Here is a 57,671-nt window from a genome sequence, read left to right as displayed (position 1 = left end):
GGTGGCTCGCGCCACGTAGCCTGCAATCTCGTTGGGGGATCCAGGTCGATACTCCGGCCGAGCGTTGACGACGACGCGAAACGGCGGTGCATCAATCTCCCGGTGCAACAGCGACGACATGATAGCTCTCCTGCGCTCAACTAGATAATTTCAGGTTTTCCTTCGGCTTGTCCAGTTATATCCGGGTGCACATTGGCGGGAGTTACCCGTAAATCGGCAACAGCAGGAACAGTTTGATGACGATTGCGTTTGCGATATCGATGAAAAATGCGCCTACCATCGGCACGACCAGAAAGGCCAGATGGGATGGACCAAACCGCTCCGTGATGGCCTGCATGTTCGCGATCGCCGTCGGCGTGGCCCCAGGGCCGAAACCGCAATGACTAGCGGCCGGGAAAGTGTCACAGGTACTTCGCGAACGGTATGCCTGTCACTGTGGGGCACGGTGATGTCGAGGTACGATGATCGCTGGAAGACGGTCACGACAGGCAGGTGGTGGCAGCGTCAACGCCGGAGAAAGCTGTGCGTCACCGATACTGAGCTTGCTGACGAAGCAGGCGGATCAGTTGAGGCGATCGGCGCAGGGGCGTTGCCTATGTGCCGGCAGTTTAAGCGAGCGAACAGCGGTGATATGCCGTCACCTTTTGCTTCTCGAGATCTGGAGCCAGGCGATCCACAGGTTCAGTTCGTTTGAAGAAGGAGTGAACCCGAACTCCGGGCATCTGCCTCACGTTACGATCCGCGACCGGTAAAGTGACGTTCGGAGGTACAGGCAGACTCACACAACTGGCTCAACGGCCGTGCCCGGACGGGGTGAGCAGAACGACGTGCGCGATGCCATTGACCTGCGCGAAGCCCACGATCTGCCCACTGTCGCTGATCGCTCCTGCTTTCGCCAATATCAGTCCGGAACCGGCGCCTGCAAGCGTAATCAGATCGTGCATGCTGCCGTTTTCATACAAAAAGGCGCGGTAGGTCCCGTCAGCCATGATGCAGTCGCCTACCACGTCGCCGTGGACATTGATGCTCCATGCCTCGCTCTCGGAACTGCCTGGCAGTGCGCCCAGATCGGTCATATGGCCGCCTTCCGGGTACAGGAATGCATGGGTCTTGCCGCCCGTTGTGCGGCTGTAGCCGATCACGTCGCCGCGAGCGTTGATCCCCGTCGCGCGGCTGGCAGAACCGCCTGGCAACGTTCACAGATCGGTCATGTCACGGGAGGCAAAGCTGTCGCCCACAATGTCGCCGCGTTCGTTGATGCCGGTTGCAGCACCATCCGTGAGTGCACCAAGATCGGTAACGCTGTAGGCAACTGTTTCGGCCGCTGCGACATGTACGAAACAGCCCAGCGCGATGCAGCCGGCGATATACCGTATCGAGACAGGTCGGCGCATGATCGGTCTTCCGCTGAATGATCGTTGGCGGGAAGCGGTCCATTGAGTGTACTGCGTACCATTGCTGTCGCATCGGTTTTTTCGCAGGATAGCCAACGGTTCCGTCCATCGTGAATGCCGCTTGATGGATCTAAGCAAGGCCGAGCTCGCTTTTGGCCCTCGACGTCGCGCAGGCTCTGGCCGAACCGAAATACCAGCGAACCGCGCAGCTGATGACGACAGCAGGGAAACGCTGGCCGTGATAGAGCGATTTCGTCTTCTTTATCGCCTGATGCTACCGCCGCCTTTCCATCAACCTGACAGCGCCGGCGAACACTATGCGGCTGCGCAGATGGCGCATCTCGACACCGAAAAGGGCGGCGCGCATTGATGCGTTGAACGTCGACGAGGCCGGGCGCGATCGTCGACGCTATCGCTGCAAAGCCGATGCGGTAGCATCGAACGCAATCGCGACTCTACATTCCGCCCATGACCACTTATGTTGCGTTGTTGCGCGCCGTCAATGTCGGCGGCACCGGCAAGCTTCCGATGACCGAGCTTCGCAAGATGTGCGAGGCAGCGGGCTTCACCAACGTGCGCACGTACATCGCGAGCGGCAACGTCGTGTTCGACAGCACGCTGGCGAAACGCGCGGTGCAGCAGGCGCTTGAACGCAGCCTCGAGGCGTATGCGGGCAAGCCGGTCGGCGTGCTGATTCGCACCGGCAAGGAGATGGCTGCCGTGCTGGACGCGAATCCGTTTCGCGACGAAGCGCCGAATCGCACGGTCGCGATCTTCCTCGACGCAGCGCCACCCGCCGACACGCTCGAACACATCGCCGGACAGCAGAACGAACAGGTCGCGCTCGGCAAGCACGAGATTTACGTGCACTACGGCGACGGCATGGCAAAGACGAAGCTGAGAATTCCAGCCGCGAAGACAGGCACCGCGCGCAACATCAACACGATTGCCAAACTGGCGGAGTGGGCCGCGCAATCATGACGAAGAGCGCTGCGCAGAACGGGGCTTGTTGCTACACTGCGCGTTGCCCAGTATTCCGTTGCAGCACTTCTCATCCTTCGCTTGCGTCGAGTCATGAAACCTTCCCTGCTCATCCTGATTCCACTTGGCGACGACAGTCGCGCGCGCATTTCAGCATCCTTCGATATTCATTACGCCCCCACACATGAAGCACGCGTTCAATCCATCGCGAAAGAAGGCGCGGCGATTCGCGCCGTATTGACCAACGGCACGACCGGTCTCACGGCCGATGAAATGGACCAGATGCCTGCGCTCGAATTCGTCAGTGCGCTTGGCGCGGGCTATGAAAACATCGCGACTACGCATGCAAAAGCACGCGGCATCGGGCTCGCGAACGGCGCAGGCACGAACGACGATTGCGTCGCCGATCACGCATTGGCCTTGCTGCTAGCCGTCGTGCGCGACGTGCCGCAACGCGACCGCGCGACCCGCGAAGGCATCTGGCGCGACGCATTGCCGATGCGGCCGTCCGTGTCGGGCAAGCGGCTTGGCATCGTGGGCCTCGGCAATATCGGGCTGAAGGTTGCGCGGCGTGCGGCCGGCTTCGATATCGACGTTGCGTATCACAACCGCAAGCCGCGCGACGGCGCGGCATTGCGCTACATCGACAACCTGCACGAACTCGCGCGCTGGAGCGACTATCTCGTCGTTGCAACGCCGGGCGGTCCGGCTACCCAACATCTGATCGATCGCGCCGTGCTCGAAGCACTGGGGCCGAAGGGTTTTCTGGTGAACGTGTCGCGCGGCAGCGTCGTCGATACGGCCGCGCTTTCGCATGCGCTCGCGAACGGCGTGATAGCGGGCGCGGGCCTCGACGTGTACGAAGGTGAGCCGCAGCCACCGCAGGCGCTGGTGGATCTGACGAACGTCGTGCTCACCCCGCATGTGGCGGGCACGTCGCCGGAAGCGATCACGGCTTCCGTCGATAACTTCGTCACTAACGCGACGCGCCACTTCGCGGGCGAAGACGTGTTGACACCCATCTGATCGTTCACATCACGAGGATCTTTCGCGCATGGCAAAGCATACGGCACTCATCGAATGGAGCAGCAACGGCAGCAAGTTCACCGACAACCGTTATAGCCGCGCGCATCAATGGACGTTCGACGGCGGCGCAGTGGTGCCTGCATCGAGTTCGCCGCATGTCGTGCGCGTGCCGTTCTCCGATCCGGCGGGCGTCGATCCTGAAGAGGCGTATGTCGCGGCGCTGTCGAGTTGCCATATGCTGTGGTTTCTGTCGATTGCCGCGGAGCAAGGTTATGTCGTCACGTCGTATCGCGACGAAGCCGAGGGCACGATGGCGAAGAACGATGCGGGTAAGGAAGTGATCACGCGTGTCGTGCTGAAACCGGCCGTTGCGTTTGCGGGCGCGAAAGCACCGAGCGATGAAGCGCTCGCACATCTGCATTATCTCGCGCACGACGCGTGTTTTCTCGCCAATTCGGTGAAGACGGTGATCGATGTTGAAGGGAGTTGGAGCTTCGAACAGGTTTGATTTGCGTTCAAGCGCAATAGCTAAACACATATGTCTGTGTAGCAAGCTTGACTTGTTTCTTTCATATCGGCGAGGCCAGATGATTCGCATCAGCGCGCCTTAAGCATTGCGCTTTATGATGCACGGCCTCGTTTCGCGACACTGCCGGTAAGCATGTCGCTTTTCGCCAGGTGTAATTCACGATTACCGGTTCATTCGACTCGCGGATCGGCCGACACGGTATTTTTGTCGCTATTCAGAATGCTAATAAGGAACAAGTTCGGCATTCAAAACGAGACAAATTACCGGTGTGTTCAGATCGCCACAGTCACTCTCGATGAATGTAAAGGATCGTTACTCACGTAACGGGCGAAATGGCGCACGAGTACCGCGCCTTCCTTCTTCTCACGTCGTCTACAGCGCGCCTCGCGCCATGACTGCCGTCGTCACGCACACGCAATCGCCAACCTGCCGTTGCACATAGACGTTTTCAAACAGTAACAACCCGCGATATTGACGAGACCATGATTCCATTAACTTTTTGAGTAACCGATCGCGGCCGTTGTACGGGGGGCGTGAAGCAGTCGGTACTTGTTCGATCAATTCGAGGCGGGTCAACCGATCACATCATGAACCTGAATCTGAAAAGGCTCTATCACGTATGCAACCCTGAGCGTGCATGTCTCGACGGCAATCTTCCGTCGCTGCAATGGCGCATTCGTTGCATCGATATCCGTGAACGCCAGGGCGCCGCATTGCTCGCCAATGATCGCGCCGCGGGTCTGATCGAATTTCCGTCGTTGAGCATTCCCGCCGATCTGAATGAAGTCGACGAACTTACGCGAACCAGCGCGGCGATCAGCTGGGTGGCTGTCGTCACCAACGCGCATCTCAATGATCCGGAAATCGGACGGATCGTGCGCACGCGCTGCGTGAGTTATATCCGCTTGCCCGCGGCGGCAGAGATGGTTGCTCAGGAACTCGATCGTGCGTACGAGATGTCAGCGGGCGACGGGAGCGAACATACGAGCGCGAACGCGGGATCGGTCGCGCTGATCGGCGCATGCGCGGCGATGAGCGACGTGCGTGCGGCAATACGCAAAGCGTCGGAACATGAACGGCCTGTGACGTTCATCGGTGAATCGGGGAGTGGCAAGACGCTGGTGGCGTCGTCGATCCATCGGGGTTCGTCGCGCCGCCAAGGGCCGTTCGTGTCGATCGATTGTGCAGCCTTCGCGCCGGAACGCGTGGAAACGGAATTGTTCGGGGAATCGGGCGACGAGGAGATCAGAGTCGAAGAGGGCAATCAGCGTTCGCGCCTCAGCATGGCGGAGGGCGGCTCACTGTATATCGATGGTATCTGCGAACTGCCGCTGTCGGGACAGCAGCGTCTCGCGGACATGCTCGATACGGGGGCGCGCAATGTGCGCATCATCTGCTCGACACATATCGACTTGCAGCGCGCTGCAGACGAACATCGTCTGCACGCGCGTCTTTTCTCGCGGCTTTCACCCGACACGATCACGATTCCGCCGCTGCGCGAACGCGGCCCCGATATCCGCTTGCTCGCCACGCATCTGCTGAAGAGCTTTCGCTCCGATTCCCGCCATGGGGTGCAAGGTTTTTCCGTGTGCGCGTGGGAAGCCTTCGACGCGCACACCTGGCCCGGCAATCTGCAGGAAATGATCAATCGCATCCGCCATGCGATCGTTGCCAGCAATGGCACGCTGATCACAGCCGTCGATCTGGGTTTCGATCAGACCGCGAGCGTACCGATGATGAGCGCGTCCGACGATGACGACGACATTCCCGAGTGGGATGCCGTCGAACTGGCCATCGCGCGAAATCAGGGCCGGCTCGATGCCGCCGCGACGGAGCTGCACATTTCCAGGGTGTTGCTCGCGCGCATGCTGGCCTCGGACTCCCGGCGGTCGGTGGCGACCCCGGGCGAGTTGCGGATGGATTCCGCCTAAGCGCCGGAAAGGCGCTCGCCTGCAAACAGGCGATAACCGCAATGCGCTTCACGAACAGTTACACAAACCTTTTTTGTGTAGCACCTTGTCACATATCTGCGCGCTATGCTTGCCGTCAACGTCGCGGCGCACTTTTCAAGCGTACCTACCCTGATTATTTTCGCTTCGTTATTGGCTATTTTTTACGGATTTTTTTATTCCGTCCTATGTGGTATGTGGTATTTCCGGAACCTTCCCTGACCCATGAAAGAGCCCTATCGCGCCGTTCACCGCTATCCGCGTAACGACTCGGGACGTGACTTCGTCGTGGGCGATCTGCACGGCTGCTTCGCGCAGTTGCGCACGGAGCTGGAGGCACGCCACTTCGACCCGCAGCGCGACCGGCTGTTCGCCGTCGGCGATCTCGTCGATCGTGGGCCGCAATCGGATAGGGTGCTGGAGACCGTCGAGCAGTTCGGGATCAAATCGGTAAAGGGCAATCACGAAGACGTGATCGTGCGCTGGCATGCCGGCGAGGAGCAGGCGCTTTCGCTGCTGGGCAACGGCGCCGACTGGCTGCTCGACAGAGCCGATGACCGGGACTGGGTCAAGGCGATCGCCGCTTACATGGCGTCGCTGCCCTATCTGATCGAGATCGAAACCGAGCACGGGCTGGTCGGCATCGTGCATGCGGATTCCCCCGTTTCGGACTGGAACCGGCTGGTTGCCGATATCGAAAGAGAACGGGCGGACGGCAAGACGCGCCGCAAGGCAATCTGGTCGCGCACGCGCTGGAAGGCGCATCAGCCGCATCCTTCGCCGTCGCGCAACACGTTGCGCAGCCTGCTGGACAAGGCAAGGCACAGTGTGCGCGGAGAGGCGCATGTGGTAGGGCGGATCGAGAACGTGACGGCCGTGATCGTCGGCCATACGCCCGTAACGGCCGTCACCGCGAAGGACAACGTGATCAACATCGATACGGGCGCTGTCTATGGCGGCAAGCTCACGATCATGGATCTTGCCGACCTGCCGAAGTGGATCGACGTGTCGCCGCGTTCTTCTGTTGCCGCGGACGAGCCGGGTTGGCGCGAGCCGGTTATGGCGAACAGTGCCGTGAGCGCACAAGCGCCTGTGGTGAAAGTGGGGATTGCAAGCGCTGACGTGGCCGCAAGCGAGCATGACGTCGCGCTAGCGGAACATCCTGCACCGTCGGACATTCCCTCTGCAACGGCGGCGCGTCGTGACGACCTGCAAAACGAAGCGCCACGTCTCGCGCCCGAATCCAGACCCGCGCCTGAACCGTTGACGCCGTTCGTGTCGAACGGCATGCACATCACTGTACGCATGAGCATGCACAGCATGGTGAGCGAGTTGCAACAGGGCGCGAAAACCGTCGCCACGCGTCGGCGATAGCGGCATTCAATTCGGCAGCGCGTGACGCGCCGTATCCATTCCAAGCCGTCTGAGCAGATCGCGTCCACGCGCGCTGATCTGCAGTGCGGCACTGCCGCCGCGAAGCTCGTGCACTTCGACGAGTTCGTAGTGGCGTAATGCAAGTACATCCGGGTCGAGCGATTCGATACGGCGTTCATTGCCATTCAACAGCATGAGCGTCGCCAGTTCGTGAGGGCTCAACATCAGGACACCTCCGTGGACAAGTGAGCGAGCAGTCCGGACATGCTAGTCGGATGACACGACAGTTTGACTACGGGTGTGTTTCATCACGTTACGCGGTTACGTGTTTGACGGTGGCGAAAGGCAGCGGCTAGTCCCGCGCATGCGAGGCATGCGCGAATGGCGCGGCGATAAATCGACGATGAGCGTGTAACAGGCTTACGCACGGGTAAGCCCGTAACAGCATCTGGAAAGCACACGCGCTTGCTTGCGCGGCGCTAGCGAGCGTCGTCGGCTGCGACGCGCCAGGCAGGCGCTTCGTCATCGACATGCGACACCAGCGTTTCGAGCGACAGACCTTTCGTTTCAATACCCATCACCCACACGGCCAACGCCGCGACGCCGAACGACAGTGCGCCGAGCGTGAACACACCACCTTGTCCGAAGATGGGCAGCACCACGCCGACCGCATAGGGGCCGATCAGCGAGCCGACACGCCCTATCGCCGATGCAAAGCCGGACCCCGTTGCTCGTGCACCCGTGCCGTAGAGTTCGGGCGTGTACGTGTAGAGCACGGCCCACATGCCGAACAGGAAGAACTGCATCGCGAGGCCGGTGCAGATCAGCAGCGTCACGCTGTCCGCGTGCAATGCCGTCTGGCCGTATGCATAGGCCATCACGCCGCCGCCGACCAGCGACGCAATACACGTCGGCTTACGCCCCCATCGTTCGACGAGCCACGCGGCACACAGAAAGCCCGGCACGCCGCCAAGCGAAATGAGCACGGTGTAGAGCACCGACTTCGTGACGGCGAAGCCTGCCTGCTGCATCAATGCACCGAGCCACGACGTCAGGCCATAGAAGCCGAGCAGCGCGAAGAACCACAGCGTCCATACCATGATCGTGCGGTTGCGGTAGGCCGCGCTCCAGATCTCACGGAACGCGCCGTGCTTCGAAGGCGCGGCCTGATCGGCGAGCGTCGACGGTGCGGGCAGCGAACGCAGTCCTTTGGACTTCATTACCTTCGCTTCGATCTGGCCGAGCACGGTGTCGGCCTGGGCAAGACGTCCGCGATGTTCGAGCCAGCGCGGCGATTCGGGGACGATGCGCCGCACGATCAGGACGAACACGGCGGGAATCGCGAGCAATGCGAACACGGTGCGCCAGCCGAAATGCGGCAGCACGAAGAACGACACGCAGCCCGCCGTGATGAAGCCGAGCGGCCAGAAGCCGTCCATCAGCGCAACGAGCCGTCCGCGCGAAGCCGTCGGCACGAATTCGGACAGCAGCGTTTGCGCGATCGGAAACTCCATGCCCATGCCGATGCCGAGCAGCACGCGATAGACGATCAGCGCATCGACGCTTTGCGCCGTCGAACACAGATACGACGCGACGCCCCACAGCACCATGCTCCACTGAAAGACCGGGCGTCGTCCGAAGCGATCCGCGAACAGTCCCGCGACGGCCGCGCCGAGCACCATGCCGAAGAAGCTCGCGCTCGCGACGAGTCCCGCCATTGCGCTCGACAAACCGAACTCGGTCTTGATCGAGCCCAGCACGAAGGTCATCGTGCCGAGATCGACGGAATCGAAGAAGAACGCAATCGCGATGATGAGGAAGATAGTACGGTGATAGCCGGAAAACGGCAGGCGTTCGAGACGCGCGGCGGCGCTGGGTCGTGCGGTGGTCGGCATGTCATCCTCGGGTGGAGGTTGGAAGAGGCCGGTGGTCCAGCGAAGCAGCTTGCTTCGAGGGCCGGCTCGTTCCAGTAGATGCCGCCATTAATCCGTCATATAGAACAGATTCGGCATTGGAATGGAATGTGTGCGCCATTTGTAATGACACACACGTTCACTCATTGCGTATGCGCGGCCACGCTCCGTGCCGGTGCGCGCGCAACATTCTTTGCGCCGCGTGCCGGTGCGCCGTTCGCCACATAGTAGGGCGCGTTGGAGCGCGCGAGCGGATCTCGCCCGCGAATGCGGTCCGCGATTTTCTCCGCGAGCATGATGGTCGGCGCATTCAGGTTGCCCGTCGTGATGCGCGGCATGATCGAGGCGTCGACTACGCGCAGTCCTTCGAGACCATGCACGCGTCCTTCGCCATCGACGACGGCCATGTCGTCGTAACCCATCGCGCACGAGCACGACGGATGAAAGGCCGTCTCGGCACGCGCGCGCACGAACGCATCGATCTGCGCGTCCGTCTGCAATTCAGCGCCGGGACTCAGTTCGCGTCCACGGAAGCGGTCGAGCGCCGGCTGCGCAATGATCTCGCGGGTCACGCGGATCGCGTCGCGGAATTCGCGCCAGTCGAGCGCTTCGGACATGTAGTTGAAGAGAATCGACGGATGCGCGTGCGGATCGCGCGAACGCAGCTTGACGCGTCCACGGCTCGGCGAGCGCATCGAGCCGACGTGCGCCTGAAGGCCGTGCATCTTGATCGCATTGGTGCCGTTATAGTTGATCGCCACGGGCAGGAAGTGATACTGGATGTTCGGCCACGGGTCGTCGTCGCGGGTGCGGATGAAGCCGCCTGCTTCGAAATGATTGCTCGCGCCGATGCCCGTGCCTTTCAGCATCCATTCGATGCCGATGGCGGGCTGATTGCGCAGCAGCAGTGCAGGGTAGAGCGACACGGGTTCCTTGCACTCGTACTGCATGTACATCTCGAGATGATCCTGCAGGTTCTGGCCGACACCGGGCAGATCGAGCACGACGGGAATGTCGAACTCGCGCAGCCATGCGCCGGGCCCGACGCCCGAGCGTTGCAGGATTTGCGGCGATGCAATTGCGCCGCCGCACAGCAACACTTCTCGGCGCGCATGCACGGTAATGCGCGCGTCGCCGTCCAGATACACCACGCCTTGCGCGCGCTTGCCGCTAAAGAGAATGCGGTCGGTGGTCGCGTGCGTGACGATCGTGAGGTTGGGCCGTTGCTTTGCCTGATCCAGATAGCCACGCGCGGTGCTCGCGCGGCGGCCGTTCGCCGTCACCGTGCGGTCCATCGGACCGAAGCCTTCCTGCTGATAGCCGTTGAGGTCGTCGGTACGCGGATAGCCCGCCTGCACGCCCGCTTCGACCATCGCTTCGAAGAGGGGATTCACGCCCGGTTTGCTGGTCGTTACATGCACGGGGCCATCGCCGCCGTGATAATCGTTCGCGCCGATATCACGCGTCTCGGCCTTGCGGAAGTACGGCAGGCAATCCAGATAAGCCCAGTTTTCAAGGCCTTTTCGTACGGCCCAGCCGTCATAGTCGAGTGCGTTGCCGCGGATATAGCACATGCCGTTGATCAGCGACGAGCCGCCGAGTCCCTTGCCGCGCCCGCATTCCATGCGGCGATTGTTCATGAACGGCTCGGGGTCCGTTTCATAGGCCCAGTTGTAGCGGCGTCCCTGCAACGGATACGCAAGCGCGGCAGGCATCTGCGTGCGAAAGTCGAAGCGATAGTCGGGGCCGCCCGCTTCGAGCAGCAGCACGGTCACGTCGCGGTCTTCCGTCAGGCGCGTCGCGAGTACGTTGCCCGCCGAACCCGCGCCGATGATGATGTAGTCGTACTCTTTCGCTGCCATGCTGCGCTCCCTCAAAACACGGGCTGATATTTGCCCAGTTCGACCTGGATGGACTTGATGCGCGTGTAATGTTCGAGTGTCGTGATGCCGTTCTCGCGGCCCACGCCCGATTGCTTGTAGCCGCCCACAGGCATTTCGGCGGGCGACTCGCCCCATGTGTTGATCCAGCAGATGCCTGCTTCGAGCTGGTGAATCACGCGATGCGCGCGCGACAGGCTCTCTGTTACGACGCCTGCAGCGAGGCCGTAGATCGTGTCGTTCGCGCGCGCGACCGCGTCGTCTTCGTTCGCGAAGGCCAGGATGCTCATGACAGGGCCGAAGATTTCCTCGCGCACGATCTTCATGTCGTCGCGGCAATTGGAGAATACGGTCGGTTGCACGTACTGTCCGCGAGCGTAATCGCCGTCGGTGAGGCGTGCGCCGCCTGTTACGAGCCGCGCGCCTTCCTTCTTTCCGCTTTCGATGTAACCGAGCACCTTGTCCAGTTGCGCCGCGCTTGCGAGCGGTCCGAAATTGGTCGACGGGTCCGACGGCTTGCCAATGCGAATGCGCTTCACGCGCTCGATCACGCGTTCTTCGAAGGCCTGTTGCACCGATTGATGCACGAACACACGTGTGCCGTTCGTGCATACCTGGCCCGCGCTGAAGAAGTTGGCGGTGACGGCGATGTCGGCGGCGCGGTCGAGGTCCGCGTCGTCGAACACGATCAGCGGCGACTTGCCGCCGAGTTCCATCGTCACTTCCTTCAGCGACGAACCGCCCGCCATCGACATCACCTTCTTGCCCGTTTCGACGCCGCCCGTGAACGAAACCTTCGCGATGCCGGGATGGGCGCTCAGCATCGCGCCGACGCGGCCGTCGCCCTGAACGACGTTGAACACGCCGGGCGGCACGCCTGCTTCGAGGTAGATTTCCGCGAGCTTCGACGCGGACAGCGGCGTCACTTCGCTCGGCTTGAAGATCATCGCGTTGCCAGCAGCGAGCGCAGGCGCGGATTTCCAGCACGCGATCTGGATCGGATAGTTCCATGCGCCGATGCCCGCCGTCACGCCCAACGGCTCGCGCCGCGTATAGACGAACGACTCCGTGCGCAGCGGAATCTGCTGGCCTTCGATGGCTGTCGCGAGGCCCGCGTAGTACTCGATCACGTCGGCGCCCGTGACGATATCGACGGCGCGGGTTTCGGCAATCGGCTTGCCCGTGTCGCGCATTTCGAGTTCGGCGAGCACGTCGTTGCGCTCGCGCAGCAACTCGACGGCGCGGCGCAGGATACGCGAACGCTGCATGGCCGTCATCGCGCCCCATGCGCGCTGGCCTTCCCGCGCCGATTGCACGGCGCGGTCGATATCGGCTTCGCTGGCTTGCTGGACATGTGCGAGCAGTTCGCCCGTGGCTGGATCGAAGCTGTCGAAAGTGACGCCGCTCGTGGCGTCGACATATTCGCCGCCGATGTAGAGACGTTGCAGGCCGTAGGCGGGCATCTGTTTTCTCCTTGAAATGCGGGTGTTCGTGGTGCAGCGCGTTATGAGCCGCTTTGCGCGAGCAGCAGATCGATGTAGTCGTTCGCGAGGCGCAGCGCCGCTTTGGTATCGAATGGATCGCCTGACAGCGCGCCGCGCAGCCACAAGCCGTCGATCATCGCGGCAAGACCGCTGGCGGCGCGCCGTGCCGACGCGCGCGGCAGTTCCTTCGCAAACTCCGCGCAGAGGTTCGAATAGAGACGCCGTGTGTTCACGCGTTGCAGACGGCGCAGGGACGGCTCGTGCATGCTTTCGGACCAGAACGCGAGCCACGTCTTCATTACCGGGCCGCTGACCTGCGAGACGTCGAAATTCGCTGCGACGACGGCGCGCAAACGCGCGCGCGGCTGAGGCTTCGCAGCGATGCGGCGGCGCGTCGTGGCCGCCCACAGGTCGCGCAGGATATGGCGCATGGTCGCTTCGAGCAGGCCGTCCTTGTCGCCGAAATAGTGGCTGACGATGCCCGTAGAGATGTTCGCGCGCTGCGCAACGGACGCGAGCGTCGTGCCCGACAGACCGGACTGGTCGATCGTGAGCAGCGTGGCGTCGATCAGTTGCGCGCGACGCACTTCGCGCATTCCGACTTTGGGCATGGATGACTCGTAACGCTTCCGAAAGTCGTCACTCTAGTGGTTTTTTATTGAACGTTCAATCAACAAAAACCGTGCAAACCGGCTTTGTCGGTTTGGGGAAAACGCGTGTCGGGTTTTGAACACTGGCCGATGGGGCAAAGGGGCTAACCTCGACTCAGCGCCTATTTGCGCATTCAGACGAAAATGGAGACGAGACGATGAGCAGCAATCGCGGTGTCGTGTATCTGGGGCAGGGCAAGGTCGAAGTGCAGTCGATCGATTACCCGAAGATGGTCGATCCGCGCGGACGCGCGATCGGTCATGGCGTGATCCTGAAAGTGGTGTCGACCAATATCTGCGGCTCAGACCAGCATATGGTGCGCGGCCGCACGACGGCTGAAGTCGGCCTTGTTTTAGGGCACGAGATCACGGGCGAAGTGATCGAGGTGGGCCGCGACGTCGAGACGCTGAAAATCGGCGATCTGGTCTCCGTGCCGTTCAACGTGGCATGCGGCCGCTGTCAGACGTGCAAGGAGCAGCACACGGGCGTGTGCCTGAACGTGAACCCGTCGCGTGCCGGCGGCGCTTATGGCTACGTGGACATGGGCGGCTGGATCGGCGGCCAGGCCGAGTACGTGCTGGTGCCGTATGCGGACTTCAATCTGCTGAAGTTTCCCGACCGCGACCGCGCGATGGAAAAGATTCGCGACCTCACCTGTCTCTCCGACATTCTGCCGACGGGTTATCACGGAGCCGTGATGGCGGGCGTGAAGCCGGGGTCGACGGTGTATATCGCGGGCGCGGGCCCGGTCGGCATGGCGGCCGCCGCGTCGGCGCGTTTGCTGGGCGCGGCCTGCACGATCGTCGGCGACATGAACGAAGAGCGACTCGCGCATGCGCGGGCTGTCGGCTTCGAAACGGTCAATCTGTCGAAGGACGCGACGCTTGGCGAACAGATCGCGCAGATTCTCGGCAAGCCGGAAGTGGATTGCGCAGTGGACTGCGTGGGCTTCGAGGCGCACGGCCACGGCAGCCACGGCTCGCGCGAGGAAGCGCCTGCCACGGTGCTCAATTCGCTGATGGACATCACGAAGGTCGCAGGCGCAATCGGCATTCCCGGCCTCTACGTCACCGACGATCCGGGCGCTGCCGATGCGGCGGCCAGGAAGGGCAGTCTGTCGATTCGCTTCGGCCTCGGCTGGGCGAAGTCGCATTCGTTCCACACGGGACAGACGCCCGTGATGAAGTACAACCGCAATCTGATGCAGGCGATTCTGTGGGACCGCCTTCCCATCGCGGATATCGTCAATGTGTCGGTTATTTCGCTGGACAACGCGCCCGATGGCTATCGTCAGTTCGATGGCGGCGCGCCGCGCAAGTTCGTGCTCGATCCGCATGGATTGCTGAAGGCTGCATGATGCGAACTGGAGGGTTCGCATTGGGCAGGTAGCAGGTCGAAGTCTCCTCTGTCTTCTGTTGTGGACGATGCTGCGTTTCCTTTCGCGAGGAACGCAGCATTTTTTTGTTCATCAAGGCAATGGGAGTGCGAGGGCCGACCGTTAAAAGTCGTGCCGAATCGAGAAGGTCGCGCCTCTTTCGTGGGAATGATTGAGGTTCAAAAGCGGATTTGCCCGGAAGCTCCAGTCGTCGTCACTGGCGGCCGTGGGCGGAACGTTTTGCGGGTCGGCCGGAACGCCGAAACCATAGACGGGCAAGTTTGGCGGCTGGCCGGCCTGAAGGCTGTCGAGCGGGGCGAGATAAGGGTTGCCCGGCGCGCGTCCAACGCGGAACCGCTGTTTGCCCGGCGCGATGCCACGGTTGTCAGGCAGGCCATAAGCCGAACTAGCCAGTTGCATCGAGTTCTTCATGACGTAGCGATGCACATGACGTTGTGGCGCATACGGCGATGACGCAATGACGGGATATGAGTAAAACAGGATAAATGGGGAATCCCTTTCGGACGTTCCATGGACGCGATCGTTCGCGAATGAAGTGCCGCTAATCAGAAGCAATAACGCACCGGCAATCCAGCGAGCTGGATTGCGGTGCGTCACGGACATGATCCAACCGAAGACGGAACTAATCACACTACCGGCCACCCTGGTCCATTAGAACCCTCACCGGTTAAGGCATCGATAATCCGGTTTAGTTCTTTTTATATTGCAGGTAAAAAATACGGCCGATTATCCGCACGCGCCAATTTCCCCACACGCCGTGCAAAAATCGCACCCATCCTTGCGGATCACCGCATTTGCGCCGCAATTGCCGCATTTACGGCCATGCATCGTGCGCAATTCCTGAGCGCCGCGCTGTTCCTCTGCTGCGTCTTCGATTGCGGAGAGTGTGTGATCTGCCGTCGACGCATTGGGATTCGTATGCCCGAGCGGCAGGCGTGCGAGCATACGCGAGGGCACCTGGTTGCCTTCCGCATCGAGAAAGCCGCGCCGATGCAGTATCTGCTGAAGCGCGTAAGCGAGCGCGGCGACTTCCGAATCGTGCCAGCGCGGCGAATGGTGTCCGTCGATCCGCTGCACCTCACCGAGCCTGACCTGGCCTCGGTCCCACGACACCTTGCGCAGATCCTGCAAATTGCGCGCGACAAAACCGCCGCGCGCGGCAAGCGACAGCGAGCGCATCGTCGCGGTGATCCATTGCTGCGACTCGTCGCGCTGACCGGCGGGAATGAAGAACTCGATGGGCCGTTCGATCGTCACTTCCTCGCCGCCGACGCGTCCCGTCACCTCGATGAACGACGCGGCCAGATACAGCGACTTCTTGCCGGCGGCCGTCAGGTATTCCACTTTCTCGATGATCGCGGGCAATTCCCCCCTTGGTCGATGATCGATTGCGACGCGCAGCGGATCGAGATCGATTTCCGCGAGGGCATCGTCGGGCGTGGCGGCGGGTTCCTGCGTCACGCTGAGCACCGCGCCGAGCGTTTCGTTCGGCCGATACGTCGCAAGACCTTTCAGACCGCTTTTCCATGCATCGAAATAGAGGGTTTCGAAAGCGTCGAACGGATAGTCGGCGGGTACGTTGACGGTCTTCGAAATGGACGTGTCGATATACGGCTGCACGGCCGCCATCATGTCCAGATGATCGCGCGCGGACATTTCGAGCGCGCTGACGAAATAGTCCGGCAGATGGGCGACATCGCCGCCAAGCTCACGATAAAGACGGTACGCATGATCTTCGACCGCGAACTGCTCGCGGCTGCCGTTCGCCATCACCTTCATGCGCGTGTACGTCCACGAGAACGCCGGCTCGATACCGTTCGATGCGTTGTCCGCGAACGCCAGGCTGACCGTGCCCGTCGGCGCGATGGAGAGCAGATGGCTGTTGCGAATGCCGTGCGTGCGGATGGCGTCCTTGATGTCATCGGGCAGGCGCGACGCGAACGTGCCTTCTTCCAGATATTGCTTTGCGTTGAAGAGCGTAAACGCGCCGCGTTCGCGCGCGAGCTCGACGGATGCGCGATACGCTTCGTCGCGCATCAATCGCGCGATGCGCACCGCGAAATCGCGGCCTTCCTGCGAGTTGTAGCGCAGTCCCATCATCACGAGCGTGTCGCCGAGTCCTGTGAAGCCGACGCCGATACGGCGCTTCGCCCGCGACTCATCGTATTGCTGCGGCAGCGGCCAGAGCGTCACGTCGAGCACGTCGTCGAGAAAGCGTACGTGGGTGCGCGTGCGTTGCGCGAGCGCGTCCCAGTCGAACGACGGCGTGCCGCCATGCCGCTGCGCGAACGGATCGGTCACGAAGCGCGTCAGGTTCAGCGGACCGAGATTGCAACAGCCGTAAGGCGGCAGTGGTTGCTCGCCGCATGGGTTTGTCGCGCGGATCGTTTCGACGGCGCGCAGGTTGTTGTCGTCGTTCATACGCGAGATGAATACGATACCAGGCTCTGCGATATCGTAGGTCGAGCGCATGATGCGATCGAAGATCTCTTTCGCGCGCCGTTCGCTGTAGACCCACATGCCGTCGTCGCGCTTATGCATGTCGTTGGCCGTACGCATGGCCGGCGTCGGTTCCGCGCGATGCACGAGTTGCCACATCTCGTCGTTCTCGACGGCGCGCATGAATTCGTCGCTGACGGCGACGGACACGTTGAAGTTGTTCCAGCGGCCTTTCGAATGCTTGGCCTCGATGAATTCGAGCAGATCGGGGTGCGTGCAGTCGAGCACGGCCATTTGCGCGCCGCGCCGGGAGCCGGCGCTTTCGACGGTTCGGCAGGACGCGTCGAATACGTCGATATAGCTGCAAGGTCCAGACGCTGACGAGCTGGTCGTTTTTACGCGCGCGCCGTGCGGGCGGATTGCCGAGAAGTTGTAGCCGACGCCGCCACCGCGGCGCATGGTTTCGGCGGCTTGCAGCAGCGCGACGTAGATGCCGGGCAAGCCCTGGTCGTCGACGCCTTGAATACTGTCGCCGACCGGTTGCACGAAGCAGTTGATCAGCGTCGCGGCGATGCCTGAGCCTGCGGCGCTCATGATGCGGCCTGCACCGAGTGCGCCGTTCTGGAGGTTCTCGACGAAGCGCGCCTCGATTGCGGGGCGCAGGGCCTCGGGCTCGGCCATGGCGACTCCGCGCGCGACGCGGCGGTAGACGTCGTCGGCGGTTTGTTCGTCGCCCTTGGCGTATTTTTCTTGCAGGACGTCGAGGGAGAATTGCTGCGGCGCGATGGGGGTTTTGCGTTGGTCTGGGTGTTGTCGTTGTTGTGGTTGTTGCAGTTGCTGCAGTTGCGTCGGTTCGTTGTCGGTATCAGCCATGAGGAGCCTCAGAGGCAGTGGTGCGCGACGCCCGGTCGCTGTGAGGGTTCACCTTATCTCACTACGCAGGGGTGTGCAAACCGCACACGGACGGTTTTTGATGTGGGGTGAATGATTTTGGTTTTTCGCGGAGTGGGGTGGTTTTGGGGTGTTTTCGCTGGCATTGCTGTGCACGCGGTTTGGTTTGCTTGAGTTTGAGCTGGCATCCGCGCTTTGCCTTCGTGCTTCAAGCGTCGCCCCTGTGCGGGGCGGCACCTACTTTTCTTTGCCGCCGCAAAGAAAAGTAGGCAAAAGAAAGCGGCTAACACCGTCAGCGCTAATTGTTGCCTGAGGGCCCTCAACCGGTCCTACGCTTCACACGGCAGTGCCCAGATTGGTGTTCGTTGCCAACGCTTCGAATGAACGCCTCACCCACTTCACGCACCCGCACAAGAGCAAGCGGCAGCGAATGGTTTGCGCCGCCCAGGTGGCAAACTGTGTGTAGGTTGTCGCGTCGTATAGCCTGGCGCTCTTACATGGAGGTATGCGCGTGCTATCGGTCCGAAGTGAGGCGTGCGAGGCACTACGGCCTACACACAGTTTGCCACCTGGGCGGCGGAGGAATATCTGGCACGGCATGGTGAAGCGCGGGTGCGTGAAGCGGGTGAGGCGCACCGCAAGAGCGTTGGCAGCGAACATGGGTCACGTGATTGCCGTGTGAAGCGTAAGACCCTTTGGGGGCCCTCAGGCAAACACACGTGCTGGCGGTGTGAGCCGCTTTCTTTTGCCTACTTTTCTTTGCGGCGGCAAAGAAAAGTAGGTGCCGCCCCGCACAGGGGCGACGCTTGAAGCAGGCAAAACAAATCGCGGATGCCAGCGCAAAGGCCAAAAAACCCAACCGCCTGCGCAGCAAACACCGCCACGCGGATCCCAGCAAAAACCTAAACAAACCAACCAGCGTCGCAGACAATCAAAAAACCATCACGCATGCACAGTAACCCCACCAATCGAATTACTAATCACCGCATGCGCAAGAGGCGCGACTTGCTTGCGCCGCTCCCGCGTAGGAGCAGTACCAAAAGCATCCCGATAGCTCTTACTAAAATGACAGGCAGACTGAAACCCGCAAGCCATCGTGATATGCATGATCGACATATCAGTCTGCAACAAAAGCTCCCGCGCACGCCTTAACCGCAAAGTCAGATAGTAATGAGTCGGCGTCATCCCAAGATGCTCACGGAACAACCGCTGCAACTGCCGTTGCGACATATTCGCAAGTCTCGCGAGTTCCTCGCGCGAAAGCGGCTCTTCGATATTGTTCTCCATCAAAGCAATGACTTCGAACAACGACTTGTTCGCCGACCCAAGCCGCGCCACCAATGGCATCCGTTGCTGCGCGTTGTTGTCGCGCACATGCTCGACGATGAACTGCTCGGCAATCTGCGTGACACGCGGCGTGCCGACGCGCGCGGCAATCAGGTTCAACATCATGTCGAGCGGCGCGACCCCGCCCGTGCAGGTCACGCGATCGCGATCGATGACGAAAAGCTCTTTCAGGAACCGAATGTCAGGAAACTCTTCCTTGAGCGCCGACATGTTCTCCCAGTGAATCGCGCACGCATAACCCGCGAGTAATCCCGACTTGGCGAGCGCATACGTGCCCGTGCACAGGCTGCCCAGCGCGACGCCCGCCCGCGCGAAGCGGCGCAGCGCCGACAGATGCTCGGGCGTGGTCACGCGTTGCACGTCGGTGCCGCCGCATACGAACACGATATCGGGCGTGCCCACGCAATCGGCCGGGCCAGTATCGACAGACAGACCGTTGCTCGCGCTGACAGGGCCCCCGTCCGGGCTGATGATGGACCAGCGGTAAAGCGTTTGCCCGCTCAGATAGTTGGCCATGCGCAGCACCTCGATCGCATTCGTGAACGCGATCATCGTGAAGTTGGGCAGCGGCATGAACGCGAAGTGCGACAACGACGCGGTTCGATCGGGGGACATGGTTCGGGCGTTCCTTCTGCTCGATGTTCTGTTACGGCCGAGTGGGGAGACGGCCTTTCTTATTCTGCGAGTGAGCGCAACAAGCATGCCATACGGCTAAACCCTGGCTGGATAACCTCGATGCGGCAGTGCATTCGCGCGATCGCACCGGCGCTGTGCAATGCCCGCACTGTCTGCGAGCCTGTCGCGCTCTCAAGCGGTGCCGTTTGCGCGAACAAATAGTAACCGGGCGCTGCGATGCATCATGGCGTAAACACATCAATTTACTCCATTGACACTGCTGATAAGCACGACCGGTCGCTTTCCATCACTTGTCCAAAACGGACTTGCATGGCGGAAAAGGCAAAGAACGCGTCTGAAATCATAAATTGACCGGACAGGCGAAAGACAAGAATAGAGTCGTCGGTGGAGGTGGTGCAAAGCCAGTCCAGTCAAGGGATAGCGCGGAATCTGACAGTTGGCCTCGCACTCGCTTTTCGCTTTTCGCTTTTCAGTCATTAAATGTCCACTGAAGATCAACCAGGTCAACTGAACGGAAGCCATGTCGAACGCCAACCCATTCTTCTCGCAGTCCCTCGCCGAGCGCGACGCAGCCGTACGCAAGTCGGTGCTCAAGGAACTCGAACGCCAGCAGTCGCAGGTCGAGCTGATCGCATCGGAAAACATCGTGTCGCGCGCTGTGCTCGAAGCACAAGGCTCGGTGCTGACGAACAAGTACGCGGAAGGCTATCCCGGCAAACGCTACTACGGCGGCTGTGAGTTCGTCGATGAAGTGGAAGCGCTCGCCATCGAACGGATCAAGAAGCTCTTCAACGCAGGTTTTGCCAACGTGCAGCCGCACTCGGGCGCGCAAGCCAATGGCGCCGTGATGCTCGCGCTCGCAAAGCCGGGCGACACGATTCTCGGCATGTCGCTCGATGCAGGCGGCCACCTGACGCACGGCGCAAAACCCGCGCTGTCCGGCAAGTGGTTCAACGCGGTTCAGTACGGTGTGGATCGCGAAACCTTGCGCATCGATTACGACCAGGTCGAAAAGCTTGCGCACGAGCACAAGCCGTCGATGATCATCGCGGGCTTCTCGGCTTATCCGCGCGTGCTGGATTTCGCGCGCTTCCGTGCGATCGCCGATAGCGTCGGCGCGAAGCTGATGGTCGACATGGCGCACATCGCAGGCGTAATCGCGGCAGGCCGTCATCCGAATCCGATCGAACACGCGCATGTCGTGACGTCGACCACGCACAAGACGCTGCGCGGTCCGCGCGGCGGCTTCGTACTGACCAACGACGAAGACATTGCGAAGAAGATCAACTCGGCGGTGTTCCCCGGTCTGCAAGGCGGTCCGCTGATGCATGTGATCGCGGGCAAGGCCGTCGCATTCGGCGAAGCACTCGAAGACAACTTCAAGACCTACATCGACAACGTGCTGGCGAACGCGCAGGCGCTCGGCGAAGTGCTGAAGGAAGGCGGCGTCGATCTCGTTACTGGCGGCACGGACAACCACCTTCTGCTCGTCGATTTGCGCCCGAAGGGTCTGAAGGGCACTCAGGTCGAACAGGCGCTCGAACGTGCGGGCATCACGTGCAACAAGAACGGCATTCCGTTCGATACGGAGAAGCCGACGGTCACGTCGGGCATTCGCCTCGGCACGCCGGCGGGCACGACGCGCGGCTTCGGCGTTGCGGAGTTCCGCGATATCGGCCGCCTGATTCTCGAAGTGTTCGATGCGCTGCGCACGCATCCCGATGGCGACGCGGCAACGGAACAGCGCGTGCGCCGCGAGATCTTCGCGCTGTGCGAACGCTTCCCGATCTACTGAGCCGCTCTATCTACGCGAAAGCCCCACAGCTACGGAGTCAAACATGAGCAACCTGCACGACAGCAGCATCATTATCGACGGTCTGAACATTTCGAAGTTCGACCGCTCGGTGTTCGAGGACATGAGAAAGGGCGGCGTCACGGCAGTCAACTGTACGGTCTCCGTGTGGGAAGACTTCCAGAAGACCATCGACAACATCGCGGAAATGAAGCAGCAGATCCGCGAGTACAGCGAAATCCTCACGCTGGTGCGCACGACGGACGACATTCTGCGCGCCAAGAAAGAGAACAAGACGGGCATCATCTTCGGCTTCCAGAACTCGTATGCGTTCGAGGACAACCTCGGCTATATCGAAGTATTCAAGGAACTCGGCGTGAACGTGGTGCAGCTTTGCTACAACACGCAGAACCTGGTCGGCACCGGCTGCTATGAAGCGGACGGCGGTCTGTCGGGCTATGGCCGCGAAGTGATTCAGGAGATGAATCGCGTCGGCATCATGGTCGATCTGTCGCATGTCGGCGGGAAGACGTCTTCCGATGCAATCGCCTGCTCGAAGATGCCCGTCACGTATTCGCACTGCTGCCCGTCGGGTCTGAAGGAGCATCCGCGCAACAAGAGCGACGAGCAACTGAAAGAGATCGCCGACGCGAACGGCTTCGTCGGCGTGACGATGTTCGCGCCGTTCCTCAAGCGTGGCCCGGATGCAACTGTCGAAGATTATCTCGAAGCGATCGACTACGTAATCAACGTAATCGGCGAAGACAAAGTGGGCATCGGCACCGACTTCACGCAAGGCTACTCGACCGAGTTCTTCGACTGGATTACGCACGACAAGGGCCGCTATCGCCGTCTGACGAACTTCGGCAAGGTCGTGAACCCGGAAGGCATTCGCACGATCGGCGAGTTCCCGAACCTGACGGCTGCGATGGAAAAGGCCGGCTGGAGCGAATCGCGCATCAAGAAAGTGATGGGCGAGAACTGGCTGCGCGTGTTTGGCGAAGTCTGGAACGTCTGATAAGCGAAACCTGAGAGAAAAAAGGAAACCTGCAATGCAACCGCAACTGCCCATCGACGTCGATCCGAACACGGGTGTCTGGACCACCGACGCGCTGCCGATGCTCTACGTGCCGCGTCACTTCTTCACGAACAATCACGCTGCCGTAGAAGAAGCGCTCGGCGTCGAAGCGTATGCCGAGATTCTCTACAAGGCCGGCTACAAGTCCGCGTACTACTGGTGCGACAAGGAAGCGAAGCAGCACGGCATCAGCGGCATGGCCGTGTTCGAGCACTACCTGAACCGCCTGTCGCAACGTGGCTGGGGTCTGTTCAAGATCATCGAAGCCGACCCGGCGACGGCGCACGCGAAGATCGAACTGCGCTATTCGTCGTTCGTGCTGCAGCAGCCGGAGAAGAGCGGCAAGCTCTGCTACATGTTCGCCGGCTGGTTCGCAGGCGCGATGGACTGGGTCAACGACACGGCCGAAGGCGGCAAGAAGGCGCCGCGCAGTCAGTCGAAGGAAGCGCAGTGCGCGGGCGAGCATCACGACCACAAGCACGACCACTGCGTATTTGAAGTATCCCCGCTTGCCGCATGACAGAAGTACAGACACGCAGCGGCTCGCTGGCTGCGTGACTGAAACAAGAGACTGAATCGAACCCGCTCGAGGTCGCCCGCAATGCGTTACCCCAATCTGTTCAAACCCTTGACGCTCAATCAGCTGACGCTGCGCAACCGCATTGTCAGCACCGCGCATGCCGAGGTGTATGCCGAACCGGGCGGTCTGCCCGGCGACCGCTATATCCGCTATTACGAGGAAAAGGCCAAGGGCGGTGTGGGCCTCGCCGTGTGCGGCGGGTCGAGCCCGGTGTCGATCGACAGTCCGCAGGGCTGGTGGAAGTCCGTCAACCTGTCGACGGACAAGATCATCGACCCGCTGTCGCGTCTCGCTGAAGCGATGCATCGCCACGGCGCGAAGATCATGATTCAGGCGACGCACATGGGCCGCCGCTCCGCGTTTCATGGCGAGCACTGGCCGCACCTGATGTCACCTTCCGGCGTGCGCGAGCCGGTGCACCGCGGCAACGCGAAGATCATCGAAGTGGAAGAAATCCGCCGCATCATCAGCGACTTCGCGGCGGCTGCGAAGCGCGTGAAGGACGCGGGCATGGACGGCATCGAAATTTCGGCCGCGCACCAGCATCTGATCGATCAGTTCTGGAGCCCGCGCACGAACTTCCGTACCGACGAATGGGGTGGTTCGCTCGAAAACCGTCTGCGTTTCGGCGTCGAAGTGTTGCAGGCGGTGCGCGAAGCGGTCGGCAAGGACTTCTGCGTCGGCCTGCGCATGTGCGGCGACGAATTCCATGAAGACGGCCTCGATCACGAGCAGTTGAAGGAAATCGCGCAAGCGATGTCGGAAAGCGGTTTGATCGATTACGTCGGCGTGATCGGCTCGGGCGCGGACACGCACAACACGCTCGCCAACTGCATGCCGCCGATGGCGCTGCCGCCCGAGCCGTTCGTGCATCTCGCGGCGGGCATCAAGTCGGTCGTGAAGCTGCCCGTGATGCACGCGCAAAGCATTCGCGATGCGGGCCAGGCGGAGCGTCTGCTCGCGAGCGGCATGGTCGATCTGGTCGGCATGACGCGCGCGCAGATCGCCGATCCGCACATGGTCATCAAGATCCGCGATGGCCGCGAGGACGAGATCAAGCAGTGCGTCGGCGCGAACTACTGTATCGATCGCCAGTACAACGGTCTCGATGTGCTGTGCGTGCAGAACGCGGCGACCTCGCGCGAAGCGACGATGCCGCATGTGATCGAGAAAACGCGTGGACCGCGCCGCAAGGTGGTCGTGGTCGGCGCGGGTCCGGCGGGACTGGAAGCGGCGCGCGTTGCGCGTTCGCGCGGTCACGATGTCGTGCTGTTCGAGAAGAGCGATGCTGTGGGCGGCCAGATCATGCTGGCCGCGAAAGCGCCGCAACGTGAGCAGATGGCGGGCATCGTGCGCTGGTTCGACATGGAAACGAAGCGTCTCGGTGTCGACCGGCGTCTGGGCGTCGAAGCCGACGAGAAGATGATTCTCGCCGAGAAACCCGACATCATCGTGCTCGCCACGGGCGGCACGAGCTTCACGCAGCAAGTGCCTGCATGGGGCGTCGAAGAAGGTCTCGCGGTGAGTTCCTGGGACATTCTGTCGGGCAAGGTCGAGCCGAAGCAGAACGTGCTCGTCTATGACGGCGTGAGCACGCATGCAGGCGCGGGCGTGGCCGACTTTATTTCGAGCCGCGGCTCGAAGGTCGAGATCGTCACGCCGGACGTGAAAGTGGCCGACGACGTCGGCGGCACGACGTTCCCGATTTTCTATCGGCGTCTCTACGCGCAAGGCGTGATCCACACGCCGAACTACTGGCTCGACCGTGTATACGAGGAGGACGGCAGGAAGATCGCCGTGATCCGCAACGAGTACACGGAAGAACAGGAAGAGCGCGTCGTCGATCAGGTCATCATCGAAAACGGCAGCACGCCAAACGACGCGCTGTACTGGAAGCTCAAGTCCGAATCGGTGAATCGCGGGCAGGTGGACGTGCACAAGCTCTTCGCAGCGGAACCGCAACCGTCGCTTTCGGAAGAACTCGGCAATGGACGCTTCCTGCTGTTCCGTGTCGGCGACTGCATCTCGATGCATAACATCCACGGCGCGATCTACGACGCGCTGCGTCTCTGCAAGGACTTCTGATGATGAGCCCGGCGTTTCTCATCACCGCGTTGTTGTGGGTCTCGGTCGCCGGCCTTGCGTTCGCGGTCGCAAAACGGGCGGCTTACTGGCGTCTCGGACGGGCAACGGCAGCCGGCGCATTCGGCTGGACCAACCTGCTGACCATTCCGAAGCGCTATTTCGTCGATCTGCATCATGTCGTCGCGCGTGATCCGTATATCGCGAAGACGCACGTCGCGACGGCGGGCGGCGCCATCGCGGCTTTCGCGCTCGTCTTCATCAACTACGGGCTCGCGATCTATTCGCCGTGGCTCGACCGGCTGATCTTTCTGGCTGCGCTGATCATGCTGGTGGGCGCCGTGTTCGTATGGCGTCGGCGTCACGCGAAGGACGTGCCCGCGCGTCTGTCGCGCGGTCCGTGGAATACGCTGCCCTGGCTGCTCGGCTCGTTCTCGCTCGGTTTGCTGCTGTACACGCTGTTGCCGGCCTCGGCGATGTCGGGCGGTCTCGCGATTATCTTCGCGCTGCTGATTGGGGCAGGCGCGTTCGCGATGACGTTCGGCGCGGCGCGTGGTGGTCCGATGAAGCACGCGTTGGCCGGTCTCTTGCATCTCGCGTTTCACCCGCGTCAGGAGCGTTTCGCGGCGAAAGGCGACGTGCGTCGTGAAGCAGTTGTTCCGCCGACTGCGCTCAAAGCGCCCGTGCTCGAACAGAACGAATACGGCGTCGGCAAGCCCGTCGAGTTTCGCTGGAACCAGTTGCTGAGCTTCGATGCATGCGTGCAGTGCGGCAAGTGCGAAGCGGCGTGTCCCGCGTTTGCGGCGGGCCAGCCGCTCAATCCGAAGAAGCTGATTCAGGATCTCGTGACGGGCATGGTCGGCGGCACGGATGCGGCGTATGCGGGCAGCCCGACGCCTGGCATCAAGGTCGGCCAGCATGGCGGCGAGCCGCAGCGCCCCATCATCTCGAGCCTGATCGAAGCCGACACGGTGTGGTCGTGCACGACGTGCCGTGCCTGCGTGCACGAATGCCCGATGTTGATCGAGCACGTGGACGCGATCGTCGACATGCGCCGCAACCAGACGCTCGTGCACGGCACGGTGCCGGGCAAGGGCCCGGAAGTACTCGCGAATCTGCGCGAAACGGGCACGATGGGCGGCTACGACAAGGCGGCGCGCTACGACTGGTCGGTCGATCTGAGCTCGCCTGTCGCGCAACCGGGCAAGGCTGTCGATGTGCTGCTCGTCGCTGGCGAGGGCGCGTTCGACATGCGCTATCAGCGCACGTTGCGCTCGCTCGTCAAGGTGCTGAACAAGGCGGGCGTCAACTACGCAGTGCTGGGCGGCGAAGAAACGGATACGGGCGACGTCGCGCGCCGTCTCGGTGACGAAGCCACGTTCCAGCGCATGGCGAAGCAGATGATGGGCACGCTCGCGACGCTCGATTTCAAGCGCATCGTCACCGCCGATCCGCATGTGATGCACAGCCTGCGCAACGAATATCGCGCGCTCGGCGGCCGTTATGAAGTGCTGCATCACACGACGTTCCTCGCGGAGCTCGTCGCGAGCGGCAAGCTGTCGCCGAAAGCCATCGCTGCGTACAACGACAAAACGATCACGTATCACGATCCCTGCTATCTCGGCCGCTACAACGGCGAAACGGAAGCGCCGCGCCAGTTGCTGAAGACGATCGGCATCAAGGTCGTCGAGATGGAGCGGCATGGCAAGCGTGGCCGTTGCTGCGGCGGTGGCGGCGGCGCGCCGCTGACGGATATCCCCGGCAAGCAGCGCATTCCCGATATCCGCATCGCCGATGCCCGTTCGATCGGCGCAGACGTGGTCGCGGTAGGTTGCCCGAACTGCACGGCGATGCTCGAAGGCGTGGTCGGTCCGCGTCCTGAGGTGCTCGATGTGGCTGAACTCGTTGCGGCCGCGCTGGAGTGAACGATGAATACGACTATCAAACGTATCGATCCGCGCCGGCCCTTCGTCATCACGGCGGCAGGACTGAAGCGCATCACGCTCGGCGAGGAGCATGTCGCGGGTGCATCGAATGAGCACGCGCTGCATGCTGGCGCGCATGGCCATGCCGCTGTCAAAACGCTGCGTACGACGCAAGTGTCGCAACGCACGCTGCTCGTCGTTGCGCACAGCGACCGCGGCGGTCTCGACGATCACGCGCGTCAGGCGTTGGCGGCTGCCGCGCTGATCGCGGACGCGGCGACGCAAGTCGCGCTGCTGGTACTCGGCGAGCTGAAGGATGACGCCGCCGCGCTCGGCGCGGACAAGGTGATCGAACTGTCGTCGTTCGACCGCCGCACGTTCGCGCCTGAACGCGAAGTGCAAGCCGTGGCGGCATGCGTCGCGCAACTCGCGCCTGCGCACATTTTCATACCCGACAACGCGACGGGCGACGGCGATCTCGGCCGGCGCTATGCGGCGCTCGCGGGCGCAAGCATCGCGACGCATGTGGTGCAGATCGACGCGAAGCAGGTGTCGACGTATGCGCAGGCGAAGAAGGCCTATGCGACGCGCGCATTGCCCGACGTGATTCTGCTTGCTGCAGGCGCAGTCGATACGCGGCTGCCGTTTATCGGCGCAGGCGAGCGGCTCGAACTCACGGCATTCGCTCAAACGAACGACGCGTCGAACGGCGCATACCGTGATCTGGGCATCGAGGAAATCGACGCCGCGCAGGTCGCGCTGGAAGAAGCGGACTTCATCGTGTCGGCGGGTAACGGTGTGACGGATGTTGCCGCGTTCGAAAAGCTCGCGAGCACGTTCGGCGCGGCAATCGGCGCGAGCCGCGTTGCCGTCGACAACGGCATGTTCACGCGCGACAAGCAGATCGGCGCGACGGGCAAGACCGTCGAGGCGAGCGTCTACATCGCGTTCGGCATTTCGGGCGCGGTGCAGCACTTGCAAGGCATCAAGGATTGCCGTCATGTGATCGCGGTGAATCTGGACGGCAGCGCGCCCATTGTCAAGCGCGCGAACCTGACGATCATCGGCGATACGCAGGCGACCATCGCGTCGCTGATCGACGAGATCGACCGTGCACGCTCGGGCCGTGGCGCGGGCGCTGCGCCCGTTGTGAAACACATCGTCGAAGGAGTCGCGGCATGAACGGCAAGCTCGAAAAAATCGCGGTGCTCGTGTCGGTCGGCAAGCATCCTGTCAGCGGCGTCGCGCGCTATAGCCGCAACGATGCCGCCGCGCTGGAAATCGGCCGCCAGCTGTCGAGCCAGCACGCAGCGCGACTCGACGTGCTGCATGCGGGCGATCCGGGTAATCCCGCACTCGAAGAGTATCTGGCGCTCGGCGCGGAGCGCGTCGAAGTGCTGACCTGCGCAGACAACGGAGACGCCGTGGGCCTGCTCGCGGCCCGGCTCAAGGGCTATGACCTCGTGCTGACGGGCACCTGTGCCGAAGGCGCGTTCGACAGCGGCATGCTGCCTTACCGGCTCGCGGACGCGCTGCAGGTCCCGCTCGTCGGCACGGCCGTCGACGTGACGATTGCAGGCGGGCGCGCGACGGTGCGGCAATTCTTGCCGAAGGGCGTGCGCCGCCGCGTCGAGGTCGCGCTGCCTGCCGTCGTCGCGGTGCATCCGCTCGCCACCGTGACGCCGCGCTATGCGTACGCGCGGCTGCGCGCCGGCTCGATCGCGCCGCAGCGCGTGGAGGCGGGCGCCGACGCGGAAGCGGCGCAGTGGACGCTCGCACCCGTCACGCGCAAGCCGGTCCGGCTGGCCGCCGCCGAGAAGCGCACGGGCCATGCGCGCATGCTGTCCGCGACCACCACGGAAAGCCGGGGCGGCAGCGTCGTAATTGAAGGGACTTCGGTCGAAAAAGCACAAGTGATACTCGATTATTTGCGCGAGCATCAACTCATCGAATACTGATTTTGCGCCGCACCCACACGGCCTCGGAACCCGGAGCACACATGAAAGTATCGGCAGACATTCGCACGCTGGTGGACCGGCGCAAGAAGGGTTACAGCCTCGAAGCACCGTTTTATCTGAGCGAAGAAATCTTCTCGCTCGATATGGACGCGATTTTCCGTCAACACTGGATTCAGGTCGCCGTCGAGCCGGACATTCCCGAGCCGGGCGATTATGTGACCGTCGAACTGGGCAACGATTCGATCCTGATCGTGCGCGACGACGACATGCAGGTGCGCGCATTCCACAACGTTTGCCGTCACCGCGGCGCGCGCCTGTGCAACGAGGACAGGGGTTCAGTCGGCAATATCGTGTGCCCGTATCACAGCTGGACGTACAACCTGTCGGGCGAGCTGATGTTCGCCGAGCACATGGGCGAGAAGTTCGACCGCTGCAAGCACAGCCTGAAGAGCGTGCATGTCGAGAACCTGGCCGGTCTGATTTTCGTGTGCCTCGCGGAAAAGCCGCCCGTCGATTTCGCCGTGATGCGCGCAGCAATGGAGCCGTATCTGCTGCCGCACGATCTGCCGAGCTGCAAGATTGCTGCGCAGATCGACATCATCGAGAAAGGCAACTGGAAGCTCACGATGGAGAACAACCGCGAGTGCTACCACTGCGTCGCGAATCATCCCGAGCTGACCATTTCGCTCTACGAGTACGGCTTCGGCTATCAGCGCTCGCCCGCGAACGCGGAAGGCATGGATGCGTTCGAGCGCACCTGCATCGAGCGCGAGAAGCAGTGGGAAGAGATGGGTCTGCCTTCTGTTGAAATCGATCAGCTGTCGGACGTGACGGGTTTTCGCACGCAGCGTCTGCCGCTCGATCGCAGCGGCGAATCGCAGACGCTCGACGCGAAGGTCGCATCGAAGAAGTTGCTCGGCGAATTCGAGCAGGCCGACCTGGGCGGGCTGTCGTTCTGGACACAGCCGAATTCGTGGCATCACTTCATGAGCGATCACATCGTGACGTTCTCGGTGATTCCGCTGTCGGCGGGCGAAACGCTGGTGCGTACGAAATGGCTCGTGCACAAGGATGCGCAGGAAGGCGTCGATTACGACGTGAGCAACCTGACGGCCGTGTGGAACGCGACCAACGACCAGGACCGTACGCTCGTCGAATTTTCGCAGCGTGGCGCGTCGAGCAGCGCGTACGAGCCGGGTCCGTATTCGCCGTACACGGAAGGGCTCGTCGAGAAGTTCAGCGACTGGTATGTGCAGCGCCTTGCGGCGCATGTCGAGAGCCCGGTGGCGGAGCAACGCACGATCAACATCAAGGCCGTTTAAGGCCGGCTGCAGATAAAACCAACCGGATGCCTGGCGGCAAGTGGAGCAAGCAATGATGCGCGATGCAGCAACCTTCGGACCCGTCGAAAGCCGCGTGACGAAGCCCGAATTCTGGAGCGCGTTGCCGGCGCGCTGGACGAGCGATGTCGAGGAAACGCTGGTCTGCTGCCAGGTTCGTCAGGAAACGCACGACGTGAAGAGTTTTTTCTTCCGTTCGCCGGAAGGCCGTGCGTTTGTGTTCGAGCCGGGGCAGTTCATCACACTGGAGCTGGAGATCGACGGCGAGACGATCAACCGCTGCTATACGATTTCATCGTCGCCGACGCGGCCGCATACGATTTCGATCACGGTGAAGCGGGTGCCTGGCGGCACGGTGTCGAACTGGCTGCACGATAACCTGCAGGCGGGTGCGCGCGTGCGGGTGCTGGGGCCGGCGGGTGAGTTTACGTGTGCGCGGCATCCGGCGCGGAAGTATCTGTTTTTGTCGGCTGGGTCTGGCATTACGCCGTTGATGTCGATGAGTCGCGCGCATCATGAGTTGAGTGAGGATCGCGATATCGTGTTTGTGCATAGCGCTCGCACGCCGGACGATATTATTTTCTCGCGGGAGCTTGATCTGATTGCTTCTAATCAGGTTAATTTCAGGGCTTCGTTTGTTTGTGAGCGGGTTGGGAGTCGGACTAACTGGCCAGGTGTTACTGGTTTTTTGACGCTGCCGCTGCTGAAGCTGATTGCTCCGGATTTTATGGAGCGGGAGATCTTTACGTGCGGTCCTGCGCCTTATATGCAGGCTGTTCGCAATCTGCTCGATGAGGCGGGGTTTGATCGCAAGCAGTATCACGAAGAGAGTTTTTCTTTCGAGACGCTGATCGAGAATGAGCCTGAAGTTGCGGCTGAAGTGCTTGAGGCGGAAGAGAAGGCTAATGGTGCTGCAAATGGCACGCAAATGTTCTCGGTGAGCTTTTCACGCAGCAACCGTTCGATTGAATGTGGTTCGTCTCAACATGTGCTGGATGCGGCGCGGCAGGCCGGAGTGCGGTTGGCTGCTTCCTGTACACAAGGGATGTGTGGCACCTGCAAGGTGAAGCTTGTTTCCGGGCAGGTGGAGATGAAGCATAACGGTGGGATTCGGCAGCGGGAGATCGATCAGGGGATGGTGTTGTTGTGTTGTAGTAAGCCTTTGAGTGATCTCGTGGTTGATAAGTGAGTTTTTTTTGTCTGCGACGGCTGATTGGTTTGCTTGAGTTTGAGCTGGCATCCGCGCTTTGCCTTCGTGCTTCAAGCGTCGCCCCTGTGCGGGGCGGCACCTACTTTTCTTTGCCGCCGCAAAGAAAAGTAGGCAAAAGAAAGCGGCTAACACCGCCAGTTCTTGTGTTTGCCTGAGGGCCCCCAACCGGTCCCACGCTTCACACGGCAGTGCCCTGGTTGGTGCTCGTTGCCAGCGCTTCGAATGAACGCCTCACCCGCTTCAGATACCCGTACTCGGGCAAGCGGCAGCGGATGGTATGTGCCGCCCAGGTGGCAAACTGTGTGTAGGTTGTCGCGTCGTATAGGGTAGCGCTCTTACAGGGTGGAACGTATGCGCTATCGGTCCGAAGTGAGGCGTGCGAGGCACTAGGGCCTACACACAGTTTGCCACCTGGGCGGCCGTGGAATATCTGGCACGGCATGGTGCAGCGCGGGTGCGTGAAGCGGGTGAGGCGCACCGCAAGAACGTTGGCAACGAACATGGGTCACGTGATTGCCGTGTGAAGCGTAAGACCGGTTGGGGGCCCTCAGGCAAACACAAGAACTGGCGGTGTTAGCCGCTTTCTTTTGCCTACTTTTCTTTGCGGCGGCAAAGAAAAGTAGGTGCCGCCCCGCACAGGGGCGACGCATGAAGCACGAAGGCAAAACGCGGATGCCGGCGCAAAGGCCAAAACACCGAACGACGACGCACGAAGCTTGAAGGCAAAACGCGGATGCCGGCGCAAAGGCCAAAACACCGAACGACGACGCACGAAGCACGAAGGCAAAACGCGGATGCCAGCGCAAAGGCAAGAACAGGTTCAACGCATGCACAGGTAAATCATCACGCGGAAGCTAGCGAAAAGCAAAGCGGACCACCCAGCGTCGCAGACAACCAAAAAAACCACGTCGCATACAGACAAGTAAACGTCGCAAACCCGACCACCTAATGCATTCTGGTTAGCGATTCTAAAGCCACACCGCGGCAAGCGGCCACAAGGAGATCGACCATGAAGCACCTTAAAAAACTGATGTTATGCGGGGCGCTACTCGCCGCAATGAGCGCAATCGGAACAGGCACCGCGGCAGCGGACACCAAACCGACGATCAAAATCGGCTACGTCGAAGGCTGGGACGACAGCGTCGCCACATCGAACGTCGCTGCACAGATCATCGAAAAACGCCTCGGCTACCCAGTGCAACTCGTGCCCGTAGCGGCAGGCATCATGTGGCAGGGCGTGGCGCGCGGCGACCTGGACGCGACACTCTCGGCGTGGCTGCCCGTCACGCACGGCGCGTACTGGGATCAGTTCAAGGGCAAGGTGCAAGACCTGGGACCCAACTTTAACGACGCAAAGATCGGCCTGATCGTCCCCGCCGACGTGCCGGAAAAGAGCATCGCCGACCTGCAGGCGCATAAGGCTGACTTCGGTGGACGCATCGTCGGCATCGACGCCGGCGCAGGCGTGATGAAGAAAACCTCGGATGCAATCAAGGCCTACAACCTCGACTATCAACTGATGCCGAGTTCGGGCAGCGCAATGACCGCGGAACTCGCGCGCTCGATGAATGCCAATAAACCTGTGATCGTCACAGGCTGGATACCGCATTGGATGTTTGCCAAGTGGAAGCTGAAGTTCCTCGAAGACCCGAAGAAGGTGTACGGCGAATCCGAGCACGTGGATAGCGTCATCAATCCGGGCCTCGATACGAAGGCACCGCAAGTAGTCGCGTTTCTGAAGAAATTTCAATGGAAGCCGGGTGAAATCGACAGCGTCATGCTGGCGACGGAGAACGGCGCCAAGCCTGCCGACGCAGCCGGAACGTGGATCGCCGCACACGGCGACCGCGTGAACAGCTGGGTAGGCGGAGCACAATAACCGTCCTTCCCTAACGCGTTCTGACGAGCGTTTTGTGATGCTGCAGATGCGCTGCGCGCGCATCTGCAGCATCGATGTATCCGGTTGTTCGTGTTCCAGCCAGCGCGCAGGCTCCTTCTAATAATGGAGACTCTGGATGGATCAGGCAAGACTGCGTACCCGCAGTATCGAAGGCGCTACCGACGGCGCCCCACACGAAGGTCATTCGCTGCAACGCGGCTTGACCTGGAAAGACGCATTCTGGGTGACGAGCGGCGTGCCCGGCGGTGTGCTGTTTACGATCGGCGGCGTGTCCGCAACGATCGGTCAACCCGCGTGGGCCATATGGGGCGCGGCGATCCTGATGGGCCTGATTCAAAGCGCGACTTACGCTGAAATTTCAGGACTTTTCCCGCACAAGTCGGGCGGTGCGTCCGTATACGGCGCGATGGCCTGGGTGCGCTACAGCAAGACCATCGCGCCCGTTTCCGTGTGGTGCAACTGGCTCGCCTGGTCTCCGATGCTCGCGTTGGGCACGGGCCTTGCCGCCAATTACGCGCTATCCAGTCTCTATGTGCCCGATGCTGCGATCAACACGTGGCGTCTGACACTGCTTGACCTTAGCTTCATCAAGCAAGGGCTTTCGCTACGCATCAACGCGACGTTCATCATCGCGTCGATCTTTCTGCTGATTACATTCAAACTGCAGCATAGCGGCGCATCGAAAGCCGCGAAGACGCAGCGCATACTCGGCATTGCTTCGCTTGCGCCCTTGCTGATCGTCGGTATCGTGCCGTTCGTGACGGGCGACGTGCCCGCCGTGCATCTGTGGCCGCTGCTGCCGCTCGGACACGATGCGCAAGGCAGCGTGACGGCTTCGACGTTCGGCTCGTGGAATGGCGCGGGCATCACGATGGCGTTCGGCGCGATGTTCATGGCGGGCTGGGCCGCGTACGGCTTCGAGACGGCCGTCTGCTATACGCGCGAGTTCCGCGATCCGCGCAGCGATACGGTAAAAGCAATCTTCTGGTCGGGCATGGCGTGCCTGGTCGTGATGACGCTGGTGCCGCTCGCGTTTCAGGGTGTGTTGGGCACGAAGGGCATGCTCGATCCGAAGATCGCCGACGGCACGGGCGTGGCTGCCGCGATGGCGCATATGGTCGGCGGCGGCGCGCTGATGTTCGACGTGGTCGTCATCATGCTGATGCTGACCATTCTGCTGATCGTGATGACCTCGATGATGGGCTCGTCGCGCACGCTGTATCAGGCATCCGTCGATGGCTGGCTGCCGAAGTATCTGTCGCACGTCAACGAGCACGGCGCGCCGACGCGCGCAATGTGGACCGACCTTGGCTTCAATCTGATCCTGCTGCTGATGTCGGACTACATGACAGTGCTGTCGATCTCGAACGTCTGCTACATGATCTTCGTGTTCCTCAATCTGCAATCGGGCTGGATACACCGGCTGGATCGCGCGGATGCGGACCGGCCGTTCCGTTGTCCGGCGTGGCTGCTCGCCGCGGGCGCGCTGTGCGGCTATCTGGATCTCGCGTTCATTGGCGCGGGCGCGGACATGCAGGGCGTGGGAACGATGCGCAACGGCCTGATCGCGATGCTGCTGATCGTGCCCGTGTTCATGTTCCGCCACTACCTGCAAGACCGCGGGCGTTTGCCCGCGCGCATGCAGCAGGATATGGAGTGGAAAGGCGGATTGCGGCCCGCTGGTCTGCGCGGTTTGCTGCCGTATGGCGCGTTGCTGCTAGCCGTGTTCGTTGTGTGGTTCTCGCACTATCTGGCGAAGCCGTTCCTTTGATCGCCTTTAAGTGATGCCGCCGCCGCGTCTGCGTTGCAGCGCGGCGGCTTCTGTTTTCAGAGCACGACAGTTCTGTCGCCGTTGATGAACACACGCCTCTCGACGAATGCCTTCACCGCGCGCGCCAGCGTGATGCATTCGACGTCGCGGCCCACGGCCAGCAGGCGCTCAGGCCCATACGAATGGTCGACGCGCTGCACTTCCTGTTCGATGATCGGGCCTTCGTCGAGATCGTCGGTGACGAAGTGCGCCGTCGCGCCGATCAGCTTGACGCCGCGCGCGTGCGCCTGATGATAAGGCCGCGCGCCCTTGAAGCCGGGCAGGAACGAGTGATGGATATTGATCGCGCGGCCTGCCAGCTTGCGGCTCGTTTCGTCGGAGAGAATCTGCATATAGCGCGCGAGAATCATCAGGTCCGCGCCGCTCGATTCGAACAGGTCGAGAATTTGCGCTTCCTGTTGCTGCTTCGTTTCAGGCGTCACAGGCAGATGATGGAACGGCAAACCATGCTGCACGGCAAGCGGCTCGAAGTCGGGATGATTCGATGCAATGCCGGCGATGTCCATTTTCAGTTCGCCCATGCGCCAGCGGAATAGCAGGTCGGCAAGGCAATGCTCGAGCTTCGACACCATGATCAGTACTTTGGGCCGCGTGTCGAGATCGTGCATCGCCCACTGCATATCGAAGTCGGCCGCGATGGGGTGGAACTCGCGCCGCAACGAATCGATATGCAGCGCCGCTTCGGGCGCGTTCGCCACGCCATGAAACACGCAGCGCACGAAAAAGCGCGCGCTGATGTCGTCGTCGAACACCGTGAGTTCATCGATATAGCAGTGGTGCCGATCGAGAAAGCCGACGACGGCAGCAACCTGGCCGGCGGCGCTCGGGCAGGAAAGGGTCAGCGCGAACTGATGCGTGCGATCGGTGGTGGGCATGCGAGTCCTCTGTCATTCGATATGGGATTCCCGCATGGCCGTGCCATTGAACCTGTAGCGCAGCGCGACGCGGCAAGCGGGATGATCAAGTAAATCAGCCCAATTTGCGCGCGCATAGAACCGATGCGCCGTGCTCGTGGTATCGGAACGTCAGGCGTGCGCGTGCTCGCCCAGGTCGATCAGTTCGTTGAAAATCCAGCGCCGGAAGAGCGGCACGGCGGCTGGCGCGGGGCGCGCGGGCGGGCAGACGAGGTAATAGCCGCGCTCGGTGGTCACGGGCGTGTCGAGCAGGTGCACTAGCAGGCCGGACGCGATGAGTTCGTCTGTGAGCGGCGTCCAGCCGAGCGCGACGCCCTGGCCCATCAGTGCGGCCTGCACGACGAGCGAATAACTGTTGAACATCATCCCCTGGCTGTCTTCCGGCGCTTGCAGACCGTGCGCGGCGAACCATGTGTTCCAGGCGAGCCAGCGCTCGGGGTCGGTGGGCTGCACGTGTAGTAGCGGCAATGCGGCGAGATCGGCGGCAACGCTTACGGGTGCGTGAAGATCGCGGAACGCGGGCGAGCAGACGGGCGTGACGGCTTCGGCGAAAAGCCGCGTCGACGTGCAGGGCGGCCAATGGCCGTCGCCGAACGCGATGGCGATATCCGCGTGGTCGCGGTGCGGATCGTAGCCGAGTTGCGAGGTGACGATCTTCACGTTGACGCCGGGCATCGACGCCTTGAGTCGTGCCAGGCGCGGCATCAGCCAGTAGGTGGCGAAGCCGGCGTCGGTAAGTATTGTCAATGCGCCCGTGGCGCGGCGCGCGCGGATGTCGGATGTCGCCTCGCGGATCGTGTCGAGGCCGCTGCGCACGGCTTCATAGAGCAACGCGCCTTCGGGCGTGAGCGTCACGCCGCGATGGCCGCGCTCGAACAATGGCGCGCCGAGGTCCTCTTCGAGTTGCACGATGCGCTGGCTCACGGCGGGCTGCGTCGAACCGAGCTCGCGCGCGGCGGCCGTGAAGCTCGCGAGGCGCGCGGCCGATTCGAAGGCCGACAAGGTCTGCATCGGCGGAAGACGGTCTGGTCCCGGCATAACATCCCCTTATGGGCCGATAAGCGCACGCCGCCTTCACAAAGGCTTAATGAACGGCAATAGTGAAGTGCAGGCGGCGCTCGTTGCACTGTGAGCGCCGCACTTCGATGCGTAACTCCAAGATTCTAATCCGCCCCGCTCATGAGCCTTAATACAAAGCAGAATATCGTTATCTTGATGGCGGACCAGATGACGCCGTTCGCGCTGCGCGCGTATGGCAATCAGGTCTCGTTGACGCCGCGCATCGATGCGCTGGCGAAAGAAGGCGTCGTGTTCGATTCCGCGTACTGCGCGAGCCCATTGTGCGCGCCGTCACGCTTTTCGATGATGGCGGGCAAATTGCCCGCCGCAATCGGTGCTTACGATAACGCCGCCGAATTGCCCGCGCAAACGCTGACGTTCGCGCACTATCTGCGCGCAGCAGGCTATCGGACGATCCTCTCGGGCAAGATGCATTTCTGCGGCCCCGACCAGTTGCACGGTTTCGAGGAGCGCCTGACCACCGACATCTATCCCGCCGATTTCGGCTGGGTGCCGGACTGGGATCGTCCGGACGTGCGGCCTAGCTGGTATCACAACATGAGTTCCGTGCTCGATGCAGGCCCATGCGTACGCACGAACCAGCTCGATTTCGACGATGAAGTCACGTACACGACGCGCCAGAAGCTGTATGACATCGTGCGCGAGCGCGCGGCGGGCGGCGACGTGCGGCCGTTTTGCCTCGTCGCGTCGCTTACGCATCCGCATGATCCTTACGCGATTCCGCAGCAATACTGGGATCTGTACCGCGATGAAGAGATCGACATGCCGCGCGTGACATTGACGCGCGAAGAGAGCGATCCCCATTCAAAGCGTCTGCGCGATGTCTACGAAGCGGATCTCACGCCACCGACTGAACAGCAGATCCGCGACGCGCGACACGCGTACTATGGCGCGCTCTCGTATGTCGATGCGCAATTCGGTGCGATTCTCGACACGCTGAAGGCAACCGGCCTCGCCGACGATACGATCGTCATCGTCACATCGGATCACGGCGAAATGCTTGGCGAACGTGGCCTCTGGTACAAGATGACGTGCTTTGAAGGCGGCGTGCGTGTGCCGCTGATAGTACATGCGCCAAAGCACTATCGTGCGCATCGCGTGGCTGCATCCGTCTCGCACGTCGATCTGCTGCCGACGCTCGTCGAAATGGCAACGGGCACCCGGCGCGTGGAATGGCCCGATTCCGTGGATGGACACAGCCTTATCCCGCACCTACACAACGACGGCGGCCACGACGAAGCGATTGTCGAGTACTTCGCGGAGGGCGCGATTGCGCCGATGGTGATGATCCGGCGCGGCAAGTACAAGTTCATTCATACGCCCGTCGATCCCGATCAGCTTTACGATCTCGCGGACGATCCGCACGAGCGCGTGAACCTCGCGCAAGACCCGAAGAATGCCACGCTCGTCGACGCATTTCGCAAGGAGATCGCGCAGCGCTGGAACATTCCCGCACTGCATCAAGCGGTGGTCGCGAGCCAGCGCCGCCGGCGCTTTCATTTTGAAGCGACGACGCAAGGCACGATTCGCTCATGGGACTGGCAGCCATTCAACGACGCAAGCCAGCGCTATATGCGCAATCACATCGAACTCGATACGCTCGAAGCGATGGCGCGGTATCCGCGCATCGTCAGCGGTTAATCACAGGCCAGAGAGAGAAATCTTCAATACGGGAGTCCACGATGAACATACGCTGGAGAAGTTCGCTTGCGAAGGCCGCATTGATGCTTGCTGCATGCGGCATTGCAATGACAGGATCGTCGCATGCAGCAGAGCCCCAAAGCTGCACGCAAGTCCGCATGGCCGACCCCGGCTGGACCGATATCGATGCGACCAACGCGGTCACAGGCGTGCTATTGAAGGCGCTCGGCTATCAGCAGAACGTGTCGAACCTGTCGGTGCCGATCACGTATCAGGGCCTGAAAAAAGGGCAAATCGACGTGTTTCTCGGCAACTGGATGCCCGCGCAAGGTCCGCTCGTCAAGCCGTTCGTCGATGAACGTTCGATCGACGTGCTGCATGCGAATCTGACCAATGCGAAATTCACGCTTGCCGTTCCCGACTATGTCGCCGCCGCGGGCGTGCATTCATTCGCCGATCTCGTCAAGCACGCCGACCAGTTCAATGGAAAGATCTATGGCATCGAGCCAGGTGCGCCCGCCAATCAGAACATCAAGAAGATGATTTCCGATAAGGCATTTGGTCTCGGCGACTGGAAGATCGTCGAATCGAGTGAAACGGGGATGCTGACGCAGGTCGAGCGCGCGGTGCGAGACAAGCAATGGATCGTGTTTCTTGGCTGGGAACCGCATCTGATGAACACGAAATTCCATTTGACCTATCTGTCGGGCGGTGACACGTACTTCGGCCCGAACTACGGTGGCGCGACGGTGAATACGGTAACGCGCGCGGGTTTTTCCGGGCAATGCACGAATCTCGCCAGGCTCTTTCAACAATTGACATTCAATGTCGATCTGGAAAACCAGATCATCACGAATGTGCTGCAAAACAAGGTGGATATCAATACCGCGGCGTTGAATGCACTGAAAGGCAATCCCGCTTTGTTAAATGCATGGCTCAAAGGCGTGACGACCACGAATGGCAGTGACGGATTGCAGGCAGTGCAGGCGCAACTCGGCATTCATTGAACCGGCATTGTCGGGACTGTCAAATGGCGCGCGGTTCCGCAAGGGGCCGCGCGCTTTTCTTATGCGGTACGCGTGTTCCTTTTGTTGTGTGTGTGTCGCTAACAGACCAAAGTACGTCGTGTTTGGTCGAGTTGCCTGAAAAATGGATTTGTACTGTGCATTCATCGTCGTGCGAATTGCACAAGCCGCGAAGGCAGCTTCGCATCCCTATCCCCCTCGGAGTCAGGCAAGAGAGAACCACACAATGAAAAAGCTGAATGCCGCAGCACTGACAGGCGTCGCGCTCGCGCTCGCTGGAATATCGAACGCGAGTCACGCGCAGAGCAGTGTCACGTTGTATGGGATCGTCGACGCGGGCATTACCTGGGTCAACAATACTGGCGGCGCGCACGTCGTCAAGTTCGACGACGGCATCTCATACGGCAATCGCTTCGGCGTCAAGGGCACGGAAGATCTGGGCGGCGGCTTGCAGGCGGTGTTCGTGCTCGAAAGCGGCTTTCACCTCGGCAATGGGCAACTGGGCTTCGGCAGCGCGTTATTCGGACGTCAGGCGTATGTGGGGCTGAAGAACCAGTGGGGTACGCTGTCGTTCGGCAATCAGCTGGATATGACGGAAGAGATGGTGTACCTGTACAACATCTCGGCGTGGGCGAGTGGCTATGCGATTCACCAGGGCGACTTCGACCGCTTCAATGGCGACCGTCTGCCCAATTCGGTGAAGTTCCTGTCGAATGAATTCGCCGGCTTCATGTTCGGCGGCATGTACTCGTTCGGCAACGTCGCAGGCGATTTCCACCAGGACAGCGCATGGAGCGTCGGCGCGCATTATGCGAATGGACCGTTCACGATGGGCGCCGCCTACACGCAGCTGAACAATCCGCACGGCATCTACGCCTTCGATCCGTACGCGATGCTCGGCGTGCACACTTTCCTTGGCCAGCCGACGGTGACCGTCGATCCGGCGACAGGCGCGATAACCGATCTCTATTCGAGTAATCCGTTTCCCGTCGACAAACAGGGTACCTTCGGCATCGGCTCGAGCTATGCGATCGGCGACGTGACGCTGATGGGCAACTTCACCTATACGACGATCAAGGGCCTGGGCGTCACGTCGCACATGAAGGTGGGTGAAGGCGGCGCGAGCTGGCAGGTGACGCCGGCGTTCAGCGTGATCGGCGGCTACCAGTACACGAACTTCGAAGGGCATCACTGGAATCAGGGCTCGCTGGGCGCGCACTATCTGCTGTCCAAGCGCACGGACGTCTATATTTCAGGCGATTATCTGAAGGCGTCGAGCGGCGTGGATGCAGTGATCGGCTATAGCTTCACGCCGTCCACCACGACGACACAGGCCGATGTGCGTATCGGTATGCGGCACTCGTTCTGATGCCTGTTTGATTTGCCTTGTTCGCAAAGGGCAACGCAAATCGATCAAACGACACTACATTCAAGGCACTGCGGTCTCCAGTGTCGTATTCGCATTGCCACCGGCAGTATGGCGCAGCGGACTCCGGTCGCTGCGCGGACTCGCGCCGAACCGCGCGCGATAGGTCCGCGAGAAGTGCGACGGCGACTCGAATCCGCACGCGACGCAAATTGCCGTAATCGACATATCCGTCTGCCTCAAAAGCTCGCGCGCGCGATCCAGCCGCAATTGCAGATAGAAATGCGTCGGCGTGTCCTTTAGCGATGAACAGAAAAGCCGCTCCAGTTGCCTGCGCGTGACGCCGATTTCCTGCGCGAGATCGGCGGGCGCGAGCGGTTCTTCCATGTTCTGTTCCATCACGCCGATCACCTGAATCAGCTTGCGGTTGTGCACGCCGTAACGCGCGGCGATTTCCATGCGCTGATGATCGGAGCGCTGGCGAATGCGGCTCACGACGAATTGTTCGGAGATCGACGAAGCGAGCGCCGCGCCGTGACTGCGGGAGATCAGGTCGAGCATCATGTCGATCGAAGCGGTGCCACCCGCGCACGTGATGCGCCGCGCGCCGATCTCGAATAGCTCTTCGCTCGCATCCACCGACGGGTATCGCTCGCGGAATGCGGAGAGCGCTTCCCAATGCAGGGTCACGCTGTCGGTTGCGCGCAGCAGTCCCGCTTCGGCCAGAATAAAGGCGCCCGTGTCGATGCCGCCGAGCGTCGCGTGCGCGTGGTCGAGCCGCCGGAGCCAGTCGCCGAGCGCGCGGCTGTAGCACGCAAGCGGATCGAACCCCGCGACGATAAAGACCGTTCGGGCGTGATCGACATCGCCGAATGCGGCTTCGGCATTCATCGAAATGCCGTTGCTCGCGGCGACGGGCGCGCCGTCCACGCTTAGGATATGCCAGCGGTAAAGGTTCTCGCGAAAACGGTTCGCGACGCGCAAAGGCTCGATAGCCGACATGAAGCCAAGAGCCGAAAAGCCCGGCAGCAGCAGAAACGAAATGTCTTCGGGCATCGCTCGATCTTCTGGATGTCAGGTTGGCCGGATTCGTCGAATCCGGCGAGCGTAGCAAGCAGCATGCAATGCGGCAAGCCGACAAAAATCCATGCTCGTATGGCGCAGCGCACCAATCGCGTCGGCGCATGCTGGTTTTCCCTCATGGTCGCGCGTAAGCAAGAACGGGTCGCTGATAGTCGATTTTGCCGGAATATGGATTTGTACCTTTAATGCACATCGCGTCTTTCCAGGGTCGTCTTACTCGCCGCCTGCCAAGTGGGCGTTCTAGAACATTACGAGCTGTGTCGAAGGGGATCGTCATGAAGTTGATCATCAAAGCCGTTTCCGCATGCCTTGCCGGCCTTCTGGCCGCACTGTCGCTGCCCGCGCTCGCGCAGGACCCGCCGAGCTGCCGCGCCGTCCATTTCGCGGACATCGGCTGGACCGACATCACGTCGACGACGGCGCTCGCGTCGACGGTATTCGAAGGGCTTGGTTATCAGCCGGTGACGACGGTGGCATCCGTGCCGATCTCGTTTGCGGGATTGAAGAGCAAGCAGCTCGACGTCTCGCTCGGCTACTGGTGGCCCGTGCAGGAAAAGGCGATTACGCCGTTCGTCGACGCGAAGTCGATCAACGTCTTGCAGCCGCCTAATCTGACGGGCGCGAGGGCGACCTTTGCCGTGCCCACTTACGAATACGACGCGGGACTGAAAACTTTCGCAGATATCGCGAAGCATCGCGCGGAACTCGACGGAAAGATCTATGGCATCGAGCCGGGCAGCAGTGCGAATGCCGCAATCCAGAAGATGATTGCGACCAATCAGTTCGGTCTGGGTGGATTCAAGCTGATCGAATCAAGCGAGGCGGGCATGCTCGTGACCGTTGACCGCGCGGTGCGCGAGAAGAAATGGGTGGTCTTTCTCGGCTGGCAGCCGCATCCGATGAACATTCAGCTCGATATGAAGTACCTGAGCGGGAGCGAAGGCGTATTCGGTCCGAACGATGGCGAAGCGCGTGTTTATACGCTGACTTCACCGGACTTTCTGACGCGTTGCCCGAACGCGGGAAAACTCGTAAGCAATCTTCGCTTTACCACGCAGCTCGAGAACGTCGTGATGCAGTCGGTGATGAACAAGGAGAAACCCACCGAAGCCGCGAAAGCATATTTGAAAAAGAATCCGCAAGTACTCGACGAATGGCTCGCAGGCGTCAAGACGTATGACGGCAAGGATGGCTTGCCTGCCGTGAAGGCTTATCTCGGTCTTTGAGATTTGACATTCGAATACGGAAAGTACTTTTCCATTGCAATCATTCAGATCCCACAGTTAACAGGAATTGCACGCATGAACCATGAAGTGATCGTGACCTGCGCTGTCACGGGTGCAGGCGACACCGTCGGCAGGCATCCCGCCATTCCCGTCACGCCGAAACAGATCGCCGATGCCGCGATCGAAGCCGCAAAAGCCGGCGCAACCGTCGCGCATTGCCATGTCCGCGATCCGAAAACGGGACGCGGCAGCCGCGATCCGAATCTGTACCGCGAGGTCGTCGACCGTATTCGCTCCGCGGATACGGACGTCATCATCAATCTGACGGCAGGCATGGGCGGGGACCTGGAGATCGGTCCCGGCGAAGATCCGATGCGCTTCGGCGCGGGCACCGATCTGGTCGGCGGCCTGACGCGGCTTGCCCACGTTGAAGAGCTTTTGCCGGAGATCTGCACACTCGATTGCGGCACGCTCAATTTCGGCGACGGCGACTATATCTACGTATCGACGCCAGCTCAATTGCGGGCGGGCGCGAAGCGCATCCAGGAACTCGGCGTCAAGCCGGAACTGGAGATCTTCGATACGGGCCACCTGTGGTTCGCCAATCAATTGCTGAAAGAAGGCCTGCTCGATGCGCCGCCGCTGTTTCAGCTGTGCCTCGGCATTCCGTGGGGTGCACCCGCCGATACGACGACGATGAAGGCCATGGTCGACAACCTGCCCCCCGGCGCGCAATGGGCGGGCTTCGGCATCGGCCGGATGCAGATGCCGATGGTCGCGCAGGCGATGCTGCTCGGCGGTAACGTGCGCGTAGGTCTCGAAGACAACATCTGGCTCGACAAGGGCGTGCCTGCGAGCAATGGCTCGCTTGTGACGCGCGCCGTTGAGATTATCGAACGGCTTGGCGGCCGCGCGCTGACACCGGCGGAAGGCCGTAAGAAACTCGGCTTGCCCGCACGCGGCGAACGGTTGCTCGAACGGCGCGCTGCAGAACAGTTCGCCTAGCAGTTCGTATAACGCTTTGAATCATTCCAGAGGATCATCGGCAATGGCAGTGATTACGGATATCAAGACTTTTGCAGCAATCGGCGCAGGTGTGATCGGCAGCGGCTGGGTGGCGCGCGCGCTCGCGCATGGGCTCGACGTCATTGCATGGGACCCCGCGCCGGGCGCGGAGAAGCAATTGCGCGACAATGTCGCGAACGCGTGGCCCGCGCTCGAACGCGTCGGACTCGCGGCGGGGGCTTCGCAAGAGCGTCTGCGTTTCGTGAACACGATTGAAGCGTGCGTCGCGGATGCCGACTTCATTCAGGAAAGCGCGCCTGAGCGCGAGGAATTGAAGCTTGCGTTGCATGAACAGATCAGCCGCGCCGCGAAGCCCGATGCGATCATCGCATCATCGACATCGGGCCTGCTGCCGACTGATTTCTATGCGCGCGCGTTGCATCCGGAGCGCTGTATCGTCGGGCATCCGTTCAATCCTGTTTATCTGTTGCCGCTTGTCGAAGTGTTGGGCGGTGAGCAAACCGCGCCTTCGACCGTCGACGCCGCAATGAGCATCTATCGCGCGCTCGACATGCGGCCGCTCCATGTGCGCAAGGAAGTGCCGGGTTTTATCGCCGACCGCCTGCTCGAAGCGCTGTGGCGCGAGGCGCTGCATCTGGTCGACGAAGGCGTCGCGACGACAGGGGAAATCGACGATGCGATCCGCTTTGGCGCGGGCATCCGCTGGTCGTTCATGGGGACGTTCCTCACTTATACGCTCGCTGGCGGCGACGCAGGCATGCGGCATTTCATGCAGCAATTCGGGCCCGCGCTGGAATTGCCGTGGACGAAACTCGTCGCGCCGAAGCTGACGGATCAGCTGATCGATCGCGTGGTGGACGGAACGGCGGAGCAGGTCGGTCCGCGTTCGATCAAGCAGCTCGAACGCTACCGCGACGAATGCATCACGAACGTGCTGTCCGCGATTGCGGAAACGAAAGCGCGTCATGGCTTGCGTGCCGACGAATAAGGTCGAGTAATATCTGTGCGTGTGCGGGGCGTCAAAACAGATGTCCCGCGCGTGCAGTACCTCATTCAAAGCGACGGAGACATTCGCCATGCCGCGACACGCGGAATTGCCTGCGTATCACGACGTCGTGCGCGCCGAGTGGGTCGATTACAACGGCCATCTGCGCGACGCGTTCTATATGCTGATTTTCAGTTTCGCCACCGATGCGCTGATCGACCAGATCGGCCTCGACGATGCAGTGCGCAAAGCGCGTGGCCGCTCGATCTATACGCTCGAAGCGCACATCCACTATCTGCACGAAATCAAGGAAGGCGCCCGAGTGCGGGTCGAGATGCGCGTACTCGCGCATGACGCCAAGCGCATGCACCTGTACCTCGAAATGTTCGCTGGCGATGGCGCTGAAGCTGTCGCGGCGGGCGAGCAGATGCTGTTGCACGTCGATACCAGCGGGCCGCGTTCAGAGGTGTTCGACAGCGATGTCGAGGCGCGCGTGCGCGCGCTCGTCGATGCGCAAGCGGCGCTGCCTGCGCCGCGATACGCTGGGCGCGTGATTGGCTTGCCGGGGCAAGCGCGCAAATAGCGCCCCGCGCATTCGCGTGCATAATCAGAAAACCTAAGCGGAGCACGCGACATGCTCGAACCCGAGATGGTTGCATTCGTCGAGCGCACGAAGAGTCTTTATCCGCGCGATCGATCTGCATCGACGTTTGCCGAACAGCGGGCGGTGTACGAACGGTACGCCGCCGCGTTCACGCCGCCATTGCCCGATGGCGTGACGACTCACGACGCGCCTTTCACATCGCCCGATGAGCGCACGTTCGACGTGCGTCTGTACGCGCCCGCTGATCGCGCGCGGTCGATGGGCACGGTGCTGTATTTTCATGGCGGCGGGTTCGTCGTCGGATCGCTCGACAGTCACGATCTGATCACGGCGCGCATCGCGGCGGATACAGGGTTGTGTGTGGTGGCTGTCGATTATCGGCTCGCGCCGGAGCACGCCGCGCCCGCCGCTCACGACGATTGCCTCGCCGTCACGCGCGCCGCGCTCGACGGTAGCCTGCCGTTCGGCCCATTGCCGCGTTCGCTGCAGCTGGCAGGCGACAGCGCGGGCGGTACGCTCGCGGCGAGTGTTGCGATGCGTCTGCGCGACGAGGGGAAAGCGGGCGTGCGCAGCGTCGCCCTGGTTTATCCGATGCTGGGCATCGAACCGCAATTGCCCGCGCGCAACTCGGAAGCCGATGCACCGATGCTCACGCTTGCCGACGTGCGACGCTGCAGCGCGCTGTATTGGGGCGGCCAGGCACACGGTTACGCGTGGACCGTTCCGCTCGAAGCATCACGCTATGATGGATTGCCGCCGACGCTTGCGATCGGCGTCGAGCACGATCCATTGCGCGACGATGCCCGCGTCTTTGCAGAACGCATCCGTGCCGTGGGAGGGCAGGCGACTGCGCCCGTCGGCATCGGCCTCGTGCACGGATCGTGGCGCGCGCTGGCGACGAGTCCCGGCGTGCAATGGATGCATCGCGAAGTGTGCCGCTTCCTCGTCGAACACGCTGCCGGTTGACGTCGGGAACGCCGACTGCCGATTGTTGCAAGAAACGTCGGTTATGCAGCGAATGCGTGCTCGAGCACTTCGGCCGCGATCATGGCAGAGGCGTTCGCGGGAGCGGGACGTTCGGCTGGCTTGAAGACGGCGTCGCCCCGCCGGATCTTTCTGCGCGAAACGGCGCACGTGCCGGACGTATGCGCCGAGCGACGGCGCCAGCGTTGCTCGCCATAGTGGCAGCGGCCGGGTTCGATCCAGCGGATTACCAGCGTCGTGTCAGAGTGTTCGAGAATCTCGATGCGCAACCCGTTAGCGCCCATCAACGGTAAACACTCCAGGGTGGTCATGGTCGGCTCCGTATTTGTGGTGTGCCGAATTTAGACCCGCGCGCGCGTGAGAGCCATTGTGCTCGCGTAGAAACACTGTTCCCGATTTAGCAATAATCGGGTCCTGGGTATGCACGCGGACGGTATAAAGCGGTTTTGCGGCTCGTTATATCGATTACACGCAAATATGCAACGAACTGTTGTATGAACGGCAGAAAAGGGCCGGACCGTTTGCGTGGTCTGCCGGCAATCGTTGCATCCTTTAAGATGAACGGTTTGGCAACGCCGTGGCGAGCGTGCGCAGGCACCGCGCATGCGTGCATCTGCTGACGATGTTTGCCCGCCCCATCATTGTGATGCGCGGTCGTTGAACGCGCATCGAGTCCATCACGAGGTCACATGAATCAGCGCCCGCCCGACGTTCCATCCGAGGCCGACATGCCGAATCGCCGCAAAGTGCAGCGGATCGCTTCGGCCGCGCTGTATGCCGTGATGGTGGCGCTGGCGATCTGGGTGATCCGTGATTTCGTGCCGGCCATTGCGTGGGCTTGCGTGATCGCGATTGCGCTGTGGCCGGCGTTTCACCGGATCGAAGAGCACAGGCTGTTCAAGGGGCGCTCGACGCTGATCGCGACCGTTCTGACCATTGCCATCGGCTTGCTGTTTCTGCTGCCTGTCGGGATCGGGATTGCGCAGGCGGCGGCCGAGGCGCACGACGTGATCGAATGGGCGCGCGACGTGCAGGAGAACGGCATTCCGTTGCCGGACTTCGTCCAACATCTGCCGTTTGGCGCAGCGCAGATAGGGGCCTGGTGGCAGGACAACCTGACGCAGCCGCTGCGCGATTCGCCCGCGATGAAGGGCTTGCACGGCGGCGCTGTCGTCACGTTTGGCCGGCATTTCGGCGCCCGGGCCGCGCACGCGCTGATGCTGTTCGGCTTCATGCTCGTCACGCTGTTCGTGATCTTTCAGGCGGGGCCGAAGCTGTCGGGCGAATTGATGAAGGGTATGCGGCGCGCGTTCGGCTATGACGGCATGCATCTCGCCGAACGGATGGCGGCGGCCGTGCGCGGGACGGTGTCGGGGCTGGTGGTCGTCGGGATCGGCGAGGGCGCGCTGCTGCTGCTCGCGTATATGCTGACGGGCGTCCCGCACGCGGCGCTGCTCGGTTTCGTCACGGCGATCGCGGCGATGCTGCCGTTTTGCGCGCCGATCGTATTCTGCGGCGCGGCGCTTTGGCTCTTCATCGAGCAAGGCGCGCTCGTTCCTGCGATTGGCCTTGCTGTGTTCGGCTTCGTCGTCGCGTTTGTCGCCGAGCACTTCGTGCGACCGGTGCTGATCGGCAGTTCCGCGCGGCTGCCGTTTCTGCTCGTGCTGTTCGGGATTCTCGGCGGCGCGGAGACGTTCGGGCTGCTCGGGCTATTCGTCGGCCCGGCGCTGATGACGGTGCTGATGGTGCTATGGACCGAGTGGGTCGAGCGCTGATGCGTTCGACCGATGTGGCTTTCCTGATGCAGTGTTTAGTTTAGTCAGGCTCGCGTAACTGCCTGATCGCGGATTTCAGGCGGGGCCCGAGCCGCGCAGGCGCAGCGTCAGCACGCGCGAGATCGGCACCGATACCTTGGCGACGGCGAATAGCGAGCCGATCGCGACGGCGTCGGCGACGAGGCCGAGCGGTATATTCAGATAGCCGTCGGTGGCCGTGTAGAGCAGCGAGTCGACGACAAGCGAGATCACCGTCCCCGCGACGAAGCACAAGAGGCCCTTGCGCCCGACGAGTCCTACCCACGGCAAGCGCTGCGCGAGCGCTCTCGCCCAGCCGATGCGCACCATATTCGCGACGAGCCATGCGATCGCGAGGAAATTCACCGCGCGCAGCCACGACAGATTCTGTTTCAGGCTGCTGTCCAGCGGCCCCACTTCCACGAACAGCTTGAACCAGGCGGCAGCCGCAACGATGCCGCAGGCGAGCACTGTCAATAGCCACCCGTGGCGGTGCGCACTCGCGCGCTGATAGACGGGCTGCGTCTGCGCGATCACGCCGAGCACGAACATCAACTGCCACGCGAAGGGGTTGAAGTCCCATTGCGCGTCTTCCGCAACGGGCAGATGCGGCAGCAGCGACGGCGCAATCGACCACACGGCGAGGCTGCCCGCCAGCAGCAGCCACGGCTTGCTGCGCGCGAGCGGCAGGATGGCGGGCACGGCGAACGCGAAGAACGCGTACATGGGCAGCACCGATGCCAGATACGGCTGGCGACGGAACAGCAGGATGTCGCGCAGGACCGCGGTGGGCGTGTCCATCATGTCGTCGAGATCGGTCGTGGCCATGTTGGGCGCGTCGATGCTGAACGCGCTCATCACGGCGCTTACGAGCAGCATCAGGACGGCCGTAATCAGAAACGCCCTATACAGCTCGAGCGAACGCTTGAAGAAGCGGTTGCGCGCGTCGGCTTCCGTGTGGCGCTTCGCGAGCGACGCGTAGGCCGTGGCCGTCGCGAATCCACCGAGGAAGACGAAGACTTCGGCCGCGTCGCACAGCGCGTACGCGTGCAGCGTCGCGCGCGAAACGATGCTGCCGCCGATGTGGTCGACGACGATAAATACAAGAACTAGCCCTCGGAAGAAATCCAGTTCGATCAGACGGTTTTTGGATGCCTGCATGCGTTTTTTCGGTGAAAACGCCTCCGCGAGACGGTGCGCGGGTGACGCGCAGCGCGGGCTCGGTGAGGCTGGAATTTGGGGTGTTGCTTTGTGGCTGTTGCGCTGGTCGCGGTCCCTGCGGTGGGCGTAGGAGCGCTTTGGCGCGGTAGGCGGCGTTGGTTCGTGGCGGTTTCTATGAGGTTTTGCAACATAGGGACCGAACGAGGAATCGCCGCACGACCCCATGTGGACCGACATTATCTCTCAGAGTTCATCCTGATTGTGTTTTTGTTGGGAACGTGGTTGGGGCGGGCGATGTCCGGTCTGAAATATGAGATGGGGGTTGGCGAAAACGGTTCGGGTATTGGCGGGAAAGGTGGTGGGTGGGTTCGTATGCTGGCGGGTCTTTGGGGGCGGGTTGGCGAAGTCGGTCCGCCCCTTTGTTCTTCGCACGGGCAACTGAAGCGAAGTAAAGCCCAACTGGATTTGCGCGCGTCGAGGCGCGGCACTTTGGCGAGCGGCGTGCTTTTGCGCACCCCGCCGCATTGGACGCAAGGAATAGCTAGGCGCGTATGAAAATCACCATAATCGGCACGGGTTACGTAGGCCTTGTCACGGGCGCATGTCTTGCCGAAGTCGGCAACGACGTTTTCTGTCTGGATGTCGATCCACGCAAGATCGACATTCTCAACAACGGCGGCATGCCGATTCACGAACCGGGCCTGCCGGAGATCATCGCGCGTTCGCGCGCAGCGGGGCGCATCACGTTTTCGACCGATGTCGAAGCGAGTGTCGCGCACGGCGAGATCCAGTTCATCGCCGTGGGCACGCCGCCCGACGAAGACGGCTCCGCCGACCTGCAATACGTGCTCGAAGCGGCCCGCAACATCGGCCGCACGATGAACGGCTTCAAGGTGATCGTCGACAAGTCGACGGTGCCCGTCGGCACCGCGCAGCGCGTGCGCGCGGTGATCGCGGAAGAGCTTGAGAAGCGCGGTCTCGCGGATAGCGCGCAGCATCGCTTTTCGATCGTGTCGAATCCGGAGTTCCTCAAGGAAGGCGCAGCTGTCGACGACTTCATGCGTCCTGATCGCATCGTCGTCGGTGTCGACAATGACGAAGACGGCGACAAGGCGCGCGAGAAGATCCGCCGCCTCTACGCGCCGTTCAACCGCAATCACGAGCGCACGCTGTACATGGACGTGCGCTCGGCCGAATTCACGAAATACGCGGCCAACGCGATGCTCGCCACGCGCATCTCGTTCATGAACGAGATGGCGAATCTGGCCGACACCGTCGGCGCGGACATCGAAGCGGTGCGCCGCGGCATCGGCTCGGATCCGCGCATCGGCTATCACTTCCTGTACGCGGGCGTCGGTTACGGCGGTTCGTGTTTCCCGAAGGACGTGCAGGCGCTGATCCGAACGGGCAGTGAGATGGGCCACAACCTGCGCATTCTCGAAGCCGTCGAAGAGGTGAACCACGAGCAGAAGGAAGTCCTGGTGCGCAAGATCACGGGCGCGCTCGGCGACGATCTGAGCAGCCGTACGTTCGCCGTGTGGGGTCTGTCGTTCAAGCCAAATACCGACGACATGCGTGAAGCGCCGAGCCGCCGCGTGATCGCGCAACTGCTCGCGCGCGGCGCGACGGTGCGCGCGTACGATCCCGTCGCGACATCGGAAGCTAAGCGCGTTTTCGCACTCGATCTGGCCAGCACACCGGACCAGCAAGCACGCCTGCATTTCGCGAACACGCAGGACGAGACGCTTGCGGGCGCCGATGCGCTCGTCATCGTGACCGAATGGAAGGAATTCAAGAGCCCGGATTTCATGCATCTGAAGTCCGAGCTCAAGACGCCGTTGGTTTTCGACGGCCGCAATCTGTATGAACCCGAGGCGATGTCCGAGCTTGGCATCGACTATCACTCGGTTGGACGGCGAAGTATTGAACGTCGCTCCTCAGAACAATACGCCGATGGGCAATCCGTCTAGTCGATTGAAAAGTTAGTGCAATGACCGCCTTTCACCGCAATCAGATCGAGTTGAGAAAAGAGTCCTGACCATGTTTTCCAACGTATTGATCGTGTGCTACGCAAATATTTGTCGTTCACCTGCGGCAGAGGTGGTCTTCAAGTCGTTGCATCCGAGAATGTCCTGTAAGCCGGTGACCTATCACTCGGCGGGCGTTCGTGCGTTCGAGGGAATGGGGATGGATGTAGTTATGAAAAACCTGCTGGTGGCACAGGGACTGTCGGTTGCGCCACACCGTTCGAGACGCTTGAACATCGGTATGGTGCGCGAAGCGGATCTCATACTCGTTGCGGAGCGAAATCAGATCGGCCTGGTGGAAGCGATCGATCGCACTGCTCGGGGCAAGGTGTTTGCATTGGGCAATTGGGAAGAGATCGACGTTGTCGATCCTCATGGTAAGTCGGAGTCGTCATATCGCGCATCCTTAACTCTGATTGAGCGATTGGCGGCGGGTTGGATTGAACGTATATGTTGAAGCAATACTTTGCGAGTCTTGTCATTGTGCCGTTTCTTTCGGCGTGTATGACTGCACCGGGCAATTATCTCGATACGTCGCGGCTCAAAGAGCAGTCGTCTGCCCAGACTTCGGAAGTCTACCCAGTAAGGGCGATCGATGGCGGGCTAATCGTGGAGCAGGCACGGTCCCGTTCAGAAGTCGAACGGGTGCAGCGGGCAACGGCCGATCAGCTCGCAAGCTCTGGGCGCTACGTGTATCACGTTCAGCCGCAGGACATTCTGGGAGTCACGGTATGGGACCACCCCGAACTGACCACGCCGACAATCACGTCCTTCTCATCCGGTGGTAACACGACTCAAACGCTTGCCGCAACCTTGCAGCAGCCGTACACCACGGCGTTACCGGGGCAGGCAGATCCATACGGTCAGACGGTAGCGGCCGATGGCACCATTTTCATTCCGTTTTCAGGGCGCCTGCAGGTTGCCGGCAAGACCGTTGGTCAAATTCGCGATCAGGTGGCGACGAGTCTTGTGCGTTTTGTCAGGAATCCACAAGTCGATGTTCGTGTGCTTTCGTTTCGCAGCCAAAAGGTGCAAGTAACAGGGCAGGTGAAGGCTCCTGGGCCTTTGGCTGTCAGCGACGTTCCACTTACCCTGGTCGATGCAATTACGCGTTCGGGAGGGACTACTACCGATGCCGACTTGCAACGGATTCGTCTCGTTCGTAAGAAGCAGTTATACGTGCTTGACGCAAATCGGATGCTGGATCGAGGTGATATGTCGCAGGATGTTCTTTTGCGGTCAGGCGATGTCATTAACGTACCGGACCGCGTCGACAGCCGCGTCTTCGTGATGGGGGAGGTAAAAACGCCAGCACCTCTCTCGATGTACCGGGGGAGCCTGACAATTGCAGACGCTCTAACACAGGCGGGAGGAATTCTCGATTCCGACGCAAATCCACGTCAGATATACGTGTTGCGAGGTATGAAGGAAAAGCCGACGACGCCTGATGTGTTTCATCTTGACATGACTCAGCCGGACTCGATCATGTTGTCGACGCAGTTCCAGCTTCAGCCGATGGACGTTGTATATGTCGGAACAGCAGCATCCACAACATTCAATCGTGTTTTGCAGCAAGTATTGCCGACATTGCAAACGCTCTTTTATCTGAAGCAGCTCACGCGCTAGGCGCTCTTACGCGGATCTGTGTCGCCTTTATTGAGCTAATAAGCGGAGGGGTCTTGTTTCCCATCCTATTGCAATACACGTTGAATAAGCCGTGAGTGTTGAAGTGAAAAATAATGGGATCATGAATCCCGGTACGCGACATGATGCAGACGAGGAATTTCTCCTCGGTGATTTGTTGCGCGTCATCGCGGAAGATGTCTGGTGGCTCGTCGGAGCGGCACTGGTGGTGCTCACTTTGGGTGGCCTCTATTGTGTTTTCGCGAAACCGGTTTATGTCGCAAACGCGTTGATAAAGATCGAACAGGCAAACGATGCCGCTCCGGCATTGATGCAGTTGAGCAGTGTCGCAAGTGCGATGACACCTCTCCCGGCGGATGCGGAAATCGCGATTATGCAGAGTCGCGATGTGATGAAAGATGTTGTCAAGAAATTCAAGTTCGATATCACTGTTGAGTCGAAGAAAATGCCCATTTTTGGGGGCTTGGTGTCGAAGCTGGCAACCCCAGGGCGGCCCGCGAATCCATGGCTCGGTTTAACTTCGTATGCATGGGGGGGCGAACTTGTAGACGTAAGGAGCGTCGAGGTTCCGCCCACGCTCGAAGGGGAAAGACTAGTACTGACCAGCCGTCCCGATGGCCGATACGATCTGCGGGATCCGGACGGAAATCTACTAGTCCGCGGGACTGTGGGGCAGACATCGAGCGGGAATGGCGTCACGCTTTTCGTCAATCAGCTTATCGCTCGTCCTGAAACACAATTTTGGGTCGTGCGGATAAATGACGTTGATGCCGTTGACAGCCTCCAGAAATTTGTCGCGGTGCAGGAGCGGGGAAAGTTAACCGGGCTCGTCGACGTGTCAATGGAAAGCGATGATCCGGCGTTTGCAGCGGAAGCGGCCAACGATTTGGCGCAAACGTATCTCCGACGCCATGTTCAGAGTAAGCAGGTTAACGCTCAGAACATGTTGTCTTTCCTGAAAAACGAGGAGCCACGCCTGAAAGCAGAGCTTGACCGGGCCGAGATTGCGCTTGCGCAATATCAACGGAAATCGGGATCGATCACTGCAGGCGAGGAAGCTAAGGTTTATCTCGCGGGAAGTGTGGAGTACGAACAGCAGATGTCTGCGATGCATCTGCAACTTGCAGCGCTTCAGGAACGATTTGGAGACGATCATCCGCTACTTAAAGCTACACGTGAGCAGATCACTCAGCTAACAGCGCAGCGCGACCGCTATGAAGGTCGCTTCCGAGATTTACCGGAGGCCGAAGTACGTGCTGTGCAATTGCAGCGTGACGCCAAGGTTGCTGCCGCGATTTACGAGTTAGTGCTAACGCGTGAGCAAGAACTCTCGGTTCAGAAGGCGGGCACTGGAGGGAATGCACAAATAGTTGATATGGCGCTTCGACCTGGCACGCCGGTCAAACCAAAGAAACTGTTGATCATGTCCGCAGCGGCAATGCTAGGTCTTATTCTTGGTGTGGTCGTGATCCTCGCTCGAAGAAGACTCTTCAAGGGGATCGAAGATCCGGAGGCCATTGAACGCATGTTCCAACTGCCTATTTGCGGAATGGTGCCGTTGAGCGAGCAGCACGTGCAGACCGGTGGCCGCCACGTGACCGGAAAGGGGGGGCTCTATTCAGTGTTGGCCCATGCAAATCCAGCGGACCCTTGCGTGGAGAGTCTTCGTAGTTTGCGTACGTCGATGCAATTCACGATGCTCGATGCTCGTAATCGGATTGTCATGCTGACGGGGCCCGTACCGGGCGTTGGTAAGAGTTTCCTTACGGTGAATCTGGCCGTTCTGCTCGCAAATTCGGGCAAGACGGTTTTGATGATCGATGCGGATATGCGTAAGGGGGCGCTCGAGCGTTACGTGGGTGGTGCGGCTGACGGTGGGCTTGCGGAACTTCTTGCAGGCAGCGTTTCAGTTGAGGAAGCAATCAGGCAGACGCGCTTTGACGGGCTTGATTTCATTTCGTGTGGTCGGCGGCCTTCGAACCCAGCAGAGTTGCTGATGTCATCTCGTTTCGCCAATTGCCTTCATGAACTGGAAACGCTGTACGACGTGATTCTTATCGATACACCCCCTGTGCTTGCAGTCACAGATGCGTCGCTAGTCGGTGAGCACGCCGGGGCGAGTTTCCTTGTCCTGCGATCTGGCATGCATCGTCCGATTGAGGTCGCCGATGCTATCAAGCGGCTCAAGGTGGCGGGTGTTGATTTGAAGGGGGGGATTTTCAATGGTATGCCGTCCACCGGGCGATACGGCTACGGTGCCGTACATCGCTACCTGACCACGGACGCCTCTACAGTTTGACCCGAGATGAGAATGATGAAAATAACGGTGCTGGTTCCGACTTATCGTCGGGAGGAGGATCTCGTGCGGTGTCTTCGGGCATTGAGAATGCAGGAGCGCGGATGCGACGAGGTTGTAGTGGTAGCGCGGTCGGATGACGAGGCTACCTTGGCGTGTTTGAAGAATCCAGAAGTCGTAGGCGGGCTTCCGCTTAACGTTGCGTTGAGCCAGGTGCCCGGTCAGGTTGCAGCACTCAATTGCGGCTTGGATGCTGCCACTGGTGATGTCATTGCGATCACTGATGACGATGCGGCGCCACGCCCGGATTGGGTGCGGCGCATAGAAGCCGCCTTTAGTGCGGATCCAGGGTTGGGTGGGCTCGGTGGACGCGACTGGATGCATCTGAAGGGCCGTGTGGTGTACGGCGAGCGTCCCATTGTCGGGAAGATAGCTCTCTCCGGCAAAGTTACTGGTAATCATCATCTGGGTGCGGGCGAAGCACGCGAAGTCGATGTGCTCAAAGGAGCCAACATGAGCTACCGTCGTGACGCGATTCGTAATATTCGTTTTGATACACGTTTGCGCGGATCGGGAGCGCAGGTTCATAACGATATGGCATTCAGCATGAGTGTGAAGAGCGCCGGCTGGAAACTGATCTACGATCCACAGGTAGCGGTCGATCACTTTCCTGCCGAACGATTTGATGAAGATCGTCGAGACGCGCCGAGCATGGTAGCCGTGTGCAACGCTGCGTACAACTTGCATCTGACGCTGAGAGACCATTTGTCTCCGCTGCATCGCGGTGTAGCGTGGTGGTGGTATGCGCTCATCGGCACGCGCGTCTATCCAGGTGTGGTGCATGTACTGCTCGCATTGCTCTCTAACGAAAGGCAGGCGAAGGTGGCGCGTTGGCGGGCAGTACGCATCGGCGGACGTGAGGCGCGCCGCGAGCAGTCACGGAAAAATGGCGCTCCGACTACGAGTTTGCACGCATGACCACGAAGGTCCACGTGCATCTTTTTTACGGCGCCGATCCGCGTTTCTATCGCCCGGGCGAGAACATTGGTTGCCTATATGGCTACCACCATGCCGAGTCCGACGAATTCCAGTTGAGCTATTCGCAGGACGCGAAGGAGAGCAAGCCGGTACGTCTCGTGCGCCGCGCGCTGAAGGGCGTTGTTGCATAAATCGGTGTACCGCGCGCCGATCTGACGTTTACGCGCAACGGTAGTGACGGCACCCCTGTTA

General features: G+C 61.0%; 48 protein-coding genes and 3 pseudogenes (1 of these 51 running past the window's edge). 33 read left to right on the top strand and 18 right to left on the bottom strand.

Annotation, left to right across the window (positions count from 1 at the left end; all coding sequences use genetic code 11):
- From SB822_RS21425 to SB822_RS21405, 5 genes and pseudogenes are all read right to left on the bottom strand, one after another.
- Positions 1-120, bottom strand: the start of a protein-coding gene (locus tag SB822_RS21425) for a hypothetical protein (protein ID WP_007747983.1). 147 nt of this gene lie to the left of the window's left edge; only the first 120 of its 267 coding nucleotides appear in the window; it begins with the start codon at positions 118-120; the stop codon falls past the left edge of the window.
- An 82-nt stretch (positions 121-202) separates the two neighbouring features.
- Positions 203-391, bottom strand: a pseudogene (locus SB822_RS21420) (sodium/glutamate symporter); the annotation flags it as partial.
- A gap of 400 nt (positions 392-791) precedes the next feature.
- The gene (locus SB822_RS21415; protein WP_410855584.1) at positions 792-1,193 is read right to left on the bottom strand and encodes a hypothetical protein; all 402 of its coding nucleotides are present in this window, start codon (positions 1,191-1,193) and stop codon (positions 792-794) included.
- A 3-nt stretch (positions 1,194-1,196) separates the two neighbouring features.
- The gene (locus SB822_RS21410) at positions 1,197-1,394 is read right to left on the bottom strand and encodes a hypothetical protein (protein ID WP_410855583.1); all 198 of its coding nucleotides are present in this window, start codon (positions 1,392-1,394) and stop codon (positions 1,197-1,199) included.
- A 158-nt stretch (positions 1,395-1,552) separates the two neighbouring features.
- Positions 1,553-1,659, bottom strand: a pseudogene (locus tag SB822_RS21405) (IS6 family transposase); the annotation flags it as partial.
- A gap of 203 nt (positions 1,660-1,862) precedes the next feature.
- Between SB822_RS21405 and SB822_RS21400 the strand changes: the two are divergent.
- From SB822_RS21400 to SB822_RS21380, 5 genes are all read left to right on the top strand, one after another.
- Complete coding sequence (locus SB822_RS21400; protein ID WP_079489019.1) at positions 1,863-2,375, top strand: DUF1697 domain-containing protein; 513 nt, start codon at positions 1,863-1,865, stop codon at positions 2,373-2,375.
- Between the two features lie 93 nt (positions 2,376-2,468).
- Positions 2,469-3,401: a 2-hydroxyacid dehydrogenase gene (locus SB822_RS21395; protein ID WP_410855582.1), complete on the top strand. Its 933-nt coding sequence runs from the start codon at positions 2,469-2,471 to the stop codon at positions 3,399-3,401.
- 28 nt (positions 3,402-3,429) lie between these two features.
- Positions 3,430-3,909, top strand: a complete 480-nt coding sequence (locus SB822_RS21390; protein WP_410855581.1) for an OsmC family protein — start codon at positions 3,430-3,432, stop codon at positions 3,907-3,909.
- 608 nt (positions 3,910-4,517) lie between these two features.
- Complete coding sequence (locus SB822_RS21385) at positions 4,518-5,861, top strand: sigma-54-dependent transcriptional regulator (protein WP_410855580.1); 1,344 nt, start codon at positions 4,518-4,520, stop codon at positions 5,859-5,861.
- Positions 5,862-6,104: 243 nt separating this feature from the next.
- A complete protein-coding gene (locus SB822_RS21380) occupies positions 6,105-7,253 on the top strand; it encodes a metallophosphoesterase (RefSeq protein WP_410855579.1) in 1,149 nt (382 codons plus the stop codon).
- Positions 7,254-7,259: 6 nt separating this feature from the next.
- On the opposite strand, the gene SB822_RS21375 is transcribed toward SB822_RS21380, so the two are convergent.
- The 5 genes from SB822_RS21375 to betI all read right to left on the bottom strand — a co-directional run bounded on the left by SB822_RS21375 (position 7,260) and on the right by betI (position 13,141).
- The gene (locus SB822_RS21375; RefSeq protein ID WP_086915863.1) at positions 7,260-7,478 is read right to left on the bottom strand and encodes a hypothetical protein; all 219 of its coding nucleotides are present in this window, start codon (positions 7,476-7,478) and stop codon (positions 7,260-7,262) included.
- Positions 7,479-7,732: 254 nt separating this feature from the next.
- Positions 7,733-9,148, bottom strand: coding sequence for an MFS transporter (locus SB822_RS21370; RefSeq protein ID WP_410855578.1), 1,416 nt, complete (start codon positions 9,146-9,148; stop codon positions 7,733-7,735).
- A gap of 161 nt (positions 9,149-9,309) precedes the next feature.
- Positions 9,310-11,028: a choline dehydrogenase gene (gene betA, locus SB822_RS21365; RefSeq protein WP_410855577.1), complete on the bottom strand. Its 1,719-nt coding sequence runs from the start codon at positions 11,026-11,028 to the stop codon at positions 9,310-9,312.
- 11 nt (positions 11,029-11,039) lie between these two features.
- Positions 11,040-12,509 (bottom strand): betaine-aldehyde dehydrogenase, encoded by a 1,470-nt coding sequence (gene betB / locus SB822_RS21360; protein ID WP_410855576.1) that lies wholly within the window; start codon positions 12,507-12,509, stop codon positions 11,040-11,042.
- Between the two features lie 41 nt (positions 12,510-12,550).
- Complete coding sequence (gene betI, locus SB822_RS21355; RefSeq protein ID WP_007590103.1) at positions 12,551-13,141, bottom strand: transcriptional regulator BetI; 591 nt, start codon at positions 13,139-13,141, stop codon at positions 12,551-12,553.
- A 197-nt stretch (positions 13,142-13,338) separates the two neighbouring features.
- Between betI and fdhA the strand changes: the two genes are divergently transcribed.
- Positions 13,339-14,538, top strand: a complete 1,200-nt coding sequence (gene fdhA / locus SB822_RS21350; protein ID WP_007590102.1) for a formaldehyde dehydrogenase, glutathione-independent — start codon at positions 13,339-13,341, stop codon at positions 14,536-14,538.
- A gap of 141 nt (positions 14,539-14,679) precedes the next feature.
- Here the strand turns inward: fdhA and SB822_RS21345 are convergent, their stop codons facing one another.
- Together SB822_RS21345 and SB822_RS21340 are read right to left on the bottom strand one after the other, a co-directional pair.
- A complete protein-coding gene (locus SB822_RS21345) occupies positions 14,680-15,180 on the bottom strand; it encodes a hypothetical protein (RefSeq protein WP_410855575.1) in 501 nt (166 codons plus the stop codon).
- 123 nt (positions 15,181-15,303) lie between these two features.
- Positions 15,304-17,889, bottom strand: a complete 2,586-nt coding sequence (locus tag SB822_RS21340) for an adenosylcobalamin-dependent ribonucleoside-diphosphate reductase (protein ID WP_410855574.1) — start codon at positions 17,887-17,889, stop codon at positions 15,304-15,306.
- 824 nt (positions 17,890-18,713) lie between these two features.
- Between SB822_RS21340 and SB822_RS21335 the strand changes: the two genes are divergently transcribed.
- Positions 18,714-18,866: a hypothetical protein gene (locus SB822_RS21335; protein WP_158660539.1), complete on the top strand. Its 153-nt coding sequence runs from the start codon at positions 18,714-18,716 to the stop codon at positions 18,864-18,866.
- Here SB822_RS21335 and SB822_RS21330 read toward each other — a convergent pair.
- Positions 18,850-19,869 (bottom strand): GlxA family transcriptional regulator, encoded by a 1,020-nt coding sequence (locus SB822_RS21330; RefSeq protein ID WP_007744920.1) that lies wholly within the window; start codon positions 19,867-19,869, stop codon positions 18,850-18,852. The genes SB822_RS21335 and SB822_RS21330 overlap by 17 nt on opposite strands.
- Positions 19,870-20,410: 541 nt before the next feature.
- Here SB822_RS21330 and SB822_RS21325 point away from each other — a divergent pair.
- The 11 genes from SB822_RS21325 to SB822_RS21275 all read left to right on the top strand — a co-directional run bounded on the left by SB822_RS21325 (position 20,411) and on the right by SB822_RS21275 (position 35,526).
- Positions 20,411-21,685, top strand: coding sequence for a serine hydroxymethyltransferase (locus tag SB822_RS21325; RefSeq protein WP_007744918.1), 1,275 nt, complete (start codon positions 20,411-20,413; stop codon positions 21,683-21,685).
- 43 nt (positions 21,686-21,728) lie between these two features.
- Entirely contained in the window at positions 21,729-22,700 is a 972-nt protein-coding gene (locus SB822_RS21320; RefSeq protein WP_007744916.1) for a dipeptidase, read from the top strand.
- 34 nt (positions 22,701-22,734) lie between these two features.
- Positions 22,735-23,280 carry a DUF5943 domain-containing protein gene (locus tag SB822_RS21315; RefSeq protein WP_007744913.1) on the top strand — a complete coding sequence of 182 codons (546 nt, stop codon included), beginning with the start codon at positions 22,735-22,737 and terminating at the stop codon, positions 23,278-23,280.
- Between the two features lie 81 nt (positions 23,281-23,361).
- Positions 23,362-25,425, top strand: coding sequence for an NADH:flavin oxidoreductase (locus SB822_RS21310; RefSeq protein WP_007744911.1), 2,064 nt, complete (start codon positions 23,362-23,364; stop codon positions 25,423-25,425).
- Between the two features lie 2 nt (positions 25,426-25,427).
- Positions 25,428-27,347, top strand: coding sequence for a (Fe-S)-binding protein (locus tag SB822_RS21305; RefSeq protein WP_410855642.1), 1,920 nt, complete (start codon positions 25,428-25,430; stop codon positions 27,345-27,347).
- A gap of 3 nt (positions 27,348-27,350) precedes the next feature.
- Positions 27,351-28,529, top strand: a complete 1,179-nt coding sequence (locus SB822_RS21300) for an electron transfer flavoprotein subunit alpha/FixB family protein (protein WP_410855573.1) — start codon at positions 27,351-27,353, stop codon at positions 28,527-28,529.
- Entirely contained in the window at positions 28,526-29,305 is a 780-nt protein-coding gene (locus SB822_RS21295; protein ID WP_009770262.1) for a drug:proton antiporter, read from the top strand. Before SB822_RS21300 ends, SB822_RS21295 begins: the two co-directional genes overlap by 4 nt.
- A 41-nt stretch (positions 29,306-29,346) precedes the next feature.
- The gene (locus SB822_RS21290; protein ID WP_410855572.1) at positions 29,347-30,627 is read left to right on the top strand and encodes an aromatic ring-hydroxylating oxygenase subunit alpha; all 1,281 of its coding nucleotides are present in this window, start codon (positions 29,347-29,349) and stop codon (positions 30,625-30,627) included.
- Positions 30,628-30,679: 52 nt separating this feature from the next.
- Entirely contained in the window at positions 30,680-31,834 is a 1,155-nt protein-coding gene (locus SB822_RS21285; RefSeq protein ID WP_410855571.1) for an FAD-binding oxidoreductase, read from the top strand.
- Positions 31,835-32,864: 1,030 nt separating this feature from the next.
- Positions 32,865-33,734 carry a glycine betaine ABC transporter substrate-binding protein gene (locus SB822_RS21280; RefSeq protein WP_410855570.1) on the top strand — a complete coding sequence of 290 codons (870 nt, stop codon included), beginning with the start codon at positions 32,865-32,867 and terminating at the stop codon, positions 33,732-33,734.
- A gap of 136 nt (positions 33,735-33,870) precedes the next feature.
- Positions 33,871-35,526: an APC family permease gene (locus tag SB822_RS21275; protein WP_410855569.1), complete on the top strand. Its 1,656-nt coding sequence runs from the start codon at positions 33,871-33,873 to the stop codon at positions 35,524-35,526.
- Positions 35,527-35,582: 56 nt separating this feature from the next.
- Here SB822_RS21275 and purU read toward each other — a convergent pair whose 3' ends face one another.
- Positions 35,583-36,461, bottom strand: a complete 879-nt coding sequence (gene purU / locus SB822_RS21270; RefSeq protein WP_410855568.1) for a formyltetrahydrofolate deformylase — start codon at positions 36,459-36,461, stop codon at positions 35,583-35,585.
- Between the two features lie 150 nt (positions 36,462-36,611).
- A complete protein-coding gene (locus SB822_RS21265; protein WP_079488965.1) occupies positions 36,612-37,538 on the bottom strand; it encodes a choline sulfate utilization transcriptional regulator in 927 nt (308 codons plus the stop codon).
- Between the two features lie 141 nt (positions 37,539-37,679).
- Between SB822_RS21265 and betC the strand changes: the two genes are divergently transcribed.
- The 3 genes from betC to SB822_RS21250 all read left to right on the top strand — a co-directional run bounded on the left by betC (position 37,680) and on the right by SB822_RS21250 (position 41,615).
- Entirely contained in the window at positions 37,680-39,221 is a 1,542-nt protein-coding gene (betC, locus tag SB822_RS21260) for a choline-sulfatase (protein WP_410855567.1), read from the top strand.
- Positions 39,222-39,262: 41 nt separating this feature from the next.
- Positions 39,263-40,228, top strand: a complete 966-nt coding sequence (locus tag SB822_RS21255) for a choline ABC transporter substrate-binding protein (protein ID WP_410855566.1) — start codon at positions 39,263-39,265, stop codon at positions 40,226-40,228.
- Positions 40,229-40,472: 244 nt separating this feature from the next.
- Positions 40,473-41,615 (top strand): porin, encoded by a 1,143-nt coding sequence (locus tag SB822_RS21250; protein WP_035537122.1) that lies wholly within the window; start codon positions 40,473-40,475, stop codon positions 41,613-41,615.
- 60 nt (positions 41,616-41,675) lie between these two features.
- Here SB822_RS21250 and SB822_RS21245 read toward each other — a convergent pair whose 3' ends face one another.
- Positions 41,676-42,668, bottom strand: a complete 993-nt coding sequence (locus SB822_RS21245; RefSeq protein WP_007749066.1) for a GlxA family transcriptional regulator — start codon at positions 42,666-42,668, stop codon at positions 41,676-41,678.
- A 302-nt stretch (positions 42,669-42,970) separates the two neighbouring features.
- On the opposite strand from SB822_RS21245, the gene SB822_RS21240 reads away from it, so the two are divergent.
- From SB822_RS21240 to SB822_RS21220, 5 genes are all read left to right on the top strand, one after another.
- The gene (locus SB822_RS21240) at positions 42,971-43,921 is read left to right on the top strand and encodes a choline ABC transporter substrate-binding protein (RefSeq protein WP_410855565.1); all 951 of its coding nucleotides are present in this window, start codon (positions 42,971-42,973) and stop codon (positions 43,919-43,921) included.
- Positions 43,922-43,996: 75 nt separating this feature from the next.
- Positions 43,997-44,926 (top strand): 3-keto-5-aminohexanoate cleavage protein, encoded by a 930-nt coding sequence (locus SB822_RS21235; protein WP_410855564.1) that lies wholly within the window; start codon positions 43,997-43,999, stop codon positions 44,924-44,926.
- 43 nt (positions 44,927-44,969) lie between these two features.
- Positions 44,970-45,935, top strand: a complete 966-nt coding sequence (locus SB822_RS21230) for an L-carnitine dehydrogenase (RefSeq protein ID WP_410855563.1) — start codon at positions 44,970-44,972, stop codon at positions 45,933-45,935.
- An 88-nt stretch (positions 45,936-46,023) separates the two neighbouring features.
- Positions 46,024-46,515, top strand: a complete 492-nt coding sequence (locus tag SB822_RS21225) for a thioesterase family protein (protein ID WP_410855562.1) — start codon at positions 46,024-46,026, stop codon at positions 46,513-46,515.
- 51 nt (positions 46,516-46,566) lie between these two features.
- Positions 46,567-47,502 (top strand): alpha/beta hydrolase, encoded by a 936-nt coding sequence (locus tag SB822_RS21220; RefSeq protein WP_410855561.1) that lies wholly within the window; start codon positions 46,567-46,569, stop codon positions 47,500-47,502.
- 41 nt (positions 47,503-47,543) lie between these two features.
- Here SB822_RS21220 and SB822_RS21215 read toward each other — a convergent pair whose 3' ends face one another.
- A complete protein-coding gene (locus SB822_RS21215) occupies positions 47,544-47,831 on the bottom strand; it encodes a DUF3331 domain-containing protein (protein WP_007749046.1) in 288 nt (95 codons plus the stop codon).
- 378 nt (positions 47,832-48,209) lie between these two features.
- Here SB822_RS21215 and SB822_RS21210 point away from each other — a divergent pair, with 378 nt between their 5' ends.
- Positions 48,210-49,295 (top strand): AI-2E family transporter, encoded by a 1,086-nt coding sequence (locus SB822_RS21210; RefSeq protein WP_009770246.1) that lies wholly within the window; start codon positions 48,210-48,212, stop codon positions 49,293-49,295.
- A gap of 75 nt (positions 49,296-49,370) precedes the next feature.
- Here the strand turns inward: SB822_RS21210 and SB822_RS21205 are convergent, their stop codons facing one another.
- Positions 49,371-50,474, bottom strand: a complete 1,104-nt coding sequence (locus SB822_RS21205; RefSeq protein ID WP_410855560.1) for an OpgC domain-containing protein — start codon at positions 50,472-50,474, stop codon at positions 49,371-49,373.
- A 551-nt stretch (positions 50,475-51,025) separates the two neighbouring features.
- Between SB822_RS21205 and SB822_RS21200 the strand changes: the two genes are divergently transcribed.
- The 6 genes and pseudogenes from SB822_RS21200 to SB822_RS21175 all read left to right on the top strand — a co-directional run.
- Positions 51,026-52,444 (top strand): UDP-glucose dehydrogenase family protein, encoded by a 1,419-nt coding sequence (locus SB822_RS21200; RefSeq protein ID WP_410855559.1) that lies wholly within the window; start codon positions 51,026-51,028, stop codon positions 52,442-52,444.
- Between the two features lie 70 nt (positions 52,445-52,514).
- A complete protein-coding gene (locus tag SB822_RS21195) occupies positions 52,515-52,958 on the top strand; it encodes a low molecular weight phosphotyrosine protein phosphatase (RefSeq protein WP_114222767.1) in 444 nt (147 codons plus the stop codon).
- On the top strand, positions 52,952-54,127 hold the full coding sequence (locus SB822_RS21190; RefSeq protein ID WP_410855558.1) for a polysaccharide biosynthesis/export family protein: 1,176 nt from the start codon (positions 52,952-52,954) through the stop codon (positions 54,125-54,127). The genes SB822_RS21195 and SB822_RS21190 overlap by 7 nt, the downstream gene beginning before the upstream one ends.
- A gap of 121 nt (positions 54,128-54,248) precedes the next feature.
- Positions 54,249-56,444, top strand: coding sequence for a polysaccharide biosynthesis tyrosine autokinase (locus SB822_RS21185; protein ID WP_410855641.1), 2,196 nt, complete (start codon positions 54,249-54,251; stop codon positions 56,442-56,444).
- Between the two features lie 15 nt (positions 56,445-56,459).
- Positions 56,460-57,419 carry a glycosyltransferase gene (locus SB822_RS21180; protein WP_410855640.1) on the top strand — a complete coding sequence of 320 codons (960 nt, stop codon included), beginning with the start codon at positions 56,460-56,462 and terminating at the stop codon, positions 57,417-57,419.
- A pseudogene (locus tag SB822_RS21175) lies at positions 57,416-57,604 on the top strand (glycosyltransferase family 1 protein); the annotation flags it as partial. The gene SB822_RS21180 and the pseudogene SB822_RS21175, both read left to right, overlap by 4 nt.
- Between the last annotated feature and the right edge of the window lie 67 nt (positions 57,605-57,671).

The organism is Paraburkholderia sp. SIMBA_054 (genome assembly GCF_046534875.1).
In the GTDB taxonomy this organism is placed as follows: Bacteria; Pseudomonadota; Gammaproteobacteria; order Burkholderiales; family Burkholderiaceae; genus Paraburkholderia; species Paraburkholderia hospita.
Note: the sequence above shows the minus strand (reverse complement) of the source record. Positions and strands in the feature narration are given on the sequence as shown.

Coding starts and splice junctions, on each gene's coding strand:
- SB822_RS21200 (WP_410855559.1), top strand. CDS start 51,026: ATGAAAATCACCATAATCGGCACGGGTTACGTAGGCCTTGTCACGGGC.
- betC (WP_410855567.1), top strand. CDS start 37,680: ATGAGCCTTAATACAAAGCAGAATATCGTTATCTTGATGGCGGACCAG.
- SB822_RS21295 (WP_009770262.1), top strand. CDS start 28,526: ATGAACGGCAAGCTCGAAAAAATCGCGGTGCTCGTGTCGGTCGGCAAG.
- SB822_RS21305 (WP_410855642.1), top strand. CDS start 25,428: ATGAGCCCGGCGTTTCTCATCACCGCGTTGTTGTGGGTCTCGGTCGCC.
- purU (WP_410855568.1), bottom strand. CDS start 36,461: ATGCCCACCACCGATCGCACGCATCAGTTCGCGCTGACCCTTTCCTGC.
- SB822_RS21410 (WP_410855583.1), bottom strand. CDS start 1,394: ATGCGCCGACCTGTCTCGATACGGTATATCGCCGGCTGCATCGCGCTG.
- fdhA (WP_007590102.1), top strand. CDS start 13,339: ATGAGCAGCAATCGCGGTGTCGTGTATCTGGGGCAGGGCAAGGTCGAA.
- SB822_RS21370 (WP_410855578.1), bottom strand. CDS start 9,148: ATGCCGACCACCGCACGACCCAGCGCCGCCGCGCGTCTCGAACGCCTG.
- SB822_RS21195 (WP_114222767.1), top strand. CDS start 52,515: ATGTTTTCCAACGTATTGATCGTGTGCTACGCAAATATTTGTCGTTCA.
- SB822_RS21180 (WP_410855640.1), top strand. CDS start 56,460: ATGAAAATAACGGTGCTGGTTCCGACTTATCGTCGGGAGGAGGATCTC.
- SB822_RS21380 (WP_410855579.1), top strand. CDS start 6,105: ATGAAAGAGCCCTATCGCGCCGTTCACCGCTATCCGCGTAACGACTCG.
- SB822_RS21285 (WP_410855571.1), top strand. CDS start 30,680: ATGATGCGCGATGCAGCAACCTTCGGACCCGTCGAAAGCCGCGTGACG.
- SB822_RS21300 (WP_410855573.1), top strand. CDS start 27,351: ATGAATACGACTATCAAACGTATCGATCCGCGCCGGCCCTTCGTCATC.
- SB822_RS21185 (WP_410855641.1), top strand. CDS start 54,249: ATGAATCCCGGTACGCGACATGATGCAGACGAGGAATTTCTCCTCGGT.
- SB822_RS21255 (WP_410855566.1), top strand. CDS start 39,263: ATGAACATACGCTGGAGAAGTTCGCTTGCGAAGGCCGCATTGATGCTT.
- SB822_RS21395 (WP_410855582.1), top strand. CDS start 2,469: ATGAAACCTTCCCTGCTCATCCTGATTCCACTTGGCGACGACAGTCGC.
- SB822_RS21340 (WP_410855574.1), bottom strand. CDS start 17,889: ATGGCTGATACCGACAACGAACCGACGCAACTGCAGCAACTGCAACAA.
- SB822_RS21315 (WP_007744913.1), top strand. CDS start 22,735: ATGCAACCGCAACTGCCCATCGACGTCGATCCGAACACGGGTGTCTGG.
- SB822_RS21345 (WP_410855575.1), bottom strand. CDS start 15,180: ATGTCCGTGACGCACCGCAATCCAGCTCGCTGGATTGCCGGTGCGTTA.
- SB822_RS21400 (WP_079489019.1), top strand. CDS start 1,863: ATGACCACTTATGTTGCGTTGTTGCGCGCCGTCAATGTCGGCGGCACC.
- SB822_RS21390 (WP_410855581.1), top strand. CDS start 3,430: ATGGCAAAGCATACGGCACTCATCGAATGGAGCAGCAACGGCAGCAAG.
- SB822_RS21240 (WP_410855565.1), top strand. CDS start 42,971: ATGAAGTTGATCATCAAAGCCGTTTCCGCATGCCTTGCCGGCCTTCTG.
- SB822_RS21330 (WP_007744920.1), bottom strand. CDS start 19,869: ATGTCCCCCGATCGAACCGCGTCGTTGTCGCACTTCGCGTTCATGCCG.
- SB822_RS21245 (WP_007749066.1), bottom strand. CDS start 42,668: ATGCCCGAAGACATTTCGTTTCTGCTGCTGCCGGGCTTTTCGGCTCTT.
- SB822_RS21275 (WP_410855569.1), top strand. CDS start 33,871: ATGGATCAGGCAAGACTGCGTACCCGCAGTATCGAAGGCGCTACCGAC.
- betB (WP_410855576.1), bottom strand. CDS start 12,509: ATGCCCGCCTACGGCCTGCAACGTCTCTACATCGGCGGCGAATATGTC.
- SB822_RS21230 (WP_410855563.1), top strand. CDS start 44,970: ATGGCAGTGATTACGGATATCAAGACTTTTGCAGCAATCGGCGCAGGT.
- SB822_RS21310 (WP_007744911.1), top strand. CDS start 23,362: ATGCGTTACCCCAATCTGTTCAAACCCTTGACGCTCAATCAGCTGACG.
- SB822_RS21205 (WP_410855560.1), bottom strand. CDS start 50,474: ATGCAGGCATCCAAAAACCGTCTGATCGAACTGGATTTCTTCCGAGGG.
- betI (WP_007590103.1), bottom strand. CDS start 13,141: ATGCCCAAAGTCGGAATGCGCGAAGTGCGTCGCGCGCAACTGATCGAC.
- SB822_RS21385 (WP_410855580.1), top strand. CDS start 4,518: ATGAACCTGAATCTGAAAAGGCTCTATCACGTATGCAACCCTGAGCGT.
- SB822_RS21215 (WP_007749046.1), bottom strand. CDS start 47,831: ATGACCACCCTGGAGTGTTTACCGTTGATGGGCGCTAACGGGTTGCGC.
- SB822_RS21375 (WP_086915863.1), bottom strand. CDS start 7,478: ATGTTGAGCCCTCACGAACTGGCGACGCTCATGCTGTTGAATGGCAAT.
- betA (WP_410855577.1), bottom strand. CDS start 11,028: ATGGCAGCGAAAGAGTACGACTACATCATCATCGGCGCGGGTTCGGCG.
- SB822_RS21265 (WP_079488965.1), bottom strand. CDS start 37,538: ATGCCGGGACCAGACCGTCTTCCGCCGATGCAGACCTTGTCGGCCTTC.
- SB822_RS21190 (WP_410855558.1), top strand. CDS start 52,952: ATGTTGAAGCAATACTTTGCGAGTCTTGTCATTGTGCCGTTTCTTTCG.
- SB822_RS21210 (WP_009770246.1), top strand. CDS start 48,210: ATGAATCAGCGCCCGCCCGACGTTCCATCCGAGGCCGACATGCCGAAT.
- SB822_RS21235 (WP_410855564.1), top strand. CDS start 43,997: ATGAACCATGAAGTGATCGTGACCTGCGCTGTCACGGGTGCAGGCGAC.
- SB822_RS21250 (WP_035537122.1), top strand. CDS start 40,473: ATGAAAAAGCTGAATGCCGCAGCACTGACAGGCGTCGCGCTCGCGCTC.
- SB822_RS21220 (WP_410855561.1), top strand. CDS start 46,567: ATGCTCGAACCCGAGATGGTTGCATTCGTCGAGCGCACGAAGAGTCTT.
- SB822_RS21225 (WP_410855562.1), top strand. CDS start 46,024: ATGCCGCGACACGCGGAATTGCCTGCGTATCACGACGTCGTGCGCGCC.
- SB822_RS21320 (WP_007744916.1), top strand. CDS start 21,729: ATGAGCAACCTGCACGACAGCAGCATCATTATCGACGGTCTGAACATT.
- SB822_RS21325 (WP_007744918.1), top strand. CDS start 20,411: ATGTCGAACGCCAACCCATTCTTCTCGCAGTCCCTCGCCGAGCGCGAC.
- SB822_RS21280 (WP_410855570.1), top strand. CDS start 32,865: ATGAAGCACCTTAAAAAACTGATGTTATGCGGGGCGCTACTCGCCGCA.
- SB822_RS21290 (WP_410855572.1), top strand. CDS start 29,347: ATGAAAGTATCGGCAGACATTCGCACGCTGGTGGACCGGCGCAAGAAG.